At 56.9% G+C, this 57,671-nt stretch carries 50 protein-coding genes (2 of these 50 running past the window's edge); 29 read left to right on the plus strand and 21 right to left on the minus strand.

The genetic code is table 11. The features are described from left to right. The 5 genes in view from GSQ62_RS14420 to GSQ62_RS14440 are tightly spaced (at most 3 nt apart) and all read left to right on the plus strand, a layout consistent with a single transcriptional unit that may run on beyond the window. Positions 1-199, plus strand: the 3' portion of a protein-coding gene (locus GSQ62_RS14420; RefSeq protein ID WP_161890154.1) for a hypothetical protein. Its footprint begins 416 nt before the window's first position; only the last 199 of its 615 coding nucleotides appear in the window; its start codon lies beyond the left edge, outside the window; it ends in the stop codon at positions 197-199. Continuing rightward, positions 196-660, plus strand: coding sequence for a nitrous oxide reductase accessory protein NosL (locus GSQ62_RS14425; RefSeq protein WP_161890155.1), 465 nt, complete (start codon positions 196-198; stop codon positions 658-660). The genes GSQ62_RS14420 and GSQ62_RS14425 overlap by 4 nt, the downstream gene beginning before the upstream one ends. Beyond that, a complete protein-coding gene (nosD, locus tag GSQ62_RS14430) occupies positions 644-1,939 on the plus strand; it encodes a nitrous oxide reductase family maturation protein NosD (protein ID WP_161890156.1) in 1,296 nt (431 codons plus the stop codon). Before GSQ62_RS14425 ends, nosD begins: the two co-directional genes overlap by 17 nt. Next, positions 1,902-2,612 carry an ABC transporter ATP-binding protein gene (locus GSQ62_RS14435; RefSeq protein WP_161890157.1) on the plus strand — a complete coding sequence of 237 codons (711 nt, stop codon included), beginning with the start codon at positions 1,902-1,904 and terminating at the stop codon, positions 2,610-2,612. Before nosD ends, GSQ62_RS14435 begins: the two co-directional genes overlap by 38 nt. Before the next feature lie 3 nt (positions 2,613-2,615). Further along, positions 2,616-3,383 carry an ABC transporter permease subunit gene (locus GSQ62_RS14440; RefSeq protein WP_161890158.1) on the plus strand — a complete coding sequence of 256 codons (768 nt, stop codon included), beginning with the start codon at positions 2,616-2,618 and terminating at the stop codon, positions 3,381-3,383. A gap of 109 nt (positions 3,384-3,492) precedes the next feature. Here GSQ62_RS14440 and GSQ62_RS14445 read toward each other — a convergent pair whose 3' ends face one another. From GSQ62_RS14445 to GSQ62_RS14460, 4 genes are all read right to left on the minus strand, one after another. Continuing rightward, complete coding sequence (locus GSQ62_RS14445; protein WP_161890159.1) at positions 3,493-3,720, minus strand: hypothetical protein; 228 nt, start codon at positions 3,718-3,720, stop codon at positions 3,493-3,495. A gap of 207 nt (positions 3,721-3,927) precedes the next feature. Continuing rightward, positions 3,928-4,377: a 6-pyruvoyl trahydropterin synthase family protein gene (locus tag GSQ62_RS14450; protein WP_161890160.1), complete on the minus strand. Its 450-nt coding sequence runs from the start codon at positions 4,375-4,377 to the stop codon at positions 3,928-3,930. 6 nt (positions 4,378-4,383) lie between these two features. Then, positions 4,384-6,198, minus strand: coding sequence for a nitronate monooxygenase family protein (locus tag GSQ62_RS14455; RefSeq protein WP_161890161.1), 1,815 nt, complete (start codon positions 6,196-6,198; stop codon positions 4,384-4,386). Positions 6,199-6,255: 57 nt separating this feature from the next. Further along, positions 6,256-7,455 (minus strand): proline dehydrogenase family protein, encoded by a 1,200-nt coding sequence (locus tag GSQ62_RS14460; protein ID WP_161890162.1) that lies wholly within the window; start codon positions 7,453-7,455, stop codon positions 6,256-6,258. Positions 7,456-7,760: 305 nt separating this feature from the next. On the opposite strand from GSQ62_RS14460, the gene GSQ62_RS14465 reads away from it, so the two are divergent. Continuing rightward, complete coding sequence (locus GSQ62_RS14465) at positions 7,761-8,405, plus strand: thioredoxin family protein (RefSeq protein ID WP_161890163.1); 645 nt, start codon at positions 7,761-7,763, stop codon at positions 8,403-8,405. Positions 8,406-8,429: 24 nt separating this feature from the next. Further along, complete coding sequence (locus GSQ62_RS14470; protein ID WP_161890164.1) at positions 8,430-9,725, plus strand: hypothetical protein; 1,296 nt, start codon at positions 8,430-8,432, stop codon at positions 9,723-9,725. 122 nt (positions 9,726-9,847) lie between these two features. On the opposite strand, the gene GSQ62_RS14475 is transcribed toward GSQ62_RS14470, so the two are convergent. From GSQ62_RS14475 to GSQ62_RS14485, 3 genes are all read right to left on the minus strand, one after another. Continuing rightward, entirely contained in the window at positions 9,848-10,273 is a 426-nt protein-coding gene (locus GSQ62_RS14475; RefSeq protein WP_161890165.1) for a hypothetical protein, read from the minus strand. Between the two features lie 5 nt (positions 10,274-10,278). Continuing rightward, positions 10,279-10,671 carry a group III truncated hemoglobin gene (locus GSQ62_RS14480; RefSeq protein ID WP_161890166.1) on the minus strand — a complete coding sequence of 131 codons (393 nt, stop codon included), beginning with the start codon at positions 10,669-10,671 and terminating at the stop codon, positions 10,279-10,281. A 125-nt stretch (positions 10,672-10,796) separates the two neighbouring features. Then, positions 10,797-14,096 (minus strand): vitamin B12-dependent ribonucleotide reductase, encoded by a 3,300-nt coding sequence (locus GSQ62_RS14485; RefSeq protein WP_161890167.1) that lies wholly within the window; start codon positions 14,094-14,096, stop codon positions 10,797-10,799. A gap of 391 nt (positions 14,097-14,487) precedes the next feature. Between GSQ62_RS14485 and ric the strand changes: the two genes are divergently transcribed. The 12 genes from ric (at position 14,488) to GSQ62_RS14545 (ending at position 33,266) form a co-directional block, all read left to right on the plus strand. Continuing rightward, the gene (gene ric, locus GSQ62_RS14490) at positions 14,488-15,444 is read left to right on the plus strand and encodes an iron-sulfur cluster repair di-iron protein (RefSeq protein WP_161890168.1); all 957 of its coding nucleotides are present in this window, start codon (positions 14,488-14,490) and stop codon (positions 15,442-15,444) included. Positions 15,445-15,593: 149 nt separating this feature from the next. After that, positions 15,594-16,097 (plus strand): hemerythrin domain-containing protein, encoded by a 504-nt coding sequence (locus GSQ62_RS14495; protein WP_161890169.1) that lies wholly within the window; start codon positions 15,594-15,596, stop codon positions 16,095-16,097. 2 nt (positions 16,098-16,099) lie between these two features. Then, positions 16,100-16,921 carry a DUF2249 domain-containing protein gene (locus tag GSQ62_RS14500; RefSeq protein WP_161890170.1) on the plus strand — a complete coding sequence of 274 codons (822 nt, stop codon included), beginning with the start codon at positions 16,100-16,102 and terminating at the stop codon, positions 16,919-16,921. A 2-nt stretch (positions 16,922-16,923) separates the two neighbouring features. Continuing rightward, positions 16,924-18,234 carry a heme-copper oxidase family protein gene (locus GSQ62_RS14505; protein WP_161890171.1) on the plus strand — a complete coding sequence of 437 codons (1,311 nt, stop codon included), beginning with the start codon at positions 16,924-16,926 and terminating at the stop codon, positions 18,232-18,234. Further along, complete coding sequence (locus GSQ62_RS14510) at positions 18,215-18,529, plus strand: metal-sulfur cluster assembly factor (protein WP_161890172.1); 315 nt, start codon at positions 18,215-18,217, stop codon at positions 18,527-18,529. The genes GSQ62_RS14505 and GSQ62_RS14510 overlap by 20 nt, the downstream gene beginning before the upstream one ends. 47 nt (positions 18,530-18,576) lie before the next feature. Continuing rightward, the gene (locus GSQ62_RS14515; protein ID WP_161890173.1) at positions 18,577-19,032 is read left to right on the plus strand and encodes an RrF2 family transcriptional regulator; all 456 of its coding nucleotides are present in this window, start codon (positions 18,577-18,579) and stop codon (positions 19,030-19,032) included. Between the two features lie 649 nt (positions 19,033-19,681). Next, complete coding sequence (locus GSQ62_RS14520; RefSeq protein WP_161890174.1) at positions 19,682-21,322, plus strand: glycoside hydrolase family 32 protein; 1,641 nt, start codon at positions 19,682-19,684, stop codon at positions 21,320-21,322. Between the two features lie 276 nt (positions 21,323-21,598). Further along, positions 21,599-22,321: a DUF4397 domain-containing protein gene (locus GSQ62_RS14525; RefSeq protein WP_161890175.1), complete on the plus strand. Its 723-nt coding sequence runs from the start codon at positions 21,599-21,601 to the stop codon at positions 22,319-22,321. Positions 22,322-23,385: 1,064 nt separating this feature from the next. Then, complete coding sequence (locus tag GSQ62_RS14530; protein ID WP_237586642.1) at positions 23,386-26,487, plus strand: SusC/RagA family TonB-linked outer membrane protein; 3,102 nt, start codon at positions 23,386-23,388, stop codon at positions 26,485-26,487. A 20-nt stretch (positions 26,488-26,507) separates the two neighbouring features. Further along, on the plus strand, positions 26,508-28,361 hold the full coding sequence (locus tag GSQ62_RS14535; protein WP_161890177.1) for a RagB/SusD family nutrient uptake outer membrane protein: 1,854 nt from the start codon (positions 26,508-26,510) through the stop codon (positions 28,359-28,361). A 98-nt stretch (positions 28,362-28,459) separates the two neighbouring features. Then, positions 28,460-31,828, plus strand: coding sequence for a VCBS repeat-containing protein (locus GSQ62_RS14540; protein WP_161890178.1), 3,369 nt, complete (start codon positions 28,460-28,462; stop codon positions 31,826-31,828). A gap of 511 nt (positions 31,829-32,339) precedes the next feature. After that, complete coding sequence (locus tag GSQ62_RS14545) at positions 32,340-33,266, plus strand: hydroxypyruvate isomerase family protein (RefSeq protein WP_161890179.1); 927 nt, start codon at positions 32,340-32,342, stop codon at positions 33,264-33,266. Between the two features lie 78 nt (positions 33,267-33,344). On the opposite strand, the gene GSQ62_RS14550 is transcribed toward GSQ62_RS14545, so the two are convergent. The 4 genes from GSQ62_RS14550 to GSQ62_RS14565 all read right to left on the minus strand — a co-directional run bounded on the left by GSQ62_RS14550 (position 33,345) and on the right by GSQ62_RS14565 (position 37,661). Then, positions 33,345-34,343: an FAD:protein FMN transferase gene (locus GSQ62_RS14550; protein ID WP_161890180.1), complete on the minus strand. Its 999-nt coding sequence runs from the start codon at positions 34,341-34,343 to the stop codon at positions 33,345-33,347. Between the two features lie 355 nt (positions 34,344-34,698). After that, positions 34,699-36,018 carry a Gfo/Idh/MocA family protein gene (locus tag GSQ62_RS14555; protein ID WP_161890181.1) on the minus strand — a complete coding sequence of 440 codons (1,320 nt, stop codon included), beginning with the start codon at positions 36,016-36,018 and terminating at the stop codon, positions 34,699-34,701. A gap of 39 nt (positions 36,019-36,057) precedes the next feature. Continuing rightward, positions 36,058-37,059 (minus strand): formylglycine-generating enzyme family protein, encoded by a 1,002-nt coding sequence (locus GSQ62_RS14560; protein ID WP_161890182.1) that lies wholly within the window; start codon positions 37,057-37,059, stop codon positions 36,058-36,060. A gap of 347 nt (positions 37,060-37,406) precedes the next feature. Continuing rightward, the gene (locus tag GSQ62_RS14565; RefSeq protein ID WP_161890183.1) at positions 37,407-37,661 is read right to left on the minus strand and encodes a hypothetical protein; all 255 of its coding nucleotides are present in this window, start codon (positions 37,659-37,661) and stop codon (positions 37,407-37,409) included. 20 nt (positions 37,662-37,681) lie between these two features. Here GSQ62_RS14565 and GSQ62_RS14570 point away from each other — a divergent pair, with 20 nt between their 5' ends. The 6 genes from GSQ62_RS14570 to GSQ62_RS14595 all read left to right on the plus strand — a co-directional run bounded on the left by GSQ62_RS14570 (position 37,682) and on the right by GSQ62_RS14595 (position 44,087). Beyond that, positions 37,682-37,960 (plus strand): hypothetical protein, encoded by a 279-nt coding sequence (locus tag GSQ62_RS14570; protein WP_161890184.1) that lies wholly within the window; start codon positions 37,682-37,684, stop codon positions 37,958-37,960. A 520-nt stretch (positions 37,961-38,480) separates the two neighbouring features. Beyond that, positions 38,481-40,367, plus strand: coding sequence for a family 16 glycoside hydrolase (locus tag GSQ62_RS14575; protein WP_161890185.1), 1,887 nt, complete (start codon positions 38,481-38,483; stop codon positions 40,365-40,367). Between the two features lie 28 nt (positions 40,368-40,395). Then, positions 40,396-42,534, plus strand: coding sequence for a plastocyanin/azurin family copper-binding protein (locus GSQ62_RS14580; protein WP_237586643.1), 2,139 nt, complete (start codon positions 40,396-40,398; stop codon positions 42,532-42,534). Positions 42,535-42,839: 305 nt separating this feature from the next. Beyond that, positions 42,840-43,127 (plus strand): hypothetical protein, encoded by a 288-nt coding sequence (locus tag GSQ62_RS14585; RefSeq protein ID WP_161890186.1) that lies wholly within the window; start codon positions 42,840-42,842, stop codon positions 43,125-43,127. A 170-nt stretch (positions 43,128-43,297) separates the two neighbouring features. Next, the gene (locus GSQ62_RS14590) at positions 43,298-43,516 is read left to right on the plus strand and encodes a hypothetical protein (protein WP_161890187.1); all 219 of its coding nucleotides are present in this window, start codon (positions 43,298-43,300) and stop codon (positions 43,514-43,516) included. An 82-nt stretch (positions 43,517-43,598) separates the two neighbouring features. Next, complete coding sequence (locus tag GSQ62_RS14595; RefSeq protein WP_161890188.1) at positions 43,599-44,087, plus strand: DUF4112 domain-containing protein; 489 nt, start codon at positions 43,599-43,601, stop codon at positions 44,085-44,087. Here the strand turns inward: GSQ62_RS14595 and uvsE are convergent. From uvsE to GSQ62_RS14615, 4 genes are all read right to left on the minus strand, one after another. After that, positions 44,084-44,983, minus strand: coding sequence for a UV DNA damage repair endonuclease UvsE (gene uvsE / locus GSQ62_RS14600; protein ID WP_161890189.1), 900 nt, complete (start codon positions 44,981-44,983; stop codon positions 44,084-44,086). The genes GSQ62_RS14595 and uvsE overlap by 4 nt on opposite strands. Positions 44,984-45,154: 171 nt before the next feature. After that, positions 45,155-45,790 carry a carboxypeptidase-like regulatory domain-containing protein gene (locus GSQ62_RS14605; RefSeq protein WP_161890190.1) on the minus strand — a complete coding sequence of 212 codons (636 nt, stop codon included), beginning with the start codon at positions 45,788-45,790 and terminating at the stop codon, positions 45,155-45,157. Between the two features lie 199 nt (positions 45,791-45,989). Beyond that, on the minus strand, positions 45,990-46,514 hold the full coding sequence (locus GSQ62_RS14610) for a hypothetical protein (RefSeq protein WP_161890191.1): 525 nt from the start codon (positions 46,512-46,514) through the stop codon (positions 45,990-45,992). Positions 46,515-46,812: 298 nt separating this feature from the next. Continuing rightward, positions 46,813-48,045, minus strand: coding sequence for a metallophosphoesterase (locus GSQ62_RS14615; protein WP_161890192.1), 1,233 nt, complete (start codon positions 48,043-48,045; stop codon positions 46,813-46,815). Positions 48,046-48,200: 155 nt separating this feature from the next. Here GSQ62_RS14615 and radC point away from each other — a divergent pair, with 155 nt between their 5' ends. Together radC and GSQ62_RS14625 are read left to right on the plus strand one after the other, a co-directional pair. Further along, positions 48,201-48,923, plus strand: a complete 723-nt coding sequence (radC, locus tag GSQ62_RS14620) for a RadC family protein (protein ID WP_237586644.1) — start codon at positions 48,201-48,203, stop codon at positions 48,921-48,923. Between the two features lie 166 nt (positions 48,924-49,089). After that, entirely contained in the window at positions 49,090-49,299 is a 210-nt protein-coding gene (locus tag GSQ62_RS14625; protein WP_237586646.1) for a four helix bundle protein, read from the plus strand. A 12-nt stretch (positions 49,300-49,311) separates the two neighbouring features. On the opposite strand, the gene GSQ62_RS14630 is transcribed toward GSQ62_RS14625, so the two are convergent. The 6 genes from GSQ62_RS14630 to GSQ62_RS14655 form a co-directional block, all read right to left on the minus strand. Continuing rightward, on the minus strand, positions 49,312-49,518 hold the full coding sequence (locus GSQ62_RS14630; RefSeq protein WP_161890193.1) for a YwbE family protein: 207 nt from the start codon (positions 49,516-49,518) through the stop codon (positions 49,312-49,314). Positions 49,519-49,646: 128 nt separating this feature from the next. Next, the gene (locus GSQ62_RS14635) at positions 49,647-49,874 is read right to left on the minus strand and encodes a hypothetical protein (RefSeq protein WP_161890194.1); all 228 of its coding nucleotides are present in this window, start codon (positions 49,872-49,874) and stop codon (positions 49,647-49,649) included. A 95-nt stretch (positions 49,875-49,969) separates the two neighbouring features. Further along, the gene (locus GSQ62_RS14640; protein WP_161890195.1) at positions 49,970-50,581 is read right to left on the minus strand and encodes a DJ-1/PfpI family protein; all 612 of its coding nucleotides are present in this window, start codon (positions 50,579-50,581) and stop codon (positions 49,970-49,972) included. Between the two features lie 170 nt (positions 50,582-50,751). Then, entirely contained in the window at positions 50,752-52,599 is a 1,848-nt protein-coding gene (locus GSQ62_RS14645; protein WP_161890196.1) for a pyruvate kinase, read from the minus strand. Positions 52,600-52,779: 180 nt separating this feature from the next. Next, the gene (locus GSQ62_RS14650; RefSeq protein ID WP_161890197.1) at positions 52,780-54,120 is read right to left on the minus strand and encodes a glycoside hydrolase family 2 TIM barrel-domain containing protein; all 1,341 of its coding nucleotides are present in this window, start codon (positions 54,118-54,120) and stop codon (positions 52,780-52,782) included. 98 nt (positions 54,121-54,218) lie between these two features. Next, complete coding sequence (locus GSQ62_RS14655) at positions 54,219-54,599, minus strand: SRPBCC domain-containing protein (RefSeq protein ID WP_161890198.1); 381 nt, start codon at positions 54,597-54,599, stop codon at positions 54,219-54,221. Positions 54,600-55,036: 437 nt separating this feature from the next. Between GSQ62_RS14655 and GSQ62_RS14660 the strand changes: the two genes are divergently transcribed. Both GSQ62_RS14660 and pheT read left to right on the plus strand, forming a co-directional pair. Then, positions 55,037-55,669: a DUF1684 domain-containing protein gene (locus GSQ62_RS14660; protein ID WP_161890199.1), complete on the plus strand. Its 633-nt coding sequence runs from the start codon at positions 55,037-55,039 to the stop codon at positions 55,667-55,669. A gap of 153 nt (positions 55,670-55,822) precedes the next feature. Next, a protein-coding gene (gene pheT / locus GSQ62_RS14665) for a phenylalanine--tRNA ligase subunit beta (RefSeq protein ID WP_161890200.1) crosses the window boundary here: on the plus strand, positions 55,823-57,671 show its 5' portion. The gene runs 572 nt beyond the window's last position; the window shows 1,849 of its 2,421 coding nt (coding positions 1-1,849); its start codon is at positions 55,823-55,825; its stop codon lies off the right edge, out of view.

Here is a 57,671-nt window from a genome sequence, read left to right on the forward strand (position 1 = left end):
CAAGGTGCCGGGCATGACCTATATACCGCCCTTGCTCGGGAATAAGCAGTTGCTTAACTTCGATGCCTTATCGTTGCCGGGCCTGGGCAGCCTGGGTGTTTTCCTGGCTGTGCTGCTTGCCGGGCTGGTGTATTACTTCAGCCGCAGGAGCGCTGCGAGCTCAGCCTATACCCGTCATCTAAACAGTGTGCTGGTATGAAAAAGTCAGTTGAGTATTTAACGGGCCTGCTGCTCCTGCTTCTTTTGCTGGCAGGCTGCAAGGTGGAGCCGAAGCCGATTGCCTACGGGGCCGCCAACTGCGCCCACTGCAGCATGACCGTGGCTGACAACCGCTATGGCGCAGAACTGGTAAACGACAAGGGCAAGGCGTACTTCTTCGACTCTGCCGAGTGCCTGGCCGCCTATATAAACGAGCAGCCGGAGCAGGGCCAGAAAGCGGCTTTTCTGCTGGTAACGGACTATGCCAGGCCCGGCCAGCTGGTTGATGCCAGGGCCGCTTACTTCCTGCAGAGCGAGGCGCTGCCAAGCCCGATGGGCATGAACCTGACTGCGCTGGCAGACGCGGCAACCGCAGGAAAAATGCAGCAGGAACACGGCGGGCAGGTGCTCGACTGGGACCAGGTGCTTTTAGCCGTTCGAAACGATGAGAAACTTCAGTAACTACAACCTTTTACTTACATGCACCTTGGCATTGCTGCTGTGGGCACCGGTAGCTTCCGGCAGTACACTGAAAGTGTGTAAAACCTGTGTGTTTACCTCTGTGAAGCAGGCGGTGCAAAAGGCAGGTGCCGGCGACACGGTGCTGGTGAACGGCGGTATATATAAAGAGTCTAAAATTGAGATTAAAAAGCCGCTCACGCTCATCGGGCAGAACAACCCGGTGATAGACGGCAATTTCACAGGGCAGCTTATCACGGTGCTGGCCGACCATGTGACTATCCAGGGGTTCACACTCCAGAACGTGGCCACCAGTTATACCCGCGACGATGCCGCCATCCGGGTAATGGGCCGCAACAACATCCGGATACGCGGCAACACCATCCTGAAAACCTACTACGGCATCTATATGCAGAACTCGGAGAAGGTGGAGATAAAGGACAACGTGGTGGTAGGGGAGAACGCAGACAAAACCGAGTCGTCGCTGGGCAACGCCATCCACCTGTATTATACCGACGAGGTGAACATAACCGGCAACAATGTGCAGGGCCACCGCGACGGTATCTACCTGGAGGTGGTGAAAAACAGCCAGGTACACCGCAACACGAGCCATAAGAACATGCGCTACGGCCTGCACTTTATGTTTTCGGACGGCAACACGTATACCTATAACACCTTCCGGAACAACGGCGCGGGCGTGGCCGTGATGTACACCCGCAACGTACGGATGGAGCACAACACCTTCGAGGACAACTGGGGCGCCGCTTCGTACGGGCTCCTCCTGAAAGAGATAAACAACAGCCATATATATAACAACGTTTTCCGGCGAAACACCACGGCCATCCATATGGAGAGCTCGAGCCAGCTGGATATAAGAAACAACGATTTTGCGCGCAACGGCTGGGCCATCAAGCTGATGACCACCTGCATTGAGGACACCTTCCGGCTGAACAACTTTACCGGCAACTCCTTCGATGTGAGCACCAACGGCAAGTCGCAGTACAACCATTTCGAGAACAACTACTGGGAGAAGTACACGGGCTACGACCTGGACAGAGACAACACCGGGGATGTGCCCTACCGCCCCGTGAGCCTGTACGCCATGCTGGTGGAGCAGGTGCCGCCAGCGGTGATGCTGATGCGCAGCTTTATGGTAGACCTGATGGACAACATGGAAAAAGTGCTGCCGAGCATCATACCCGAGCAACTGGTGGATGAGCGGCCGTTAATGAAGAGGATAGACCATGATAACGATAGAAAACTTGTGCAAGTTCTACGGTAAGCTGCAGGTGCTTAAAAATGTGAGCGTCGGGTTTGAGAAAGGCAAAGTGATTTCCATTATCGGCCCGAACGGCGCCGGCAAAACCACCGTGAGCAAGTGCATCCTGGGCATGGTGCTGCCCGATAGCGGGGATATAAAGCTGAACGGCGAGAGTGTGCTGAGGAAACACGCCTATCGCAGCCAGATTGGCTATATGCCCCAGATCGGGCGCTACCCCGAGAACATGAAGATCCGGCAGGTGATCGAGATGGTGCGCGACATCCGGAAAGACGTGCAGGCGGTGGACGAGGAACTCATTGGCCTATATAGGCTGGAGGAGATGTACGACAAGCGCATGGGCTCCCTCTCGGGCGGCACCAAGCAGAAGGTGAGCGTCGCGCTGGCCTTCATGTTCAACCCGCAGGTGCTGATTCTGGATGAGCCCACCGCCGGCCTGGACCCCATCTCGGCGGAGATCCTCAAGTGCAAAATACTGAAGGAGCGCAAAAAAGGGAAGCTGATCCTGATCACGTCGCACATCATGAGCGAGGTGGAGGAGGTGGCCGACGAGGTGATGTGCCTGGTGGACGGCAGCGTGAAGTTCTACGAGAGTATCGCCAGCCTGAAACAGCAGACGAACGAGGAGCGCCTGAGCAGGGCCATTGCCAAGATTATGAACGGAGAGGAGTACTAAGCCATGAACAAGATCATCAAATACGTGCTCTACGACATCGTCAAGAGCAAAATCATTATCGCCTACACTGTTTTTCTGCTGCTGCTCTCCATCGGCTTGTTCAACCTGGGCGGCAGCCCCGACAAGGGAATCCTCAGCCTGCTGAACCTGGTGCTGCTGACGGTGCCGCTCATCAGCATCGTGTTTGCCACCACGCACTTCTACAATTCCTATGAGTTTATCGAGTTGCTGGTGGCCCAGCCCATCAACCGCCGGAAGATATTCATGAGTGAGTACTTTGGCGTGGCCTTCTCGCTGTCGGCTGCTTTTCTGGTGGGCGTGGGCATTCCGGTGCTGCTCTTCGGGGCCAGCACCACGGGCCTGTACCTGGTGCTGACGGGCATTTTCATCACCTTCATATTCGTGGCCATGGCTTTCCTGGCCTCCGTCATCACCCGCGACAAAGCCAAGGGCATCGGCATCGCGCTGCTGCTGTGGTTTTACTTCGCCCTGATATATGACGGCATCGTGCTGTTCATCCTGTACTCCTTCGGCGATTACCCCCTGGAGTACGCCACGCTGGCCATGACCGCCCTCAACCCAATAGATTTGGGCAGGATTATGGTGCTGCTGAACCTGGATGTGTCGGCGCTGATGGGCTATACCGGGGCGCTGTACAAGAGTATCTTCGGGAGCCTGTGGGGCGTTGGCCTGGCATTCGGGCTGTTGCTGGCGTGGGTGCTGGTGCCGCTGCTCAGTTCCAACCGGGTGTTCTCCAGGAGAGACCTGTAATGGACTGTGCCTGCCGGGCAGGAGTATATATAAGTAAGTGTTATTTGTTTTAGTGAGCGCAGGGCTTCTGGCCCTGCGCTCCTGATTTTGGCGGCATCTGTGCGGGGGCTTACAGCCCATCTTCCTGGTTTATCTCCCCGGCCGACGAAACAGTGTCCACCTCAAAGTTCTCGGCAGAGTCACCTTCAAGCTCTAACTGCGGGCTGATTTCCTCTCCGGCACCGATTTCTACATCCTCCTCAGTGGTCGTTTCGTTGTTGGTGCCTTCTGTCTCATTGTCAGCATTGCCGCAGGCAAACGTAAACGCTCCGAGTAATATAATCAGTAGCTTTTTCATAGATTAAACAGGTGAGTTCAGGATTCTTAGAAACGCTGTAGCGGTTTGTTTGTTTCGGTTACCGCTGCGCCGGAATTTATATATAGCTGGCAGAGAAAAGCCTCTTATGTTGCCGTCGGGAACCGTAGATTATACCAAGCACGAACGCGCTGCGGCAAAGTGTATGCCGCAACGCGTTGTATAGAAAGGCAAGGATGCAACAGAGGCCTAGGCCTGGTCAGATGCATGCCACTCAGCGAAGGAGTTTTGCGTCTCCCAGAGTTTCAGGCTGAACAGCTGGACGTTGGCGGGCATTGCACGGAGAAGCCGGGTGCTGAAGTCAGCCAGCATGTTCTCGCAGGTGGGCTGGTAGGGCGTAAGCAGCAGCTTGTGGCGCAGCCTCCGCAACGTTTCCACCAACTCCGGCGGGCTGGCTGTATGTAGCAGCAGCGCGTGGTCCACACTGTTCAGCACAGTTTCCTGCACCAGTCTTTTCAGGTCCCCAAAGTCCAGCACCATGCCATTTTTAGGGTGCGCCGCGTCTTCTAACGGAGTACCGATTACCGTTACCTCCAGCCGGTAGGAGTGCCCGTGGATGTTGCTGCAGGGGCCGTCATATCCCTGCAGCGCATGCGCCATCTCAAAAGTGAACAGGCGCGTCAGCCGGATTCTGCTCATCAGCTTTTAGACAAGGGCCGTTTTCTGCAGCCTGGCCAGCAGCAATTCTTCCTCGGCGTCCAGCAACTCATCCAGCATGATCACCTGTCGCTCCAGCTCACCTTTATATATGGCGGCCAGGTGCAGCTTGTAGTACTGGATGCCTTCCTGCAGGCTGTTCCAGAAACTTTCCAGGTATTTGTACTGCTTGTCGGTGAGGGTGAGCAGTTGCTCCTCCTTCTTGTTTTTCCAGTAGTCGATGTACATCCGCAGCTCGTTTATGAACATGTGCGGCCGGTAGGTGCCGTTCAGCGCGTTGAAGCGGCCATATATATGGCCCACCATTTCCTGCAGTTTATAGACACCCGAGAAGTACGCCAGGTTCGGGCCCGGGCAAATGGCAACGGCCTTGGTGGCTGCTTTTTTGCTGGCGGTAAACACCTGGGTACCGGCATTGGCCAGGCCGTCGCAGAGGCATTCCTTTGCCAGCACCTTAGCCTCCTCCACCAGGTAGGTCTCCGCGTCGAGCTGCTGGGCCTGCAACTGCTCCAGCTTGCGGCGCTGGTACTTGCGCGAGGCCGTGCAGATGGGCTCATCGGTGAACTCGGTGTTGGAGACGAGGTGCTTTTTGATGCACGGGCTGCCCGGTTTCCCCTGCGCGACGCGCAGTTTCTTCAGCTGCTCGCTGGAGGTGTTGCGCAGCGCGTTGAACGGCACGCCCAGCGGCGAGATGGGGCTGAGGTACAGGTCTTCTTTCTTTGCCGCCACCAGTTGCTGCAGCGTTTCCTCATCCACGGTGGTGGCCTCGGGCACCAGCAGGAACGGCGTTCCCCAGCCGGTGGCCTCCACGCCGTAGTGCTGCAGCAGGAAGTCGTGTTCCTGCGCCGTGCCGATGCCGCCCTGCACCGTGATGCGCTGTTCCGGAATCATTACTGGTACGTGCAGTCCCTTGCCTGCCAGCGCAGCGCTGAACATGCTGTATAGCTCGTTGCGCAGCGCCTCCCGGTTTTGCCTGAACTCCTCCAGTATCGGCCCGATCAGGTAGCCGTCGGTGGCGAAGGCGTGGCCGCCGCAGTTCAGCCCCGACTCAACCCGGAACTCCGATACCCACAGCCCTTTCTTCGCCAGAATTTTGCCCTGCACCAGCGCCGAGCGGTAGTCACTCACCTTGATGATGATCTTCTTGGCGAAGCCGCCTGCCGCGTCCGGCATAAAGTCCGGGAACTGCTCCATGGCGCCGAACAGGCGCATGTTCATGCCTGCCGAGAAAATGACGGCGCCGCGCACCGTGCTGTTGGCGAAGCCGCGCAGCGCCGCCGTGGCATCCGAGAATTCCTGCGGCAGCGGCTCCCCGTTCCGGTCATAGTTCGTCTTGTCCAGCTTCGTCATGATGTTCACATCGATGCTGCCGGGCTGCACCCCCGCACGGAGTTCTTTCTGTAGGTGCTCTTTTTCCTGCGCATCGGTGGTGCGCAGCATCTGCTCATATATCGCTTTCAGCGGCGCCTGGTCTGGCAGCAGGGTAAAGTATTTTGTGAGTTCGGAGTCGGGGGTGAAAGCCTCCTCCCGCAGTTTTTGTGTCTGCCGTTTCACGAGCACGTCCACCATGTCGAGGCAGGCCGTGGTGCGCCTGGCCCGGTAGTCTTCCTCTTTGGTGGGGATGGGCTGGTAAGGCAGGTTATATTGCTGGCTGTAGAAGGCGCGCATCTGCTCCAGCAGGCTGTCGTCGCTGAGGGAGAGGACGGACGAAATACCGAAACGGGCAACCTTCAGCGGCGAGTCGATGGAAAAGGCAAGGCCCATAACAGGTATATGGAACGTGTGCAAAGTGTTTGATGACATAGAAAAGGGGTTTATTACAAATATTGTTTTGAGACTTGGGAGCGGTTGGTATATAGGTTAGTGCTTGCGCCGCTGCATCTCCTGCTCCAGCAACTGGAGTTCGCGGCCCATCTGCCCGGTGATGGCGGCGTTCTCCTCCGCCCTGCGGAGCAGGTAAGGCACGGCGGTGGCCACCTCGCCGTAGGGCAGGTACTTGGAGGCATGATAGCCTGCGTCGGCCAGGTTAAAAGTGAGGTTGTCGCTCATGCCGTAGAGTTGGGCAAAGTGGACGCGCTGCCGCTGCTGCCTGGTACACTCCTTGCGGATGCGCCGGGCCAGGTAGCGGGTGCTGAACTCGTTGTGCGTGGCCGCGCAAAGCTCCAGCCGGTCGAGGTTTTCCAGGCAAATGTCGATGGCCTGGTTAAAACTGCGGTCTGTGTCCGGCTTGCTGGCGAAGACCGGGGAGGGATACCCCTTCGCCGCCGCCCGGAGCTGCTCTTTCTCGTGGTAGGCGCCGCGCACGATTTTGATGCCCAATACTACCGGTTCCTGTCTGTAGCGCTCCAGGCAGCCTTGCAGGTAGGCAACGCGGTCGGTGCGGTACAGCTGGAGCGTATTATATATCACGGCGCGCCCGTGGTTGTAGCGGAGCATCATGCGCTCGGCCAAGGCATCCATCGGGTCCTGCAGCCAGCTTTCTTCCGCGTCTATATATAGCGTGAGACCGGCCTCGGCCACGGCTTTGCAGATGGTGTCCAGGCGGTCTTCTGTTCTGGTCATCGCCTGCTGTTCCTCCGGCGCAAGCGGTATTCCCTCCTGCAGTTTCTGGAAGATGGCCTTGTGGCCGATGCCGGTGAGCTTGACGCTTAGGGAGGAAAATGTCCGGGTGTCGCGGGCCAGCTGGATGTTGCGCAGCACCTCGTCCCGCACCGCGTCAAAACCGGCCTCCGTCTCCTGGGCCTCGGCAGCATAATCCAGCACGGTGTGTACCCGCGACGCCCGCAGTTTTGCGATGACCTGCTGTGCCTCCTGCACGGTTTCGCCGCCGCAGAAGTGCCGGTACACGGTGTTGCGGATAAGGGCCTTGATGGGGAGCCCCAGCCGGAGCGCCCACACGGCCGCCAAACCGCCAGCCTTTGTCACGGCAGGCTTTCTCATCATGCGGAACAGCCAGCGCGCGAGCCGCAACTCCCTGTCCTGTTTGGAGGAGAAGGTTACCTGCAGGTTTTTCGGGTCAAAGTACCTGGCCGTAAGTTTTAAGTAAGCTGCTTTTTCCATGTCTCAATTGATTATGGTTCTACATGCCCGCCCTGGCTGTAGCTGTATGGTTTTCTCCCGCGGAATCTTAGGAAATGCAGGCAGCGCCTGCCCCCCGGAGCTGGCCTGACAGCAGCAGTGGTTTTTGGGAGTTGAAAGGTAAGCAAAGGCCGGACGCTGTTAGATGACCTGCCTCAACTGAAAAAGTGATAGATATCATTTCTAGCTGGCAGGTGCCCGGAAGGTGACGAACGGCAACGGCTCAATGACTTATGTCATTTTATATCCCCCCGGCTTGCCTTACACTTGCATGAAAATAACACGTTATGATTTCTCAGGATATAAACAGCCCGGCGCTGGTAAACCCGCTCCGGTACGATGCCTACAGAGCCCTGGTAGACGAGCTGGTGCAGGCGCAAAAGACAACAGGTGAGGAGCAGACAGCGGAGCGCATCGCATTCACCAGACTGAACCAGCAACGCATGAAGCGCGTGGAGAAGCAGTTTTCGCTCCTGCCTGAGTTAGCCGAATCACTGCGCCTCCACCAGCCCCGCTGGAAGTGGCGGGTGCTGGTGGAGGCGTGGTGCGGCGACGGTGCACAGTTGCTGCCCGCCATTGCCGCCATCGCCGCCGAAGCGCCCGGCATCGGACTCACCGTGCTGCTCCGCGACGAGAACCCCCAGCTGATGGACACCTGCCTCACCAACGGCAGCCGCGCCATCCCGATACTGATTTGCGAAGACGCCGAGACCGGCGAGCGGGTGTTCACGTGGGGGCCGCGGCCAAGAGCCATCCAGGAAAAGGTGCTGCAGTTCAAGGCCGAAAATCCGGGGGCAGACCACGAGGCATTTCTGTTGCAACTGCACACCTGGTATGCCAAAGACCGCAGCGAAGCCCTGCAGCAGGACCTGCTGGCAAAGATGCAGAGCATTTTTGCCGTGCATACCTACGAGCCGGAGTACTGCATCTAAACCGCCTTATCCTATATATAAATCGTGCGCCTGAACTTACACCATAAACGGAGCTGGCTGCTAGTGGCGCTGGGCAACCTGGTGGTGGTGGCCTTCCTGGGGCTGCTGCTGCGCTGGATGTTCGTGGTGCCCGTGAGCGGCCTGAACTATAAATACCTGCTGCACGGGCACTCGCATGTGGCGCTGCTGGGGTGGCTGTATACCGCTGTGTTTGTGGCGCTGCTGACTACTTACCTGCCACCTGCTTACCAGGAGAAGAGAACCTACACCTGGCAGTTCTGGCTGTCGCAGGGGGCGGTGCTGGGCATGCTGCTCAGTTTCCCGGTGCAGGGGTATGGCCTGTTTTCCATCTTTTTCTCCACGGCGCACCTGCTGCTGAGCTACTGGTTTATATACAGGTTTCTGAAGGATGCCAGGCGTGTGGGGGTGAGCGCGGGAAAACACGGACTGTCGTTCCGGTTTGTGAAGGCGGCGCTGTTTTTCCTGGCGCTTTCGTCGCTGGGGCCCTGGGCGATGGGCCCTATTATGGCCACCGGGCACAGCGGCAGCGAGCTGTATTTCAATGCCATTTACTTTTACCTGCACTTCCAGTACAACGGCTGGCTTGCGTTTGCGGTGCTGGGGCTGCTGTTCTGGCTGCTCGAGCATGGCCATATATCCTTCAACCGGATATATGGCCGCCTCTTTTTCAGGTTGATGTGCTGGGCCTGCCTGCCAGCTTACCTGCTCTCGGTGCTCTGGACAAAACCGGCGGCCGTTATATATGGAGTTGGCGGTGTGGCCGGATTGATGCAGGTGGCGGCGCTGGGCCTGCTGCTGGCGGTGCTGTGGCCGGTGCGCAAACAGTTGCTAAACCTGTTCGGCAGTTGGGGCCGCGGCATCCTGTGGCTGGCCGCGCTGGCGTTCGTGCTGAAGACCCTCATGCAGTTCTCCACCGCTTTCCCCTATATGGCCGACCTGGCCTACAAGCTGCGCTTTTTCATCATCGGGTACCTGCACCTGGTGCTCATCGGGTTCGTGAGCTTCTTCCTGTTTGCCTTCTTTGTGGAACGGGGTTGGCTGAGCTTCCGGGGAGGCCTGAGCCGGTGGGGAATAGGAACGTTTATAGCCGCTTTTGTGGGGAGCGAGGCGCTGCTGTTTCTGCAGGGGATTCTCTACTGGGCCGGGGCAGGCGCCATACCTGCATATAACGGGATTCTGTTCTGGATAAGCGTGTTCCTGCCGCTGGGGATCCTGCTGTTCTTTGTCTCGCAGGTTCGTGAAAGAAGCCGTATGCAGCAGCATCTAAAGACGGAAAATATCATGCATCAGGCGGCGTAGTATAGAATGCAAACAACAGAAAAGGCCGGGTGTATATACCCGGCCTTTTCTGTTTAATTCAATTTTACCTCAGGCAGACTATTTTTGAGTTGCGTAGCCATATATAGCTGGGGTATGGAGCGCTACATATAAAACAGCTGAATCCCGAACATCACCAGCAGCACCAACTTCAGCAACTCGGCGCCTATATAATAAAAGTGCAGCGAGGAGCGCGAAACCTCAGCCCCCGCGATAACCAGTGCTGCGCGTTTGTTCATGGCGGGCAGCAGCCAGGCGGTTTGCAGCAGCAACAGGACCGGAACCAGCAGGAACACAGGAGACAGACCCTGGTGGTTTACGCCATATATAAGCAGGAACGCAGAAACCAGCGCAAAGCTCCACTCCACTTTGTTCAGGGCGCTGAAGATGAGGCGGCCGATGCTCAGGCCAACGGGCAGCGTCGCGCCGGGGGCACGGAACTTCAGCCAAGCCTCCATAAAGCTGATGGCGCAGACAAAGCCTGCCCACACAAACGCGATGCCGATAAGGGGCTGTGTGTAAGTCATCATATGTGTCAGAGAATAGTGGTGTTGTTTTTCTGGTAAAGCGCTATTTTGCCGGCGAACATCTCCGCCATGCGCGCCGCGCGCCATTTGGCCTCTGTCGCTTTGCTCCCGTTAAAAAGCTCATCCACCGTTGTATTGAAAATGCTGAGCCATTTTTCAAAATGCTCCCCGCCCACGGGCAGCGTGATGTGCTTGGCGCCGGGGCTGCCCTGGTACGTCAGTTCCCCCAGCAGCACCGTTTGCCAGAACCGGTACATGATCTCCAGATGGCGCGCCCAGTTGTCCTGGATGCGCTCCTCGAAAATGGGTCCCAGCAGGGCGTCCGCCCGCACCCTCTCGTAAAACAGGTCCACCAGTTGCCTGATGTCTTCTAAAGTCAGTATGTCTTTGCTTTCTGTCATGCCATGAAATGTAAAAAATTATTGTCTGAATCAGGATTTACAGAATTTTTAAATAACAGATAAACCCTGCGCATCGTCTCATCCTGTAAATCCTGGGATAGGGGCCCCGAGAAGATTCAGACAAGTTAGCTACAGCCCAGGCTGTTGCCGCAGTTCAGGCACTTGTAGCAGGTGCCGGAGCGGATGGTGATATGGCCGCACACGTTGCAAATGGGCGCGTCGCCCATCATGCTGGCCAGCACCTGCTGCGTCTGTTCCATGAGCACCGTTTTACTCTGCGTCACCACCTGATACGTTTTGCCGTTCGCGGCTGGTTTATCGGGCTTCGTTTCCTGTGGCGCGGCTGTAGTTTCCGCATCCATTTCTTTCCCCGTTGGCTGCACATGCACCAGGTCGGTGCGGTTCAGGTACTCGTAGCCCAGCAGCCGGAAGATATAGTCGAACACTGAGGTGGCCGATTTGATGTTCGGGTGCTCCACGCGGCCCGCCGGTTCGAAGCGGGTGAAGGTAAAGCGGCTCACGAACTCCTCCAGTGGCACCCCGTACTGCAAGCCCAGCGACACCGAGATGGCAAAGCAGTTGAGGATGGAGCGGAACGAGGCGCCCTCTTTGTACATATCGATAAAGATTTCTCCCAATGTGCCATCCGGGTAATCACCGGTGCGGATATATACTGTGTGGCCGTCTATCTTGGCCTTCTGCGTAAACCCTCTGCGCTTGTCCGGCAACTTGCGGCGCTTCACCATCGCCGTCAGCTGCTGGCGGAACGTTGGCTGTGCCGCATCGGACAGGATGGCCTGGGCCGCCCTGAGCACCTGTTCAGCGTTATAGGTGGCCTCTTTCGCGCCGGGTGACGGCGCTGCCGTATCGGGCGCTTCGGCAGGCGTCTCTTCCTTCTCTGTGCGGCTGCTTTTAGCGGTAAGCGGCTGCGAGAGCTTGCTGCCATCGCGGTAGAGCGAGCAGGCTTTCAGCCCCAGTTCCCACGACAGCTCATAGCACCTGGCCACCTCGGCCACGCTCGTTTCGTTTGGCAGGTTGATGGTTTTGGAGATGGCACCGGATATAAACGGCTGCACCGCCGCCATCATCAGGATATGGCCTTCGGCTTTGATGAAGCGCGTGCCCTTGTTGCCGCAGCGGTTGGCGCAGTCGAACACCGGGTAGTGCTCTTTTTTAAGGTATGGCGCTCCCTCCACGGTCATGGTGCCACAGGCGTATTCGTTTGCTTCCTCTACTTGCAATTGGGTATAGCCCAGGCTGCGCAGCAGGTTAAAGTCCGGCTGCTGGTACTGGGCCGGGGTATAGCCCAGGCGCTGCAGGCACTCCTCTCCCAAGGTATATACATTGAACAGGGCAGTGATGTCATAGGCAGTTGGCAGGGCGGCTTCCAGTTTATGTATATCCTCGGGCAGCAGGCCTTTTGCAAGCAGCGCCTCCTGGGAAAGGTGCGGTGCGCCTTTCAGGGTGCCGTGGCCTTTGGCGTAGTTCACGATGGCCTGCACCTGCTCCGGTACATAGCCCAACTTCTGCAGCGCCGCCGGGATGGACTGGTTGATGATTTTGAAGTAGCCGCCCCCCGAGAGCTTTTTGTACTTCACCAGCGCAAAATCCGGCTCCACGCCGGTCGTGTCGCAATCCATCAGCAGCCCGATGGTGCCGGTGGGGGCGATGACGGTGGCCTGGGCGTTGCGGTAGCCATATGCCTCGCCCTGCTCCAGCGCCTGGTCCCAGGCCTGCCGCGCCGCCTGCAGCAGCTGCGGCGGGCACAACTCCTGGTCCAGGCCGTGCGGTTTGATGCTCAGGTTTTCGTAGGCGTCCTGCTGGTCGTAGGTGGCGTAGCGGTGGTTGCGCATCACGCGCAGCATGGCCTCCCGGTTCTGTTCGTATTTCGCAAAAGCACCCAGTGCAGCGGCCATCTCGGCGGACGTGCTGTAGGCGGTGCCGGTCATGAGCGAGGTGATGCCAGCCGACATGGCGCGGGCCGCGTCGCTGTCGTAGGGGGGGCCCTGCACCATCAGCAGCGCCCCCAGGTTGGCGTAGCCGAGGCCGATGGTGCGGTAGTCGTAGGAGCGCTGCGCCACCGCCTCGGAAGGGAACTGCGCCATCAGCACCGAAATCTCCAGCACCACCGTCCAGAGGCGGCAGGCGTGGCGGAAGGCGACGACATCAAATTCCTGTTTCTCCTGGTCGAAGAACTTGAACAGGTTGAGCGAGGCCAGGTTGCAGGCCGTATCGTCGAGGAACATGTACTCCGAGCAGGGGTTGGAAGCCTTTATCTTTCCCCCGGCCGGGCAGGTGTGCCACTCGTTGATGGTGGTGTCGAACTGCACGCCCGGGTCGGCACAGGCCCAGGCGGCCTCCGCGATCTGCCGCCATAGATGGCGGGCAGGGACGGCTTTGACCACGCGCCCATCGGTGCGGGCGGTCAGGTGCCAGTCCGCATCGGTGTGCAGGGCCTCAAAAAAAGCGTTCGGCACCCGCACCGAGTTGTTTGAGTTCTGGCCCGACACGGTCTGATAAGCCTCGCCTTCGTAGTCGGCGGGGTAGCCGTCGGCAATTAGGGCGGCCACTTTTTTCTCCTCTTCTTTTTTCCAGTTGATGAAGGCCTCTATCTCCGGGTGGTCCAGGTCGAGGCACACCATTTTGGCGGCCCGCCGCGTGGTGCCGCCAGATTTGATGGCCCCGGCGGCCCTGTCGCCCACGCGCAGGAACGACATCAAACCAGAGGAAGTGCCGCCACCGGACAGCGGCTCGTCTTTGCCCCGGATGGCCGAGAAGTTGGTGCCTACCCCGGAACCGAACTTGAAGATCCGTGCCTCCTGCACCAGCAGGTCCATCAGCCCGCCTTTCTGGGCCAGGTCGTCCTGCACCGACAAAATAAAGCAGGCGTGCGGCTGCGGCCGCTTAAAAGCAGAGTCCGCTTCCTTCAGCTGCCCTGTTTCTGGCTCCACATAATAGTGTCCCTGTGCTTTCCCTGCGATGCCGTAAGACTCATATAGCCCCGTGTTGAACCACTGCGGTGAGTTGGGGGCGGCATACTGGCCCAGCAGCATATATACCAGCTCGTCGTAAAACACCTGCGCATCCTCCTCTGTCTTGAAATAGCCGTAGCGGCTGCCCCAGGCCCGCCAGCAATTGGCCAGCCGGTGTACCACCTGCTTCACCGACCGCTCGGCCCCGGTGCTGCCGTCGGGTTGCGGCACACCCGCACGGCGCAGGTATTTCTGGGCCAGGATGTCGGTGGCAATCTGCGACCACTGCGCGGGCACCTCCACGTCCTTCAGCTCGGCAACCACATCGCCGGTGGGGGTGCGGATGGTGGAGGAGCGGAGTTCGTAGCGGAACACGCTGAAGGGGTCTTGCGCTGCTTTTGTGAAGTGGCGGGAAAAGGAAAGCCCCGCAGGTGTTTGAGAGATTTTTTTCATGAGGTTCTATATTTAGGATATAAACGTTACCGCGTTGGGGCTGCCGGCGGGCCAGAGGGGACCGCCGCAGACGGAGGTGTTTCTAAGCGAGTACTAAGCTAAGGCGTTTGGCTGCCGCCCGGCATGACCAATGTCATCTGCCGGAGTGACATCAGTCATTTTATACCGGCGCCTTTTGCCCTAAACTTGTATATCGAAACAGCGGCCCCGTAGTCCTGATGCAGTGGGGCGGAGGCTGCGTTTCTGAGGGCATGATACCGGCGAAACCCGGGATAAATGTACGCCTTAAAATAAAATAATAAAATACCTTTATATCTTTTATATATAAATACTGCCGTTTACCTTTACTGTAAACAAAAATCTTTCACCATCTTATTTATTATCAAACCATATGGAAGCCACACAAAACATAGAAGTACTGGATGTCACCATCATCGCACCGCGTCTGAAGCACCCCACCATTTTCGAGAAATTTGATGCCCTGAAAGGCGGCGAGGCCTTCATCATCCACAACGACCACGACCCGAAGCCTGTCTATTACCAATTGCTGGGCGAGCGCGGCAACACCTTTAAGTGGGAGTACCTGCTGCAGGGCCCCGAGGTATGGGAGGTGAAGATAACCAAGCAGGCCCCGGCCGAGGGCGACACCGTGGGCGAGCTGGTGGCAAAGGACTACCGCAAGGCGCAGGTGTTCAAAAAGTACGGCATCGACTTCTGCTGCGGCGGTAAAAAATCGGTTGCCCAGGCGTGTGAGGAGAGAGGCATTAACCCCGAAGTGCTGGAAACAGAGCTGGAGGCCAGCACCGTCGCCGCCACCCGCGAAACAGACTACGGCAGCTGGGAGCCCGGCTTCCTGGCCGACTATATTGTAAACATGCACCACAAGTACGTGCGCGAGGCCATCCCGGCCCTGTACGAGTACACCTCCAAAATTGCCCGCGTGCATGGGCAGCGCCATCCGGAGCTGCTGGAGGTGGCCAAGCACTTCACCAACGTGGCCAACGAGCTGGAGGCCCATATGCCGAAAGAGGAGCGCGTGCTGTTCCCTTACATCAAGCAACTGGCGGAGGCGAAAAAGCACGGCGTCACGCTCGACAAACCCGCCTTCGGCTCTATCCAGAACCCCATCAACATGATGGAGATGGAACACGAGGCAGCCGGAGATGAGCTGGTGTCCATACGAACCCTGACGAACGACTTCGCCCTGCCCGCCGATGCCTGCGCCACTTACACGGTTGCCTTCAAGAAGCTGCAGGAGTTTGAGGAGGACCTGCACCGCCACATCCACCTCGAGAACAACATCCTGTTCCCGAAAGCGCTGGAGCTGGAGAAAGAAGTCCTGAAATAAAAATTGCCTGGATCAGGATTCACGGGATAGGAGGAAGGACAGGATTTATCTGTAACACATGACAGATAAGAATCCTGTAAACCTCTAAATCCTGTGGATCCTGATTCAGACAACTTACAATATTAAATGGGGGAGGCCCCATCATTGCCATGGAAAACGCAACGAAACCCCAAAAGAGAGACAAAAGCCTGGTTCCACTCTCCAGGGAGCACCACTTCAGCCTGCTGTTCTGCTGGAAGCTGCGGCAGGGGCTGAAGAACGGCGCCGACCTGGAGGTGATGCGCGCGTACGTGCGCTACTTCTGGAAAAGCATTCTGCAGCCGCACTGCGCGGAGGAGGAATGGGTGCTGGGCCGGCTGCTTCCGAAAAACAACTACATGCGCCAGCGGCTGGAAGAGGAGCACCGCCTGCTGCAGGCGCTGATAGAGCTGGTGGAGGAAGGAAGCAAGATGAACAGGGATTTGTTCAGGGTGCTGGAGCAGGACCTGGTGGACCACGTGCGCTGGGAGGAGCGCGACCTGTTCCCGTACCTGCAGGCCGAGGTGCGGCCCGACGAGCTGGAGCTGACAGGCAAAATACTGGAGCACCGGCACACGGTGCATACCGACGACTTTACCCCGGACTTCTGGGTCAGGCCAGCCAAAGCGAAGTAACCATGGAAATAGCAGCCACTACCAAAATCTCCACCCTCATCAAGGAAAACCCGGAGGCTGTGGAGGCCATCGCCTCCATCAGCAGCCATTTTGAGAAGCTGCGCAACCCGCTGCTCCGCAAGCTGCTCGCCCCACGGGTCACCATCGCCGACGCCGCCCGCATCGGGGGCTGCGGGGTGGAGGCCTTCTACGAGAAACTGGCCCCGCTCGGCTTCAGTGTCAGCAGCAGCAGCCAGGGCAGCGCGCTGGTGCAGGCCGCCGCGGCTGCCCCCAGGCCTGCCGCACTGGCGCAGCTGCCCCCGGAAAACATCATCACGCTGGACGTGCGCGAGGCTATCGCCGCTGGCAACGACCCTTTCCAAAGCATTATGAGTGCGGTGGGCAAGCTCGACAGCACCAACGCGCTGCTGCTCGTGAACACGTTTGAGCCGACGCCGCTTTTCTCTATCCTCGCCAAAAAAGGGTACGCCGCCCACACCGAGGTGCAGGGGCCGGACCTGGTGCACACATACTTCTGGCTGAGCGGCGGGAAGCAGGCGGCGACTTCGGAAGCGAAGGCTCCCGGGAAAAGCTTTGAGCAACTGCTGCAGCGGTTCGGCAACAGCAAGGTCAGGAGCATCGATGTGCGCCACCTGGAGATGCCCCAACCCATGGTGACCATCCTGAGTGAGCTGGAGCAGCTGCCCGCCAACCAGGCACTGCTCGTGACGCACCGGCGGGTGCCGCGTTTTCTGCTGCCGCAACTCGAGGAGCGCGGCTTTGTGCATGCCCTCCGGGAAGTGGGCCCTGCCGAAGTGTACATCCTGATATATAAAGCGACCTAGCCATGCGCACCGCCACTATCTCCAACTCGCCGGCTAAATGGGTGGTGCTGCCGCACTACGCGTTTGCCGCCCTCGCTTTCCTGGCGCTGGGCGTGCTGCTGCTCTTCTCCACCGATGCCTTCGGCGGGCACTACTTTCACCCCAAGCTGCTGACCCTGACGCACGTGGCGGTGCTGGGCTGGGCCACCATGCTCATTTTCGGGGCGCTGTACCAGTTGCTGCCCGTGGTGCTGGAGGGGAAGCTTTACTCGGAGCGGCTTGCCATATATACATTCGGGCTGCTGGGCACCGGCACCATCCTGCTGGCCTATGCCTTCTGGAACTTTGAGGTGGGCTGGGTGATGCATGTGGCCGCCTGCTGTCTGTTCGTTTCTTTCCTGCTGTTCACCATCAACGTTGTCCAGACGGCCCGGAGAGCGCCCAAGTGGCTGGTGGAGGCGGACTTTATCGTGACCTCGGCCATCTGGCTGCTCATGACGGGACTGGTGGGCCTGCTGATGGCGGTTAACTTCTCCATGCCCTTCCTGCCGGAGGAACATGTGCATTACCTGAAGCTGCACGCGCATATGGGCATGGCCGGCTGGTTCCTGCTGCTGATCATCGGCGTGGGCTCTAAACTGATCCCGATGTTTTTGCTGGCGCACATGAAGGAGACGAAGAAACTGAACTGGGCCTATAACCTCATCAACGGGGGGCTGGTGCTGTTCGTCTTCGACCATATGGTGCTGCGGATGGGGCTGCTGGCCTTTTGTGCGGCGCTGGTGGCCGGAGGCGTCGTGCTGTTCCTGCTGTATGTGCAGGAGGCGCGAAAAGCCGCTTTGCGGAAGGAGACAGACCTGGGCATGAAGCAGACGTTCGTGGCGCTGGGGCTGCTTGTGCTGCCGCTGGTGCTGGTGTTCGTGGTGAGCGGCAGCGGCCAGCGCATCGCGCCGCAGCTCCTGTCGTCCATCTACCTGGTATATGGCATCACGGTGTTCCTGGGTTTTGTGACCGCGCTCATCCTCGGGCAAACGTTCAAGACCCTGCCGTTCATCGTCTGGATGCACGCCTACGAAGACCATGTGGGGCGCTTTAAAACGCCGCTCCCCAAAGACCTGTACAGCCACCAGTTGCAGCGCTGGCAAAACACAAGCTACCTGCTCGGCTTCCTGCTGCTGGTGGCCGGGGTGCTGCTGCGCCAACAGGAAATTATCCTGGCCGGGGCCATTGCCTTCACCCTTACGGCTGTTTTATATATGATAAACGTGTTCAGCCTGCTGCTGCACAAAGTACATGACCTTAAACCCTTCACCTATGGAAACGCAAGCACCTGACATCGGTCAGGAGGCCTTCGAAACGCTGAAGTATATCATTGACCCTGAAATCGGGATAAACATTGTGGACCTGGGGCTGGTATATAAAGTGAGCCTCGAGCAGGGGCTACTCACGGTGGAACTCACCCTGACCACGCCCGGCTGCCCCATGAGCAGCACCATCGTCAAGGCGGCGGAGCAGATTCTGATGAAGCGCTTCCCCAGCCTGGACGTGGCGGTGGAACTGGTGTGGTCGCCGCCCTGGTCGATGGAGATGATTACAGAGGAAGGGGAGCGGCAGTTGGGAAGGATGTGATACCTTTGCCGCTGTGTAAGTATTAGACATATAGAGATGCCTGACTCATGTTATCAAAGACAACAGAATATGCCCTGCGTGCCGTAGTATACGTTGCCATGCACGATACCCAGGGCGTGAAAGTGGGGATAAAGGAAATAGCCAAGGAACTGGAGCTGCCGGCGCATTTCATGGGCAAGATACTGCAGGACCTGGTGCGCAAGGGCGTTATCTCTTCTGTAAAAGGCCCCGGAGGCGGATTCTTCCTGCACCGGCCCGCCAGCGATATTAACCTGCTGGAAGTGGTGCAGGTGATTGACGGCCTCGAGGCTTTCAGGCGCTGCGGCATGGGCATGAAGCAGTGCTCCGACACGCACCCCTGCCCCCTCCACAACGATATCAAGGCTTACCGCGACCAGATGCTGAAGGTGTTCAGCACCAAAACCATACAGGACCTGGTGGACGGCATCAGCTCCGGGCAGTATTTTATCACTAACGTACACGAGGCCGAGCCGAAGGTGTAATATATTTCGCGCATTTATATAACCTTAGTTGCGATTTACTCTTGTCGTTGAGATATGACCTGCCCCTCCCTTTTCGAGGGGCAGGGGCAGGTTTTGCGTTGTGAGAATTTGGGCAAGTTTATATATCGCAACATGAGTTATATATAAAAAGGGCGCAAGTATCAAGATATAAGACTTTTGATGCTATATATAATTGATTATAATCGGATTACATATGTGGAGATTTTATGGATAGTGCAAGCTGATCTTGTCCGGGTATAGCTAAATACAACACCCTTCTAAGCAGGCCCATTATTGCTGTGTCCCCGCACGTCTGTCCTATAGTTCCCTCCGGCCGTCATCCCGAAGCTTCTTGCCGCCGCTCACTTCCGGGCACACAAAGTCCTTTCTTGCCGGAGTTGCCTTCTTTTTTTACCTTTATCAAATTGATCCTCCGCGCCTTTGGAAACCTTTCCGTCGGACTGATGCATCATGCCCCTGCTCCTCAATTATCCGGAAGGGATAGGTTTACAATCATCAAAAATTAATCAGTTTTATATATCGCAATCCGAGTTAATAATTTAAATGTGTACAAGTCGCCAAAACTATAGATGGCAGTACCGGGTATTTACCGGCACTGCCTTTCGTTAACCTTGAAGCCGCTGCAGAAATGAAAAAATTGTATGCCCTCGCCGCGCTTGGCACGCTGCTGTATAGTTGCAACGCAAACCAATCGGCGGTTGAGAACACTGGCACAGAAGCAACAACAGAGGCCACAGCAGCCACTTCCGACGAGCCGCACCGCCCGCAGTTTCACTTCACGCCGCCCTCCGGCTGGATGAACGACCCGAACGGGATGGTGTACCACAACGGCGAGTACCACCTCTTTTACCAGCACAACCCCGACAGCACCGTTTGGGGGCCGATGCACTGGGGCCACGCCGTGAGCAGGGATATGGTGGACTGGGAGCACCTGCCGATTGCGCTCTACCCCGACAGCCTGGGCACCATTTTCTCGGGCAGCGCCGTAGTGGATGTAAACAACACCTCCGGGCTGGGGACAGCAGCCAATCCGGCCATGGTCGCCATTTTCACCTACCACAATGCGGAGGCAGAAAAGGCGGGCAAGGATGATTTTCAGACGCAGGGCATCGCCTTTAGCCTGGACAATGGCCGGAACTGGACAAAGTACGAGGGTAACCCCGTGCTGGAAAATCCTGGGATACGCGATTTCCGTGACCCAAAAGTTTTGTGGTATGAAGAAGGGCAGAAGTGGATCATGACGTTAGCCGTAAAAGACCACATTAGTTTTTACTCCTCCCCTAACCTGCTCGATTGGAAACTGGAAAGTGATTTTGGCGCCAACGTGGGCGCGCACGGCGGTGTGTGGGAGTGCCCCGACCTGTTTAAGCTTCCGGTGGAGGGAACTGATGAAGAGAAATGGGTACTGATTGTAAACATCAACCCCGGTGCGCCAAACGGCGGATCAGGCACGCAATACTTTATAGGCAATTTCGACGGCAGCAAGTTTGTGATGGACCCGCAGTTTGAGGCAGGCCTGCAGGCGGAACCAACCATCGCAACCACCGTGAACGGACAGGAAGGCATCTGGCTCGACTATGGCCGGGACGAGTACGCCGGAGTAACCTGGGCTAACGTGCCGGAAGAAGACGGCCGTCGCCTGTTTATGGGCTGGATGAGTAACTGGGCCTACGCCAACGTGGTGCCGACAGAAAAGTGGCGAAGCGCTATGACGATGGCCCGGACCCTTGAATTGGTAGACACGCCGGCAGGGCTGCGTGTGGCCTCTTATCCTGTAAAAGAGTTGCAGCACCTATATGGCCCGACGTACACTCTCGAAGCACAGGATGTTGCCGGTGCGCTACCCATATCAGAGAAGGCGCCTTTTTCGACTCCGACTTTTGATTTACAACTGGAGTTGGAGCGTCTTTCCCCGGACGGGCAGTTTGCTGTGGAACTGTCGAATGATCAGAACCAGAAAGCGCTTGTCGGTTATGATGCCACGCGCAAGCAGTACTATATAGACAGGCGAAACGCAGGTGACACCAGTTTTTCCGATGATTTCGCCGGCATTCACTATGCCCCGCGCCTGGCCAACGGAGCTTCTTTTCCGGTGCGCCTGCTGGTTGACGTGGCCTCGGTGGAGTTCTTCGCCGACGGCGGCAAAACCGTGATGACGGACATCTTCTTCCCCGATGGACCCTTTACCAAGGTAAGGCTGCTCACCGAAAGCGGAGAGTTTAAAGTAGATTCAGGGAAGCTGACGGAACTGAAGTCTATATATAACTGAAGTATATTTGAAAGGGGTAGGGGCAACAGCGCTATAATGCCGAAGGATAGCATCTGCTGAACAGTGCTGCACGAATTTTCTTTGTGTCCGCTCTCCGGAGAAACAGCCATTAGGATATAAAGCGGCCCACAACTCCGTCTCCAACTGTTTTTTTAGATTTTATACATGCGTGTTGCAACCAACAGGCGCAATTCGGGGTCATTATCGCAAAACCGCCTATCTTTACCAGGAGCGCGGCCGGACAAACAACCTTATTACAAAACAATCAATCCTTTTATGAAAAATCTTTTCAGCACGCGCGCTTTAAGCCGCGTTTCCCTTTTCCTGTGCAGCATCATGGCGTTCGGGTTAACAGGCTGCCTTGACAGCGACATGGACGACGCCCCCGAGCCAAAACCCGTATCGTACGTCTCTTTTTACCACGGTGCGCCTGATGCCCCTGACTTCAATGTTTCTGTGGACGACGAGAAAATCAACAGCCAGGCCTTCAAATACTCGAATGCCTCCAACTACCTGTCGCTTGCCACAGGCAACCACGAAATCTCCTTTACGCCCGTAACGGCCACGACCCCCCTTGCCGACACCACCTTCAACTTTAAGGAGGATAATATTTACTCGCTGTTTACGGTAGGCAGCCAGCAGAACGTAGACGTACTGGTGGTGCAGGACAGCCTGATCACGCCGGGCACCGGTAAAGCCGCAGTCCGCCTCATCAACCTGTCGCCAGATGCGCCCGCTGTGGATGTGGCGGTGTCGGGAGGCGGAGCCGCCCCCTTGTTCACTGGCGTGGAGTTTAAGGAAGACACGCCGTTCATCACGGTAACGGACGGCACGCTATCCTTCGTGGTGAAAGAGACCGGTACAGAAAATGTGCTGGTTGCCGCGACAAGCCTCAGCCTGGAGCCCGGCAGGAATTACACGCTCATCGTGCGCGGTTTCCAGACCCCCCCGGCCGGGAACTCGAATGTGCTTGCCCTGCAGATAGTCAGAAACTACTAGCAGCCAGCGGCAGCTCCCTTCCGGGAACTTATATGTAAACTTCCTGCGCCAGGGCAGAACCCCCTGTACGGCAAGCGGCGGCGGCCTTTTCAAAGGCGCCGCCGCTTGCCGTACAGGGGGTTCTGCTTTTAGTGCTGTACCCGCCCGGCTAAACGGATGGCACTTGCCGGACACCCATATACTGCCGCAGCGCCACCGGGAGCCAGTAAGGAGTGAGTGAATAGTAAGGTTTATATATAAGCAGCACTACTATATAGGCCCAAAGCTGGCGCTGGGCGGAAGGCGAATGTCGGAAAGACCCCACGGCTAAATAATCCCCGAGGCGAATGCCTATGACAATCGCATACATGCGGTGCAACAGGCCCCGGAGGAATCGGGACTGATATGCCTGCGGGCAGGTAAGGAGTTCCTTCACTGCCAGAATAAGTAACTAAACACTTTTTTGTGAGCAAGATTTTTTTGTGTGAACCAATCCTTCTATATTTAGCTCATCAAGGCAGCGGTATGGCCAAAAACTATACGCTTCACTCTCCGGATGAAAATTAGTTCTGTATACAGAAAAGAAGTAATTTTTATCAATTTAATCCAGCAAAATAAGTATTATCGCACCCCACGGTGGCAGTGCGGTGTAAGGTTGAAGGGCAGGAAGGCTGGTTTTGCAGACGCCTATATATAGGAGAAACTAAGCACTTGCTACTTCGGAACTGAGGGCGTGTTTACCGTTCGCAAAAGGTGTAGAAACAACACTAAAAAAGCTGGTCGAGGCCAGATGAGCACCCAGGAGCAGGATGGGCGGCCCGGAAGCATATAGGTAAATAGCAGCAGGCATGATCAACTGTACCGGCTGCCACAGTATATGAATACAGGTAACCCACTGACTGTCATTAAGATGTAAGATTACTCGGATGGGTGGTATGTGAAAGTACCCCCTCACCAAAGGCAAACACAGAGATTACAATTATATAGTGTATTTTAAACCTTTAATTTCACAATCTATGCAACACCTTTTACTAAAAGAGCTGAAATACTTGCTTATTTTGCCTCTTTTCTTTATTTCTGTGGTCATGGCGTTCGCGCAGGGCGTCACGGTGCAGGGAAAAGTAACGGATGAAAGCGGCACACCCCTGCCAGGTGTTACTGTGCTGCTGAAGGGCACCTCGGTTGCAGCCCCGACAGGCGGCGACGGTACCTACACGATAAATGTGCCGGATGGCAACGGGACGCTGGTTTTCTCCTTCATCGGCTTCGCGCCGCAGGAAGTGGCCATTGACAACCGTTCCACGGTAGACGTGCAGCTGGGTGCCGATGCCGAAGCGCTGGAGGAAGTAGTGGTAGTGGGCTACGGCACGCAGAAAAAAGAGACTGTAACGGGCTCTGTTGCCGCCGTAAAGGGCGCGGAACTGGAAAAGTCTCCTGCCGTTAACCTTACCAACTCCATTGCCGGACGTATGCCCGGTGTGGTAGCCGTAAACAGAAGCGGCGAGCCAGGCTACGACGGTTCCTCTATCCGGATCAGGGGCTCCAACACCCTCGGAAACAACGGGGCACTGGTTGTAATCGACGGAATCCCGGCCAGGGCAGGCGGTATTGAGCGCCTTAACCCAGCCGATATCGAAAGCATCTCTGTACTGAAAGACGCCTCCGCAGCCATATATGGCTCACGCGCGGCCAACGGCGTTATCCTCGTGACCACCAAGCGGGGCACTGTAGGAAAACCTGAGCTGTCTTACTCTTTTAACCAGGGTTTCGCCCAGCCTACCGTTATCCCTGATCTGACCGATGCCGTGCAGTTCGCTGAAATGCGGAACGACCTGGAGATATATAACCGCGTGCCGTCTTCCCTGTGGGAAGAGGCGAAGGAGGCGTTCCGCCAGAGCGGAAGCTACACGCTGCCCGATGGCTCTGTGGTTAATGCACACTATGGCCCGGATGATTTCCAGAAGTTCAGGGACGGCTCTAACCCCTGGACGCACCCCAACACCGATTGGTACGACGCCACTCTGAAGGAGTGGTCTCCCCAGTCGCAGCACAACCTGCAACTGACCGGCGGAAGCGAGAACATCAAATTTCTGACCTCCCTGGGCTACGTAAACCAGGACGCCTTCTATAAGAACTCGGCCACTGGCTACAAGCAGTATGACCTGCGCGTAAACCTGGATGCGAACGTGAGCAAATACATCAAGACAAGCATTGGCATGCTGGGCCGTCAGGAGAACCGCTTCTTCCCAACAGTAGGCGCCGGTGCCATTTTCCGGATGCAGATGCGGGGCATCCCTACCGCTCCCGCCCGCTGGCCTGACGGCAGACCCGGACCAGACATCGAAAACGGTGAAAACCCTGTTGTGATCACGACCAACGAGACGGGTTATGACCGCGATACGCGCAGCTACCTGCAGACAAACGGCTCGGTAGAGATCACCAACCCCTGGGTGGAAGGTTTGAAGCTTACTGCCACAGCCGCGGTGGACAAGATGACCCGCCGTACCAAGAGATGGCAGATTCCGTGGTTCCTGTATGACTGGGATAAGCAAACGTACGAAGCAGACGGCGTGACGCCATTGCTGACAGCTGGCCGAAGAGGACCTGCCGATCCAAACCTGAACATGTCTGATGAAGAGGAGTTGAAAATTCTGTTGGGCGCCGTGCTGAGCTTCGAACGCACCTTCGGCGACCATGGAGTAACTGTGCTGGCTGGTACCAACCGGGAAACGATTGAAGGAGACTGGTTCTCTGCCTACCGCAGATACTTCATCTCTCCTGCCATTGACCAACTTAACGTAGGGGGGGATCTGGAGAAAAGCAACAATGGCGATGCCGTTGAAAGGGCGCGTCTGAGCCACTTCGGCCGCTTTGCCTACAACTACAAGGAGAAGTATATGGCTGAGTTTCTGTGGCGTTACGATGCCTCGGATATCTTCCCGGCCGATACCCGCTACGGCTTCTTCCCTGGGGTGCTGGCTGCCTGGAGAATCTCTGAGGAGAACTTCTTCAAGGATAACATCAGCTTTATCAACAACCTGAAACTGCGCGGATCATGGGGGCAGATGGGTAACGATGATATAGGCGAACTTTACTCGTACCTTTCCCTCAACCAATTCAACTCTTATATCATAGGAGGCCAGGAAGTGAAGACGCTGCGCGAAACACGTGTTCCCAATCCATTTATTACCTGGGAGGTAGCGAACAACGCGAACATCGGCTTAGACGGCCAGATGCTGCAGGGCAAGATCAACTTCGAGTTTGAAGTCTTCTATAACAAGCGTACCAGCATCCTGTGGCAACAGTCCGGTACAGTTCCCCAGACCACGGGTATGACCTTGCCGCGCCAGAACATCGGCGAAGTGGCCAACAGGGGATGGGATGCCTTAGTTGGATATAACAACCAGTTCGGAGATGTGTCTTTAAGCGTTAGCGCAAACGGCGGCTATGCCAAAAACGAGATACTCTACTGGGCAGAGGCACCCGGTGCACCTGATCACCAGCGTTCCACGGGTATGCCGATGGGTACAAGCCTCCGTTACGAGTACGACGGCGTGTTTGCAGACCAGGCGGACATTGATGCCAACCCGATTGACTACAGCGCCATCGTAGGTACGCTGCGCCCCGGCGATATGAAGTACAAGGATGTATCCGGCCCGAACGGTGTTCCGGATGGTAAAATCACACCAGACGACAGAACAAGAGATCCCCGCAACGATATTCCTACCTTCCAGGGCGGCTTGAATGCCAACGTGGGGTATAAGAATTTCGACTTCAGCGTGCTGTTCCAGGGTTCTGCCGGAGCCGTGACAACCATCGGTACAGGCGAAATGGGCAGTATCGGTAACTTCCTGGAGGATATCTATGTGAACCGCTGGACCGTGGACAACCACAGCTCGGAGCACCCACGCATCTCTGACCGCGGAAACCAGTACTACTCCGGTGGCAACACCTACTGGATGCGCAGCACTAACTACATCCGACTGAAGAACATCGAGTTAGGTTATACGCTTCCAGTTTCAATCGGCGAAAAGATAGGCCTGAGCGCGCTGCGGGTATATGTGAACGCCCTGAACCTGGCGACCTGGGATAAGCTGAAGGTATATGACCCTGAGAACGTGAACGCCAACGGTCAGTACTACCCGCAGTCCAGAGTTATCAACACAGGTGTAACCGTAACATTTTAAGTGTACTAGCAATGAAGAGAATGAATAAAATAAAATCTTTGTCCCTGGGAGTTATTACGGCTATGGCGCTTATGACCGGCTGTAACGATGATTTCCTGGACACGCAGCCCTTATCAAGCGTTCCGAGTGAGCTTGTCTGGACGGACGCAGCCCTTGCCGAAGCCTTTGTCACGGACCTTTACACGGCACTGGGCCAGGGAGGCTTTGATGAGCAGATGCAGGCTTCCCTGACAGACGAGGCTGTTTTCACCCACCCGGGCAGGGGTATCAACACCATCACCGAGGCGCGTACCAACCCTGCTGACCGTGGTTTTATAAACTATACCCTCGACTGGGATGACATGTACAGCAAGATCAGGGCGGCCAACCTGGCCATTAAGAACCTGCGGGATCCCCAGTTTGATAACCCGGAACGGGTGAATCGACTGCTGGGAGAGGCACTGTTCATGCGTTCATACTTCTACCACCAGTTGCTTCGCTACTATGGCGGTGTGCCGCTTGTGGACAGCCCGTACGAGCTTGGCGCCGAGGATTACTCCATTGCCCGCAACACCTTTGCCGAAACGGTAGAGTTTATTGTGAAGGATGCAGAGGAGGCCGCGCAACTGTTAGAGGATGCGGCGCTGGTTAAAGGCCGGGCGTCTAAAGCGTCGGCCCTGGCGCTTCGGTCCCGTGTTTTGCTGTATGCCGCCAGCGACCTGCACGACATCCCTACTGCCAGTGCAAAGTCAGGCGTGATTTCCGCTTACGAGCACAAAAACCTGATTGGCTATACAGAGGGTGACCAGACGGAGCGTTGGAGAAGAGCCCAGGCTGCAGCCATGGATGTGTTGCTTCTGCCTGGCTACGGATTCAAGCTGGACCTGTCGGCACCTGTAACGCCCGAAGAGGGCTTCCAGAACTACGTGGACGTTTCCCTGTTCCGTGGCGGCGGTGAGGAGGACATGATCTTTGGCCGGTACTTCATCCAGTCGAAGAACGAGGGCGGTGGCCGTGTCGGTCTGTACAATGGCCCGAACGGATACCGCAACTGGGCCGGTAACACCCCGATCCAGCAATTGGTGGATGACTATGAAATGATGGACGGCAGCAAGTTCAGCTGGGACAACCCGGAGCACGCAGCAAACCCGTATGAAAACCGCGATCCGCGCTTTGAGGCGTCTATCCTGCACGATGCATCTGACTGGAAGCCAAGGTTCACCACCACGGCAGACCCCGCTAACCAGATCCAGACAGGGCAGTATGAGGTCATCAACGGCGGGCAGAAAGTTACCCACTTCGGCCTCGACACCCGCCAGAGCTCCATCGAGGACTGGAACGGTACCCGCACCGGATACTACATGAGAAGGTTCATCGACCCGAACCCGAACCTCGTGGACATGAACATGTGGCAGCAGGTGCCGTGGGCGTTCTTCCGCTACACAGAAGCCGTGCTGAACTATGTGGAGGCCAGCATCGAACTGGGCGAGGATGCCCAGGCACAGGAATGGCTGAACAAGGTACGCTTCCGCGTGGGTATGCCAGCCGTAACCGAAACAGGCGATGCCCTGATGGCGCGCTACCGCAACGAGCGCAGGGTAGAGATGGCCTACGAGGAACAGCGCTTCCACGATGTGCGCCGCTGGATGATCGCGCAGGAGGAGTTTGGGGAGCAGCCCCAGATTATCGACATCAAGGGAACGCTGAAGCCCGGCAAGACGGTGTCGCAGTACCAGTATAATCCTGAGAACTACAACTACACTTATAAAGTGATAGAGCTTGGTGAAGGTATTGAGAACCGCGCCTGGGATGACAAAATGTTCTTCTTCCCGATCAGCCGGGATGAGATGAACCGGAATGAGCAACTGGAGCAGAACCCAGGGTACACCGAATAGATATTAGCTCTTCTTTAGTGAATTTAAAATCTATGCCAGTCGTTTCGTACTGGCATAGATTTTCTTTTTTAACACCTTTTATTCAGAAGCTTACACCCATGAGCATCTTCCGATCCCCTCTCCCTGCTTTATCATTACTCACCCTCTTGTTTTTTGCCTCCTGCCAGGAGAAATCTCCTGCTGACGAGGAAGAGGCTGGCAATGCCCCTGCTGCTGTTGCCGCCAGTCCGCTTTTTACGCTGCTCCCGTCGGCTAAGACCGGCATCAGTTTCTCCAACAACCTGACCGAAGGGCTGAACACCAACGTGCTCATGTATGAGTACTTCTACAACGGGGGCGGGGTAGCCGTGGGGGATATAAACGGAGACAGCCTGCAGGACATTTACTTTACAGGCAACATGGTACCCAACCGTCTGTACCTGAACAAGGGCGACATGCAGTTCGAGGATATAACCGCGGCGGCGGGCGTGGCCGGGCGGGAAGGCCCCTGGGCGACCGGCACCACCATGGCCGACGTGAACGGCGACGGCCTGCTGGATATATATGTCTGCTACTCCGGCAAGCTGCGCCCCGAGAAGCGCGAAAACCAGCTCTTCATCAACAACGGACCGGATGCGAGCGGGAGGCCCACCTTTACGGAGCAGGCGGCGCAGTATGGCCTGAACAGTTCCTCCAACAGCACGCACGCCGTTTTCTTCGACTATGACCGCGACAGTGACCTGGATATGTTCCTCCTCAACCACAGCCCCGAGTCTTTGCCCGTGCTGGACGAGGTTTCCACGGCAGAGATACTGGGCAAGGAGGATCCGCAGCGCGGCGTGCGTTTTTTCAGGAATGATGCGGGGCATTTTGAGGACATCACCCAAAAAGCGGGTTTCAGCTCTTCCTCGCTCACCTATGGGCTGGGCGCGGGCGTGGCCGATATAAGCGGAGACGGCTGGCCCGACATCTATATATCCAACGACTACGACGTGCCGGACTACCTCTACATCAACAACCAGGACGGCACCTTTACCGACCAGTTGAAGACACGCGTCGGCCATGCCTCCCATTTCTCGATGGGCAGCGACATTGCCGACATCAACAACGACGCCTTTCCGGACATCTTTACCCTGGACATGCTGCCCGAGGACAACCGCCGGCAGAAGCTGCTGTTCGCGCCGGACAATTACGAGAAGTTTAACCTCAGCCTCAAATCCGGGTTCCATTACCAGTACATGCGCAACATGCTGCAGCTGAACAACGGCAACGGCACCTTCAGCGAGATCGGCCAGCTGGCGGGCATCTCCAACACTGACTGGAGCTGGGCGCCCCTGTTTGCCGACTATGACAACGACGGCCTGAAAGACCTGTTCGTAACCAACGGCTACGTGCGCGACTACACCAACATGGACTTTATCAAATACATGGGGAATTTTGTGCAGCAGAACAGCGGCAGAATGGACCGCGGGAGCGTGCTGGAACTTGTCAATAAAATACCCTCCTCCAACGTCACCAACTACATCTACAAAAATAACGGCGACCTGACGTTCAGCAACAGGGGCCGCGACTGGGGCATGCGTACCCCCTCCACCAGCAACGGGGCCGCCTATGCCGACCTCGACAACGACGGCGACCTGGATCTGATCGTCAACAACATCAACCAGCCTGCTTTCATATACCAGAACGAGGCCGACAAGCAACTGAACCACCATTACCTGCAACTCAGGCTAAAAGGCGCAGGCAAAAACACGGCCGGGACAGGCGCTAAAATCACGCTCTACTCGGGCGGTCAGCGGCAGTACCAGGAGCAGATGCCTTCGCGGGGCTACCAGTCCAGCGTTTCGCCGGTGCTGCATTTTGGCCTGGGGCAGGAAAACGCCATAGACTCGCTGCGGATTGTGTGGCTGAGCGGGAAACAGCAGGTGCTGCGGGATGTGAAGCCTGACCAACTGTTGACGCTGCAGGAGCAGGAAGCAAACGCGCCCTATATACCTGCAAAGCCTGGTGCGCCTATCTTTATGGAAGCCAAAACGCCTGTTTCCTTCACACACCAAAAGAATGATATAAACGACTTCAAGCGGCAGCCGCTGCTCATAAATCCGCTCTCTTTCTCCGGTCCCTGCCTGGTGAAGGCGGATGTGAACGGCGATGGGCTGGAGGATATATACGCAGGCGGCGGGCCAGGGCAGGCGGGAGCGCTGTACCTGCAGCAAAGAAACGGCAGCTTCGCAGCCAAGGCCTCGCCCGCGTTTGAGGCCGACAAGATGGCCGCGGTTGCAGATGCCGTGTTCTTCGACGCCAACAACGACCAGGCCCCGGACCTGTACGTAGCCAGCGGGGGCTACCACAACTACACACCCGATGACGCGCAGCTGCAGGACAGGCTATATATAAACGACGGCAAGGGCAACTTTAGCAGGAGCGGCGCAGCGGCCCTGCCAGCCATGCCCGTGAGCACCAGTTGCGCCCGCGCGGCCGATATAAACGGCGACGGCTATATGGATTTGTTTGTGGGCGGCCGCGTGATTCCGGGCCGCTACCCGGAAACACCGCGCAGCTATGTCCTCCTCAACGACGGCACCGGAAAATTTGAGGACAAAACAGCGGCCGTGGCACCCGCTTTGGAGCGCATCGGGATGGTGACCGATGCGGCGTGGCATGATTTGGACGGTGATAAAAAGATGGAACTGGTGGTGGTAGGAGAGTGGATGCCGGTGACGGTATATAAAAACGCAAACGGGAAACTGACAGACGACACCAAAACCTACTTCGACAGGGAATACAGGGGCTGGTGGAACAAGCTGCTGGTAAACGATTTTAACCAGGACGGCAAGCCCGACCTGGTGATCGGAAACCTGGGCCTGAACACCCAGTGCAAGGCCACGGACCAGCAACCGGCGGAGCTGTATTACAAGGACTTCGACGACAACGGATCCGTTGACCCCATCCTGACCTTCTATATACAGGGCAAGAGCTACCCCTACGTGACCCGCGACGAGTTGCTGGACCAGATGAGCACCATGCGCACCCGCTTCACCGACTACAAAAGCTACGCAGACGCCACCCTGCAGGATATTTTTACACCTGAAGAACTGAATGAGGCAGGGCATCTGTCAGCCAATTACCTGCAGACCGCTTACTTTGAGAGCAATGCGCAGGGTAAGTTTCAGGAGAAGCCCTTGCCGGTAGAGGTCCAGTTCTCACCGGTATATGCCATGACCACCCTGGACTATAACAGCGACGGCAACCAGGATTTGCTGCTGGGCGGCAACATGAGCCAGGCCCGGCTGCGCTTCGGGAAGTACGATGCCAACTACGGTATCCTGCTGCAGGGCAACGGAAAGGGAGAATTCACTTATGTTCCGCAGGCCCGGTCAGGCTTTCAGGTGAAGGGCGATGTGCGGTGTATCCTGAACGTGAACAACACCCTGCTCTTCGGCATCAACCAGCAGGGACTGGCGGCCTATAAACGAAGCAAACCGTAAGAAGGCCTGAAGCTATATATGGCTGAAGAAGACCTTAAAGGAGGTGAAGGGATATATAAAACCCTGGTTGCGCGTGCCAGAGGTCGGCCCTAAGCAGCAGGGAAACTTCGTTTTATATATAAGCCTCGTGTAGCGCACAGCCGATAGTGTGGGGGTAGGAAAAGCTCTTTCGGACTTCCCAGTCCGAAAGCCCACTGGAGCGGATTTCCTGCTCCCCGTACTGCTTTTTATATATGCGGATTAGGAAATCCGCCCCAGGCAAAGTTCCGGATGAAGAAGCCCGGATCAGCTTTATGCTTTGCCTGAAGTGGACGGCAGTAGCAGTCGGGGGAGTGCAGCTCCGAGAATCTCTGCTCAAAACAGCTCAAAATTTAAAAATGTTTGATTTCTTCCCGGAGAGAGTTATATTTAAGATAGCTTATACTCTTTGAATTAACTAAACCTATATATCCGGCGGCATCGCAACCAAGCCTGGCTTTTAACGGTGCCGCATTCTAAGCCCCCATTCTATATGAGAAGAAGTGAATTTATAAAAAGCGGCCTTTTGGGTGCCGCAGCCCTTGCCTCAGGCGGAGCGGCTTTTGCCGCCGGAAGCCCAGCCGCCGGGAACAAAGCGGAGAAGGCCTTTAACCTGAAATACGCGCCGCACTTCGGCATGTTCAAAAACCTGGCAGGCGATGATGTGATAAAGCAGCTGCGCTTCATGAAGGAGCAGGGCTTTATGGCCCTGGAGGACAACGGCATGATGGGCCGCCCGGTGGCTGACCAGGAGAAGATAGGCAAAGAGCTCGGGCGCCTGGGCATGACCATGGGCGTGTTTGTGGTGGACAAGGGCGGCAACTCGCAGAACACCTTGGCGGCTGGCAAGAAGGAGCACCTGGACATTTTCCTGGACGGCTGCAAGCGGGCCGTGGACGTGGCCAAGCGGGTGAACGCCAAGTGGGTGACGGTGGTGCCGGGCGATTTCGAGCGCAACCTGCCCATCGGGGTGCAGACCGGCAACGTGATAGAGGCGCTGCGCCGTGGGGCGGAGATACTGGAGCCGCACGGCATCGTGATGGTGCTCGAGCCGCTCAGCGACTCGCCCAACCTGTTCCTGCAAAATTCCGACCAGACCTACATGATCTGCAAGGGCGTGAACAGCCCTTCCTGCAAACTGCTCTACGACATTTACCACATGCAGAAGACCGAGGGGCACCTGATCCGTAACATGGACCTGACCTGGGATGAGATCGCCTATATCCAGATTGGGGACAACCCGGGACGCAACGAGCCCACCACCGGGGAGATCAACTACAAGAACGTGTTCAAGCACATATATGAGAAAGGCTACAAGGGCGTGATGGGCATGGAGCATGGCAACGCCGAGAAGGGCAAGGAAGGCGAACTGGCCGTTATCAAAGCTTACAGAGAGGTAGACAATTTCCTGCCAGCGTAAGTTTGGCGGAAGAGAGCAGCAGGCGGATCAGGTGCTTTAACCGGGTCCGCCTTTTGTTTTTACGGCAGGAGCGACGCGCTATTGCCCCATCTTCTCAAAACCAACCGTGGCCGTGTCGGCCACCAAACCATCCGCCCTGCGGTATATAAAATAAGCCTCCAACCCCTTCTGCCGGTTCAGAAAGTCGAAGGCCTTTGCCAGGCCCATTCCCATCAGCGCGTTGTCATAGGCATCGGCCGTCATGGCGTCCCGTGCCCACACCGTCACGCTTATCAGCTCATTTTTCAGGGGATAACCGGTCTTGGGGTTTATCAGGTGCGATATTTTCCGGGAGCCGCTCTGGTAGAACTGCCTGTAGTTGCCCGAGGAGGTGACCGCTCCTTTCTCCAGCCGGATGATTTTCTGTATGGGGTAAGGATCGTCCGGGTTGTTCTCCGCAGGGCCCTCAATACCGATCGCCATTGGCTTTCCATCCGGCTTGCGCCCTCTCACGCGTATCTCGCCGCCCAGCTCCACCAGGTAATTCCGGATGCCCTGCCTGTCGAGGAAATCTGCCAGCACATCCACGGTATAGCCCTGCGCAATGCCGTTCACGTCTATGCGCACGCAGGGCGCGTCTTTCCGCAGTTGGCCCCGCCGCAAGTGTAGCTTGTCTGCGCCCACGCACGGTAGCAAAGCCTGTATAGCGGCTGAGTCGGGGAGCGCCGCGATAGGGGCTGTCCCAAAGCCCCAGGCCTGTACCAGGGGCTGCACGGTAATATCAAATGCCCAATCTGTTTTTTTTGACACCCGCAACGCCTTTTTAACGACCTTGCGGAGGTGTTTGTCGGCCGGGGCCCCGGTTGCGGAGCGGTTGAACCGGCTGATCAGGGAGTAAGGTTTATATATGGAGAGCGAGCTGTCTATCTGCGCCAGCACGAACGCAATTTGTGCCTGTGTGACGGTGCTGTCTTCTGCGTAGTATGTTACCTGGTAGCTTGTTCCCTGGGCAAGGCCCCTGATCCGGAATTGCTTTAATTCCGTTTGGTTGTTGAGGAATGGAAGTGAGGAGAGCAGGCACAGCAACAGAAAGCGCATAAATCAGGAATAAGTAGGCAGCAGGAGTAGCAGGGGTAAAGCGACAGAGGCAGCCAACAATCGCTTGGCCATATATAACGCCCATAGGAAGCCTGAATGAAGGCCGTTGTATTGTTTGATAAATGAGGTAGCCATATATGGAGCCGAGCTGCCTCCGAGGATCGGAAGCGCACCGGAATGGGCTTTAAGCTTATAGCCACACAGGTTTATATATAAAATCTGCCCTTACAGCACATCGTCGGTACACTGCTACCCGCAATAAAACAGAGGAGATTGCCCTGGATACCATTCTAAAGCCCGCCGCAGCAGGGATGGTTTCCGGGGCAATCTCTTCTGGCACTAAAACTTTAAGAAATTAAATCACCTTTGTTTTTCCCGGAATCGCTATCGGGTACAGCCCGTTTGCATCTGGCAGCACTTTTGGCTTGGCGTCCCAGGCAAAGGTCTCAGGCATTAAGCTGATGTTGGAGTTCAGGGCATCGTCCCACTTCACTTCATGTCCCGAGTAGGTGGCATAGCGGCCCAGCAGGGAGGTCATGGTGCTCTTTGCTCCGCGTTCCGCGTCAGAGAACTTGAACTGGCCGGCGGCTATGGCGGCGAACAGCTCATCGTGCTCTGTCTGGTATGGGTTCGGGTCGCCTTTGCCAGCGTGGTCATATATCACGTTCCCCTTGTAGTCCGTTAGCCTGGCGATGTTGTCGGCGGAGAGGTACACCCTGCCCTTGGTTCCCTGGAAGCTTTCGTCCACCCGGTTGTCAGTTCCTTCGAAGTGGCGGCACTGGCTCTGCAGCACGGTGCCGTCTTTGTAGATGAACTCCACGGTGTGGTTGTCATATATCTCGCCGTATTCCTTGCCGGTGCGCAGGAAGCGGCTTCCGGTTCCCTGGGCCGATACCGGGTAATCGTTCTTGATCCAGTTCGCCACGTCTATGTTGTGGATGTGCTGCTCTGTGATGTGGTCGCCGCAAAGCCAGTTGAAATAGTACCAGTTGCGCATCTGGTATTCCATCTCCGTCTGCTCGGGCTTGCGCGGGCGCACCCATACGCCGCCGCTGTTCCAGTACACCTGGCCGGAGGTGATGTCGCCCAATGCACCGTCCTCGATGCGCTTCATCGCCTCGCGGTAGTTTTTCTGGTAGCGGCGCTGCAGGCCCACCACCACGTTCAGCTTCTTTTTCTTCGCTTCCTCGGCCGTGGCCAGCACGCTGCGTATGCCCGGCGAGTCGGTGGCCACGGGCTTCTCCATGAACACGTGCTTGTTTTGCTTCACCGCCTCCTCAAAATGGATAGGCCTGAACCCGGGAGGGGTGGCAAGCAGCACCACGTCCGCCTCGGCTATTGCTTTCTTATAAGCATCGAAACCAACGAATTTTTTGCCTTCCGGAACATCCACTTTCGATTTTCCGAACTTCTCGAAAAGCGGTTTGTAGCTGTCGTCCAGGCGGTCGCGGAAAGCGTCGGCCATGGCCACCAGTTTCACGTCGTGCTTGGTCTGCAACGCCTGGAAAGCCGCTCCGGTACCCCTGCCGCCGCAGCCTACCAGCGCAATTTTGATGGTGCCTTTGCCTGCCGCGTAAGCGCCTGCCAGGGGAATGCTGCTTAACATGGCGCCACCCGCCAGTAGGGCGGAGGCCTTCAGAAACTCTCTCCGCTTATTTAAGTCGAACTCTTTCATGCTGTATATGTAAGGATTAAGGTTGAAAAACGTTTAGAATCAATAATCGGGGGTGGGCGCCTGGTTGTAGTAAGCCTCAATTTCTGCTTCTGAGGGCGGGTTTACCGGCCGCACGAGCCGGAGCCCGACAAAGGGAGCCTCCGGGAACCACCAGTTGCTCTTGGGTATCTGCGGGTCGATCCTTTTCCAGTCCGGGTCTGAGCCCTCGCGGTTGGCAGAGCGCAGTGCGGCCGCCTCATCCTGAAAAGAGCCCCCCCGCACCACATGCGGATACAGTTTGTCGGGCACAGCAACAGGGTTGGCGGCTGCCTTGCCCTTGAATTTCTTATAATAGTCCGGTATATACTGGTCCATGGTCCACTCGGCCACATTGCCGTGCATGTCATACAGGCCCCAGGCGTTCGGCTTCTTGCTTCCTACCTCGTGGGTTTCATCGCCGCTGTTGGCCTTGTACCAGGCGTGCTCCCCGAGGGCGGCGGCATTATTTCCGAACGAGTAGGCCGTGTTGGTGCCTGCCTTGCTGGCGTACTCCCATTCCGCCTCGGTGGGCAGGCGGTAGAAAACCCCGGTGCGGGCATACAGCCACTTGCAGAACTGGATAGCGTTGTACTGCGTCATGCCAACGGCGGGGTGGTTTTCCTTGCCCATGCCAAAGGTCATGTCCAGGTAAGGCTTGGTGGGGCGCGCCACGGCATCCACCTCGGGGCTAACGGTGCCATTGCTCTGGGTAAGTTCGTAGTCCTTGTAAACGAAAGGCTCGAAGACATCCCACGTTACCTCATACTTCCCTATCCAGAACGGGTCGATCTTCACCGGGTGCTGTGGCCCCTCGTCAGTTTCTCTTCCCTGCTCGTTGGCCGGGCTCCCCATCATAAACTCGCCACCGGGGATGGCCACCATATCGAACTTAAGCTTGGTGCCGGTGACTCCCTGCGTGTAGTTCTCTTTGCTGTTTTGCTGGCTCTGTGCAGTATTCGGGAAAAGCGTGAAGCAGGCCAAACCTGCCAGGAGTATGTGAAAGGGTGCTTTGGAAAGGTTCATTCGGGGTATTGTAGTTGCTTCTATTGGTTTAGGAATTTGCAGATTAGGGCCGCTCGCTGCTTCATCTATAAAAGAAAAAGTAATCCTGTATTGAAAGGTTTCAAATCAAAAAGGATTAAGGCCAAAACCCGCTGATTGACAAAATGCATGATTTTAGTCAATTTTATTATAAATACTGACATAAACAAGCATTAGCACTATTAATTATGAAGGAACAGCCTTTTTTGCCCTATTTTGATGGTGCAACAGCGGTAGTCGGTGGCTGTAACGGGCAGGGAGAGGAGCTAGCGGCCGCACGGCATGCCTGGAGATTAGGGGCGCGCGGGCACCAGGATATATGGCTAACCTCAAAAGCGCGCCGAAATTTCAGTGAGGCTGATCAGCTCCAGGTATGGCTCGAGGTATACCCCATTTTGCAGTCCGCGCGCCAGCACAAACTCGTGACGCCTGGGCTCGTACCACAGTTCCGCAAAAAACTGGTTCATGTGGTATAGGCATATCACGTACTGCGACCTGTGCCGCACAGCCAGAAAGGTGCCCTGCCTCGTCAGGATGCCCGCACGCTGCTCCAGGGGTTGCTGGTTGAATTGGTGTAAGTCCATAATGGTGGGTGTGACGGGCCGTGCCTTTAGATAACGCATTTGGCCTGCATAAAATTGAAAAAGATGCGCGGGCCGCGCCCCGTTTTTACTCCTGCTGTGCTAGGCGCCAGGGCAGTGCCTTTCTTGTTTATACGCTGCATGGCGCGCTGGTTGCAACATGCGTGCCGCAACCGCTGGTCAATTTGTTTTTATTTATTCTTTTACTTGCTCATTGTCAGCGGATAAATGAAAAGTATGAGTATGTTGAAAAATATATTCCCCGTTTATCTAAACCTTTATATATAGATGGGAGTATGTAGTGCAGGTATCTGATTAAGTTAAATGAAAAGGTTGATTTAAAGGCCCGTGGAGTGAACGCCGCGGGCCTTTTCCTTTTGCCGAGCCACCCTTCCTCCCGATACCCTCTTCCGGTGTTCTGATGCTTGTATGGCCCCGCCCTTGTGCCTTTGCGGGCCCGTATGGCAGGAGGCTTAAGACAGCTCTTCCAGCGGGCAGGGCCGTTAACGGGCAGGGACGCGCGCACCATATACAGATTGCCCTTGCTGATGAAACAGCCCCGCATTCCGGGGTGTTCCCGATTGCAACCATCAGTTGCGGCAGGTGCTTCCTATATGGGCCATATCTCATGCCATTGCAGCGAATGGGCAATTACAGGAAAAAGCGCACTGCTCTGCATGCACGCCAGACGGCCTCCGGTTGCCCCCGTTGCAGGGCTATAAATCCCTCCGCCGTATTTCCGTCCGAAATCGCTATTTTTACTTGTGCTTAATTGCTTTAGATTTACACTTTCTTTAAATTATGTGTCTTACAAACGCTTCTATGAGATACCATACATTTGCGGTTCTCCTGTTTCTGGTGCTCGCTGGCTTTACGGGCGCGGCGCAGACAAGAGAATTACCCGACAACACCATCCCCCTTCAAAACCTGGATGCTTTCCGGCCCACAGCAGGCAACTGGAAGCTGGCAGGCGATGTGTACTATGACCTGCGGAAGGCAGGCAAAGGGAAGCTGCAGGAAGGCACCGGCGTGCTGGTGAACGACCCGTCTGAGAAGAGCAAGGACAACCTGCTCACCAAAATGGAGCACGGCGACCTAGAACTGGAGCTTGACTTTATGATGGACAAAGGCTCGAACTCCGGCATATACCTGCAGGGGCGCTACGAGGTGCAGCTTTTCGACAGCTGGGGCGTGCAAAACCCGACGGCCCAGGACTGCGGCGCCATATATGAGCGCTGGGACGAAAACCGCCCCGGGAACAGGAAAGGCTACGAGGGCCACGCCCCCGCCGTGAACGTGAGCAAAGCACCCGGCCTGTGGCAGCACTACAAGATCGTGTTCAGGGCGCCGCGCTTTAACGAACAGGGACAGAAAACAGCGAATGCCGTGTTTGTGCAGGTCATCCACAACGGGGTGATGATCCATGAGAATGTGGAAGTGACGGGCCCGACGCGCGCCGCTGCCTTTCAGGACGAGCAGCCGCTGGGCCCGCTGATGATACAGGGCGACCACGGCCGCGTGGCGATCCGCAACATCCGTTACAAATCGTTCGGCACTGAGCCTGTAGCCCTGACGGGGCTGACGCTGAAGGCCTATGAGGGCGATGTGAAAGGTGTAGCCGCCTTCGACACGCTGACGCCGGTGCGGGTGACGGATATCCGGGCGCTGGCCCACCAGGGCTCCGGCACCAGAGACCAGTTTGGCGGGAAGATAAACGGCACCATCCACATACCGCGCACCGGCGAGTACCTCTTCAACCTGAAGCTGGACTGGATACCCGAGGACAACAACTACCCCGAGCGGCCGAACGGCGCAGGCGAACTGGTCATCGGCGGAAAGAAGGTGATAGCGATAGACGGCGAGCACGGCGATGCCTCAGCTATGGTGCAACTGGAGGCGGGTGAGCACCCGATCGAACTCTCTTACCTGAAGAACTTCGGGTACTGGTACGCCCAAAGCAACAATTTTACCCTTTCGGTGGAGGGAGCAGGCGTGCCCCGCACAGCCCTGAACACCCCCCTGCGTGCCGTGGAGCCCGTCGGTGCCATTATGGTGCTGGCCGATAAAGAACCGGTGATGCTCAGGAGCTTTATCGAGCACGACGGCGAGAAACGAACCCACACCATATCGGTGGGGGAGCCCGGCGGGGCGAATTATACAGTAGACCTGGGCACCGGCGACTTCCTGCAGTTCTGGCGCGGCAACTTCATGGAGACCACCCCGATGTGGCACGGCCGCGGCGAGAGCCAGCTGGCGGTGCCGCTGGGCAGCGTGATTGCCCTTGCCGGCAAGCCCACCCTGGCCATCCTGCGCGACGGGAATGCCGCCTGGCCCGACTCCAGCGCGGCATACAACTACCTTGGGTATGAGATGGACAAGAGCGGCCAGCCCACTTTCAAATACACTTTGGGTGCCGCCAGCGTGCGGGAGAAGTTCGAGGTGAGTGAGCAAGGCCGGAAGCTGGGGCATACCCTGACGGTGGTGCCCGGGCAGGAGCAGGGCGAACTGTGGTGCAGAGTGGCCGAGGGAAGCGAGATTAGAAAACTGCCCAACGGTCTTTACGCCATCAACGACAAGGAATACCTGATAGAATTGCCGCGCAGGGCGAAGCCTGTGATCCGCAAGACGGCCGGGAACAGGAAAGAACTGCTGCTGCCCGTGGAAGCCAAAAATGGCACGGCGGAGGTACAGTATATCATCGTTTGGTAAGCTTCAGGCAACAGGAGAAAATAACATCATGGAAATCTATATAGTATCGATGACACGCCTCACAAAGGCCGCATTTGTTGCTGCCTGCTTGCTGGCGATGGTTGGGCAGCCTGCCGTGGCGCAGAAAAAAACCAAGGTTAACCCCGAAACAGGAAGCAAACAACCTGCCCCGGCGGCCAAAGGGCTGGAGCAGGCCGAGGCGATTCCGGAAGTGGAGGACGATTTCTACAAACTTATCTCGCTGCCGATACCGGAAGGCGTGATTCTGGAGGTCGGGGGCATGGCGACGCTGCCGGATGGCAGCATAGCGGCCTGCACCCGCCGGGGGGAGGTATGGATTATCTCCAACCCCAATATCTCGGGCAACGCCCAGCCCACCTACAAGCGCTTTGCCTACGGGCTGCATGAGCCGCTGGGGCTCGCCTACAAGGACGGCGACATCTACGTGACCCAGCGCAGCGAACTCACGCGTCTCCGCGACAACGATGGCGACGGTGAAGCCGACGCCTACGACAAAGTTTATTCCTGGCCACTGTCGGGCAACTACCATGAGTACTCCTACGGGCCGCTGTTCAAGCCGAACGGCAACATGCTGGTGACCCTGAACCTGGGCTGGAGCAACAGCCTGGGGCACGGGGTGAGCCTGGTGCCGTGGCGCGGCTGGATGCTTGAAATTACCCCGGACGGGCAAATGACGCCTTATGCCTCGGGCTTGCGCTCGCCTTCCAGTTTTGCCATGAACGAGGCCGGTGACGTGTTCTACAGCGAAAACCAGGGTGATTGGGTAGGCTCGGGCCGCATCACACACCTCGAAAAAGGCGATTTTGCGGGCAACGCCGAGAGCCTTCGCTGGTCAGACCTGCCCGGCGCCGCCATCGACCTGAAGCCAGAGGACATCCCCAACACCGGGGAGCCGCTGTACGACGTGGCCAAGCGGGTGGACGCCCTGAAGCCACCGGCCGTCTGGTTGCCGCACGGCATCCTGGGCATCTCCACCTCCGGCATGCTGAATGACGACACAGGCGGAAAGTTCGGGCCTTTCGCCAACCAGTTTTTTGTCGGAGACCAGGGGCAGAGCAAAGTTATGCGGGTGGCGCTGGAGAAGGTGAAGGGGCAGTACCAGGGCGTGGTGTTTCCTTTCCGGGAAGGCTTCTCCTCCGGCATCCTTCGCCTGATATGGGGCAGCGACGGCTCCATGTTCAGCGGCATGACGAGCCGGGGCTGGTCCTCTACCGGAAAAGAACTCTTCGGCCTGCAGCGCCTCGTCTGGACCGGCAAAACGCCTTTCGAGATGAAGACCGTGCGCGCCATGTCGGACGGCTTTGAGATAGAGTACACGCTTCCCGTCGACCGGAAACTGGCGGCCGACCCATCGGCCTATAAGGTGACTGGGTTCAACTATAAGTACCAGGCCGCGTACGGCAGCCCCGTCATCAACAGCGAGAAATGCGCCGTGCGCGCCGTGGTGGTGTCGGAAGACGGGTTGAAAGCCCGCCTGGTGGTGGACGGGCTGCGTGAGGGCTATATCCATGAGATCACGGCAGAGGGAGTGCGCACCGCCGACGGCAAGCCCCTGCTGCACCAGGTAGGCTACTACACACTCAACCAGTTCCCGGACGGGGAAAAGCTGGCCGTTGCAGCGCCTGCGCACAACCATACGGCCATGGCCTCCGCCGCCAAAGCAACACCGGCTGCCACAAAGACGGCCACTGCCAGCAAAGCCGCCGCTTCGAAACCAGCCGCTGCCAAACAGGCCAAGCGCGTAACCGAAAAGCCAGCCTCCTGGACGAAAGAGGCTGATATCACCATCAACCTGGGCACCAAGCCCGGACTGAAGTTCGACCCTGCGCAGATTCGCGTGAAAGCGGGCAGCAAGGTGAAAGTGGTGTTCCACAACAACGACGACATGCTGCACAATTTTGTGATAGTGATGCCGGGCACTGCCATAGAGGTAGGCGAAATGGCGATGAAACTGGGCCTGGAAGGGCAGGAGAAAAACTATATCCCCCAGACAGACAAGTTGCTGTACCATACCAAATTGCTGCAGCCCAGCGAGACGGAAGCCATCTACTTCGTGGCGCCTGACAAACCTGGTGAGTACACCTACGTCTGTACGGTGCCGGGGCACTTTTACGTGATGCAGGGCACGCTGAAGGTGGTGGAGTAGTAGCAGCCACTAAAGGCTGTGTACCGCCGCAGGCCTGTCTCCCCCCTGCAAAGAACGCAGCTCATATGTGCCTGTAAAATCCGGCCTGTAAGGGCTGAGAGAAGCTGGCTGTCATATAGAAAGGCCCGTAGCGGAAGCGCTGCGGGCCTTCTTGTTTTCTCCACTTCCATGCCCTGAGCGCCTCTATTTATAGCCTGGTGCTGCAACAGTTTTTCCTGGGGATGATAATTGCGGGAGAACGATGGAGGCAATCACTCCTGCACTATTTTTTCAGCTATATTGCCGCACTAATTCAGCGTCTGTATATGAAGTTTACATGTATCAAGGGTCTCCTGCTGGCAGGGGCCGTAATTAGCCTGGTCTCCTGTGCCGGCTCCAGAAGGCAACCGTCCCGCACGGGCAAAGTCATCGTCATCGAAGACACTAGACACGCCCGCACCGCAAGCGGACATAAAGACAACGGGCTGCACAAGGGCTGGTACAAAAATCCGAACAACCCACATCACCCTAACACGACAAACCCGGGGCACACCAAAGCTAAAAAAGGGAAGGGCGCCAAGGGAGGCAACGCAAAGAAAGGCAAGAAAAAGTAGCGTTGTTTAGTTGCCACAAACGGGCTGCAGAAGCTCTAAAAAAGCTTTTGCAGCCCGTTCCTGTATCCGGTTATATAGGATGTAGTCCTATTTGGATATTTATATATATTTTTTTAATTGATATACGTTATGAGGCCCTGAAGCTTTTTTGTTAAACAGGCACATCCTTTATGAGCGTAACCAAGCAAATCCTGATGTTGCTGGTGCTGGCGGCACTGGCGATGTCCTGCTCACCCTTAAGAGGTAGAAAAGCCATTGTGGTAGACGATAACGGACGCAGCATGCGCTTCGACGACGGCCGCGCTGAGAGCAGGAACAAACGGTGGAACAACGGCAAGAGTCTGGGCAAGCAGCGGAACAAGGCCTTCAGGAAGAGGCGAAGGAACTAAAGCGGCGCAGGCCGCAGGAGGCACCATATAGCCGAGCGGGCCGCCCGCACCTTTCGGCCGCTGCTCCCGTATAAGCGCGTATATGTCGAAAGAGAACCTGCGCTACACCCGCACCCCGCAGTCGGAGCGGCTGAAATGGGTTAATTCCATGGCCCGCCTGATGGATGACCAGTTCGTGCTGCCGGGCACGAAGTTCCGCTTCGGGCTGGACCCCTTGCTGGGCCTGCTGCCCGTGGCCGGAGACCTGGCCTCTTTCGCCATGTCTGCCAGCATCGTGCTGACGATTGCGCGCTACGGCGCGAGCGGCAAAGTAGTGGCCCTTATGCTCGTGAACCTGGCGCTGGACACCATCATCGGGAGTATTCCGGTGCTGGGCAACATCTTCGACTTTGCCTACAAAGCCAACGACCGCAACGTGAAACTGCTCCAACGCCACTACGAGGAGGGGAAATACCAGGGAAGCGGCAAAAACATTGTTGTGGCAGCGGCGGTAGGGGTGCTGCTGGTCTTCCTGCTCCTGTTGTGGGCCATGTGGGAACTGCTGGAGTGGCTGTACCAGCTGATATTTTAGGCAGGCACCCGGCCCAGTGACCGTGCCAGTGCCACAGCCTTCAGGGCACTCTCCTCTTTGTCTTTTATCTCCAGCATAATGTCCATGTCCAGGCCCTCGGTCTCGGCCAGAAAATCGTGGAACAGCTGTTCCTCTATGCTTTGCACGTGCTTGCCCCGGCGTTCGTTCGGGGCCTGCGAGGAGTAGTCCATCATCAGAATCCCGTCCTTTTCCGGATGCCAGGTGCTGGCGGCCATTGCCACGGCCTCACGCATCGGCTCACCGTTGTTCACGCACTCATGATGGAAATTGTCGAAGATAACAGGCATGCCCGTCTCCTCGTGCAGTTGCAGGCAATCCTGCAGCGAGTAGGTGCGGTCGTCGTTCTCCACGCAGAGGCGGGCTTTCACAGCCTCCGGCAAGCGGGTGTGGTACACCTTGGCGAAGCGCCGAATGGCCGCGGACTTGTCGCCGTAGGCCCCGCCGCCGTGTATCTGTAGTTTGGCTGTAGTGTCCAGGCCCATCAAATCCAATATACTCCCCTGGTATACCAGCTCGGCGATGCTGTTCTTGACCGTCTGCCCATTCGGGGAGTTGAGCACCACAAACTGGTCGGGGTGCATGGAGATGCGCATGTTGTTGCTTCGGATATAGCTGCCCAGTTCCTGTAAGTCCGTCTTAAAGTGCTCCTGCCAATTGTAAGTGTTCACCTCGTGCGACGCAAACGGCACCAGGCCCGAGGTAAGCCGGAAGAAGAACAGCCCGTGCTGCACGTTGTACTCCAGGATGCGGCGCAGGCAGGCGAGGTTCTGCTCCACCGCCGCTACCAGGCGCTCCTCTGAGTAAGAGGCGAGGCGAAAGGTGCGGGAAGAGCTACAGTCGAGGGTTTGGTTGATGCAGGGGTATCCGATTTTCATGCGGGGTTCGGTTTGGTACAGGCATAACTAACGGAGAAAGACATTGTTTGACGGCCTTCCCGGGACGCGCCGGTGAGCGGCCTGATTTTTCTGCTGTATGATTTAAGCCGCAGGCTATATATAAACTCATTGTAACAGCGAAGCCTGCTTTTACAGAAGCAGGCCTCGCTGTTACTCATACCCCGTGTTGTCCTTGAAAAAGCGGTTGTAATCGTCCTCCTCCTTCAGTTTCTCCTCCAGTTCCTGCCGCCTTTTCAACTCCTCCACCTTGCGCCGCTCCTTGCCCTCTTTCGAAAACGTATCATACAGCAGGCCGATGGGGCTGGCAATGGTGGGCGCGGGGGCTGGCGGCGGCGGGGGCGGCTCCAGACCGGGTATATAGCCCGGCCGTTTGGCCTGGCTCGTGGCCTCGCGCTTCATGTTGCGCAGCGCGCGGTCTATCATCTCCTGCGATGGACGGCTGGTTACCTCTACCTCCCCCAGCATCACGCTGTCTTCCTGCAGCACAATCGTGACGCGCAGCTCAGACACAGGCAGCTTGCTGGGCAGGTACAGGAGCGGCTTAAAGCCCAGCGCACGTATCAGCAGCGTGTCTTTCTGCCCCACATCAATGACAAAGCGGCCCTCCTCATCCGAAACTACCCCCAGATTGGTGTTCGTTTTGACAACCGTGGCACCGGGCACAGGCGTCGCCTTGTCCGGCTTCAGCACCGTGCCGCTTAGCCGGGTAGTCTTCTGGGCCTGAGCGGGAAGGCTACAGCACAGGAGCAGCAGGGCAGCAAGGTAAAGCAGGGGGTGTCGGAGCATGAATACAGTGGATGCAGCAGTAGCGGCTATATATAGAACTACTTAAATACGCTCGGGGAGGCCAAAAAGTATGCCAGCCTCCGGAAAAACAGCGGCGTCTGTAAAAGTAAATATAAAACGGCTAAAACCAACAGAAGCCCGCAGCGGCCAGTGCTGCAGGCTTCTGCCGATGAACCAGAAGGCCAGGTCTTTTAAGCGCTTATTCTTCAGAAGCGGGAGTGTCGGCTTCCGCAGCGCCGCCGGTTGTGGCCGAGGTGTTATACTTTTCGCGGTTCTGCTGATATGTTTCGTATTGCTCCGGCGTCAGGATGTCCTGCACCTGCCTGTCCGTTTCGTCCTCAATGCGCTTGCGCTCTGCCTCCATGTCGGCCCCCGCAGCGTTGGCGTCAGCCTGCAGGCGCTGCTCCAACTCGCTCAGCTGCCTGTTGCGGTCGTAGTAAACACGCACCATCTCGGCGGCGATGTCATCATTTATGCCCAGGTCAGTTTTCATCTCGCCGCTCAGCTTGTCTATATCGAAGCCGTACATCTGGCCGGCCACAGGGTCTGCGGGCGGAGTTCCGCCCGGCTCGGCATCACCGTAGCCCCGGATGTGGTCCGGGTCCACGCTCTCGTCGTCATTGGATTCCGCGACTTCGGTGGTGGTTCCCCGGTCTTCGGAACAGGAGGTGGCAGTAAATAAAAGCGTACTGAAAGCTAACAGCGGATAGAGTATTTTCTTCATAGTTCGGTTTGTCTGTTTTATATATAGGTGGCACGCCCAGGCTGAAATAGACCCGAAAGGCGGCACCTTCTGTTTTACGAACCGGACCTAATCTGGTTAGCGCCTTTTATCAGCGGAGGGCGAGGGGATATTATCCAGCGGAGAAACAGAGAAGACTCGCCTACCGGTTCGCAGCTGCGCCTGCGCCCGAAGCCTAGGGTTGCTTGTCCCTATATCCGGACACCAATGCAGCAACCATATATAGCAAAAGCGCCAGTTGGTTAGGCTGGCGCTTTTGCTATATATGGGCTACTTTACTTCAGGCCTTCTTCAGCTCGAAGACCGTAATCTCGGGCAGGAAACCGACGCGGCCGGGGTAGCCCAGGAAGCCGAGGCCCGTGTTGACGTACAGGTGCTGGCGCCCTTTTTTGTAGAGCCCCGCCCACTGCTTGTACACGTACTGCACCGGGCTCCACTTCCAGCCGGGTATGTTCACGCCAAACTGCATGCCGTGCGTGTGCCCCGACAGCGTCAGGTCAATGTCATTATACTTCTGGTTGATTTCGCCGTCCCAGTGCGAAGGGTCGTGGGAGAGGAGCACCTTGAACGGCGAACCCTCGGTGCCAGCGTAGGCCTGCTCCAGGCGGCCGTATTTCGGGAAGCCAGCCCGGTTGCCCCAGTTCTCCACCCCCAGCACTGCAATTTTTTCACCGTCCTTTTCAATCATGCGGTGCTCGTTCATCAGTATCTGCCAACCCATCCGGCCGTGGCTGTCAATCAGGGTGCGCAGGTTGTCGCGCTTTGCCTCCGGGCTCGGCCAGGTCACATAGTCGCCGTAGTCGTGGTTGCCCAGCACCGAGAATACGCCCGCCTTGGCCTTTATGTCCTTCAGCGTGCCGATGTGTTGTTGCACCTCAGCGGCCTGGTTGTTCACCAGGTCGCCGGTGAAAAACACCAGGTCGGCCTCCTGCTTGTTTATCAGCCGCACCGCCTCCTGCAGCGGCTCCGTAGAAGTGAAGCTACCGGTGTGCAGGTCCGATATCTGCAGGATTTTGTACCCGTCGAAGGCCTGCGGCAGGTTCGGGAACTTCAGCGTGATGCGCTTCACCTGGTAATCATAGGCGCCCTTTACCATGCCATATATAAAGGCTGTGAACGGGACAGCTGCCACCAGAAGCCCCATCTGGCTCAGGAACTTGTTGCGCGAGGGGTCGAAGGCGGTGTCGCTGCTGGCGTAGTGAAAGGCGATGCGGCCAATGCGCACGGTGTCATCCACCAACAGAAACAGCACCACCACCAGCTTGGAGGCAAAGATGATGAAAAGCGTGCTGGCCAGGTAGGTTTTGTAGGCGCTGGGCGGCGTGCCGCGCGTAGCGGAGCCCAGTACAAAGGTGACTGCCGTAACGGCGAATACGGCCCAGAACAGGAAGTATATAACCCGCTGCGCCGTGGGGTCGAGGTTCTGGGTCACGGTTTTGATGGCCTGAAACACGTACAGGTCCACCAGGAAAAGGAACAGCACGACTGTCCCGGAGGTTATCAAACTTCTCATATATGCGTGAAGAACCGGCGCGGCCTGCTTTTGTTGCAGCGGCGGGGTTCCTGTTTTTCTGCGTTAGGATTAAAATTATACTGGCCTGCACTGAACTAATTTATATCGAAATTACTTGCACAGACATCTCCTGAATACCAAAATCTGTACCGCAAGTGAAAGAGAACGAATCCACTGCCATTGCGCCTTACAAGCCGCTGCTCAACATCAAAACCTGGGCTGAGGAAGACCGCCCACGCGAGAAACTGCTACTGAAAGGCAAAGCCGCCCTGAGCGACGCCGAACTGATCGCCATCCTCATTGGCTCGGGCACTACCAAACTAACGGCGGTGGACGTGGGCAAAATTATCCTATCCGCCGTGGGCAACGACCTGAACGAGCTGGCGAAGCTGACGGTGAAGGACCTGACAAAGCACCCGGGCATCGGGGAGGCGAAGGCCATATCCATTGTGAGTGCGCTGGAACTCGGCCGCCGCCGCAAAGAGACGGCCGCTGCGGCCAAAACCCGCATCACCTGCTCCACAGACATCTATAACTACATCAAGCCGCAGTTGCTCGACCTGCCCCACGAGGAGTTTTGGGTGATACTGCTGAACCGGGCGAATGTGGTGATGAAGAAGGAGAGCGTCAGCTCGGGAGGCGTGGCGGGCACGGTGGCTGACCCAAAGATGATTTTCAAGAAGGCCATCGAGCAGTTGGCAAGCTCACTCATCCTGGTACACAACCACCCGAGTGGCAACCTCAAGCCCAGCGCCGCCGACATCGCACTCACCAAGAAAATGAAGGAAGCCGGCCAGTTCCTGGACCTGCCCGTGCTGGACCATCTCATTTTCACCGACAACGACTACTACAGCTTCGCAGATGAAGGGGTATTGTGAGTTAGAAAGTTAGAAAAGTTAGATTTATGAGTGGGGAGAGGGGGAGCAACTATGCTTTTGCGGAAGGATTTAAACTGCGCACCAATAATTTTGCGATGCGCGTGATAAAGCTTTTTCAGGCGCTGCCAAACAAAGCTGAGGCGCAGCTACTGGGAAAACAGTTGCTGTGCTAAGCTCCTCCGTGGCTGCCAATTATCGTGCGGCCTGCCGCGCAAGCTCTACAGCTGAATTCGCCGCCAAGGTAGGTGTCGTGCTGGAGGAGTCAGGCATTGTGCCGGCGCAGCGTTTGGCGCACTTAAAGCAGGAAGCGACAGAGTTAACGGCCATCCTGTCCAGCATCAGAAAATCATCCACAAATAAGAAAGCAACTCTCTAACTCCCAAACTTTTCAACTCTCTGACTCAGAAAGTATCTCTTTCACGCGGCCAACCTCGCCGGTTTCCAGCTTTACTTTGATGCCGTGGGGGTGGGTGGGCGAGTTGGTGAGGATGTCCTGCACATAGCCCTCGGTGAGGTGCCCCGTGCGCTGGTCTTCTTTCAGCACGATGCGTACGTGCAGGCCGGGCCTGATGTTCGCGCGTTTTCTTCCGTCCATATATGCTTGGTGTATTCTCCTGAGGGCGCAAGGATGCCTGTGGGAGTCTGTTGCGTTTCCTGCTCCAACCTAAGCGCTTGCAGTGTTTTTGTGCCGCTGCGGCAGGAGAGCCGAAGTACTCCGGGTGTTTAATTATTCTTCAGCTGCTTTTCCTTCAGAGACGCCTGCTGCTGTTCCAGCTCGTTTATATGCTTCATGTGCAGGAAGATGGCCGCCACGCCCGTTATAAGACCCGAGAGCGTCAGGTACAAGCCCACTAAATTGTCCGGGAGGATGAACAGCCGGATGGCGATTCCGCTCAGCACCAGCAGCGCAGCGAGTTTGTAAAGCATTTTCTCAAAGTTTCTGTCTTTCATCAGACTACGTTTTAGTGAAACAACAGCCTTATTCCCGCCCCGGCAGGTGGCGCCAGAGCAGGTATATATGATATTCGGAAAGTGACAGTACTCTTTTATACAGACGCTGCGCCGGCAGCTTGGCCCAGCACTATCTTCGTGCCGAGCACGTCCAGGAAAGCGCGGATAAATTTGGGGTGGCCGGGCCAGGCAGGCGAGGTCACGAAGTTGCCGTCCACCACCGCCTCGGTGGCCTCCACGGTTACATACGTGCCGCCAGCCAGCTCCACCTCCGGGGCAACGGCAGGATAAGCCGTCAGGCGACGCCCTTCCACCACGCGGGCAGCCGTCAGTATCTGGATGCCGTGGCACACAGCGGCCAGCGGCCTGTTGTTTTCCGCGAAGTAGCGCACGAGGTCGAGCACCTGCTGGTTCAGGCGCAGGTACTCGGGGGCGCGGCCCCCGGCAATCACCAGCCCCTCGTAGTCGGCAGGGTTTATATCAGAGAAAGCGTAATTGAGCTGGAAGTTGTGGCCCGGTTTCTCGGTGTAGGTCTGGTCGCCCTCAAAATCGTGGATGGCCGTCTTGATGGTGTCGCCCTTTTTCTTGTCCGGGCACACGGCGTGGACCTCGTAGCCCACCATCAGGAGCATCTGGAAAGGAACCATGGTTTCGTAGTCTTCTGCGAAATCACCTGTAAGGAACAGGATTTTCTTTGAATTTCCCATCGTATATATCCGTTATGTTTACCAAGCGGGCAGCACCCGCTGTCAGGCAGGGCAGCACTGAAGTTCGCCAAGGTATATAAAAATTTTCAGAAAGTACAGTATATCGTCTTGAAATGCAGTTGTATATGCCTTCCGGCATCAGCGGAAAGGCCGCTGCTGCCGGAAGAATGCTAACTCGTCTGGTTCTCCAGGTCCGACACGTGCAGGCTGCGCAGCATCGATGTTTTCTTGTGCTGGTGCTCCTGCATGCGCACGAGTATGTCGTGGAGCAACTCGATGGCCTGCACCACGTGCGGGCCCTTGTTCAGCATTACGCAGTCGGCGCGCTGGGCCATGGCCGCGTCCGTAATCTCGGCCCTGGACGGGCGCCCTTTCTTGGCCAGCGTCTCCAGCACCTGCGTGGCCCACACCACCGGCATGTGCGCCGCCTCGCACAGCCACAGAATCTCTTCCTGCACCTCGGCCAGCCGCAGCCAGCCGCACTCCACGGCCAGGTCGCCGCGGGCAATCATGATGCCGGCCGGGTAGCCCCTCATCACGGCCAGCAGCAGGTGCGGCAGGTTCCGGAAGCCTTCTTTTGTCTCTATCTTCAGCATCACGCCGACGTCCTTCGCATCCAGTTCCTGCAACTCGCGGTGCAGCACCTCCACGTCCTCCACCCGGTTCACAAACGAGAAGTTGACGATGTCAGCGTGCCGGACGATGAACTTCAGGTCCTCTTTGTCCTTGTCCGTCATGCCGTTCAGCCGGATTTTGCTTTCCGGCAGGTTAATGCCCTTGTCGTGGAGCAGCTTGCTGCCCTTATCGCTGGCGTAGGTTATCTTCACCACCAGTTGGGCCTTGCTGACTTCCTGTATCTGCCCCTCTATCTTGCCGTCGTCAAACAGGATGGGCTGGCCTTCTTTTACCTGGGTAAACACCTCGGGCAGGGTGCAGGATATATGGGCGGGCTGCACCACGTGGCCTTTGTCATCGTAGCGGGCGGGCTCGCCGGGGGTGAGCTCGCGGGTCAGCACCAGCAGGTTGTCTTTCTTGAGGATGATGGGCGCGAAGGTGGGGGGCAGTTCACCTACCTCGGTGGTACGCTGCGCCACGGCCTTGTTCTTGATGTGCAGCTTCATGCCCGTGGTGATGTAAGACGATTTGAAGAGATGGGCGATAACGCCGCGCCCTTCTTTCCGCATCAACGAGAGGGCGCGCTTGCGGCCGCGCGTGTCGGTGAAAACTATCCGGTCGTTCTCCTGCAGTTGCGCCAGCCACTCTGCCTGCACAGGCAGCCAGGCGTCTGTGTTTTTAGGGGGCGGCACATCCGCCGGGGCCAGCCACACTTTGGCCGCCTCGGTGGTCTGGCCCAGGTTGTTCTGCGTGGGCCGGATGGTGACGAGTTTGGGGCCTTCTTTCAGGGGGCCGGTGCGCAGTTTCGGCCCCATCAGGTCCATGAGGATTTTGCAGGGGATGCCCGTCTCTTTTTCGGCCTGGTGTATAAGCTGCACCATCTGCAGCCAGGTGGCCTCGTTGTCGTGGGCGCAGTTGATGCGGGCGCAGTTCATGCCAGCCCGGAGCAGGCGGGGCAGGAGCTCGTAGTTTTCTGCCGCCTCGCTGGGGATGGTCACCATGATGCGGGTGCTGCGCTTCTCAGGCTGTGTGCCCAGCAGCGCCTCGGTGTTCGCTTCGAGTAGCGCCACGTTCTCATGGAAAGAGACGGCCAGCTGCTTTTCGGCGGGGACGCAGGCCCTGAGGTGGCAAAGCTGGTGACGCACCGCCTGCAGGCTGGCCAGCACGTGCCCTTCGGCCCGCCCCAACGACGAGAGGCCCCTTTGCGAGAGGCTCTCCTGCAGGCTGCGTATATCGTGCTTGCGCAGCGACAGGTAGTGGAGCAGGTTCTGGGCGCTTTTCCGGAAGTGGGGATGCACCTGCCCGATGGCCGGGGCAAATTTCTGCTCCAGCGCCATCGCCTCCTCATGCAAAGTGTCTATTTGCGCAATCAGCGCCTCTAACTCGGTGGTATCCTGCTGCATAAATTGTCCTGGCTATAGATAAAAATACAAACTGGGGATGCTGTGCTATGGTTTTGCTTTTGAAACCGATTTTTGGAAATATTTCAGATAGTTATATATAATTCAATTGCCTGAGTGATGAACTTTTCTGCGCCTAACCATATAGGCCTGCTCATATATGATTAGGCGGAGCAGCGGCAGCTACTTCTTTACATAAAAGGGTATGTTGGCCGTGGCGACGTTGTCGTGGCCATCATACACATATACAAACAGCCGGTAAGCGCCTTCCTGCACGGGTGCCTGCAGGTTGGCATTGTCCCCATCCGTTTCGGTCAGCCGGTCCGGCACAGTGTCGGGCCTGTCTTCGCGGTCGCCACCCTCTTTCAGGTCCGTGCTTTCGTGGAGCAGCTCATATCTATAGGTCAGCTCATCCTTGTCGGGGTCGCTGACATCAACGTTCACGTTATAACTTTTGTCGGGTTTCAGGAAGATGTTATCCTCCGCCTGTTTCCCATCCAGCTTCAAGGATTTCAGGTGCGGGGCGCGGTTCTCGGGCCAGCTGCCCGTCCAGAGGTACTGCATCACATCCACCACCTCCGTCTCTTTCCCGTCTTCGGTGAACAGGCCATACCAGGTGGGCGTGCGCTCCTGCTTTTGCCCCCACAAAAACACATAGGAGCCCAGGTTGTGTGTCGTGTCCCGTCCCATGGTGCTTTCGTAGCGACTTTTGTAGACGGCGGCCTTCTCTCCGCTGGTTTCTTCCACGGCTGCGGCCCACGAGGTGTGCTGGCTTTCCCAGTGGCCGGTAGGGCCCCACTCGGTAATGATATAAGGCCCTTCCCAGCCGAACGACCGCACGCGGGCAGGCACGTCAGGCAAGCCGCCATAGGCATTGATGGCCAGGATATCCAGCTCCGGCACATTCTCCTTTATATAGTCTACCTCCAGTTGGTTGATGCCCGCCAGCATGGTGCTGGTGGGGTGGTTAGGGTCCACCTCGTGAATCATTTTGGCGATGTCGTTCACCGCGTCCCACACCAGCGGGTTGGTGTAGTTCAGGTTCAGCTCGTTGCCGATGCCCCAGAGCAGCAGGGCGGGGTGGTTCCGGTATTTTTCCACCTCCTTCTGCAGTTCTGTCAGTTGCTGCTCCACAGCGGCCGGGTCGTCGTAGTCGAAGCCGTGGCGCTCGCGGCCCACATCCAGCCCCAGCGTCACGGTCAGGCCGTTCCGGTAGGCTTCGTCCAGTATCTCCTGTGCGTTGTCGGTGCTCCAGGTGCGGATGGAGTTGCCGCCGTAGGCCGCCAGCCGGTCGAGGAACCGGGTGCCGCCCGCGCCTTTTATATAGTAAGGCTCACCGCCCCGGTAGAGTTGGAAACCACCGTTTTCCTGCCGCACCTCCACCCGCACGGGCTCCATCGGCACGGCCTCCTTTTTCTCGACAGGCTGCTCGTTCTCCTGGTCGTTAGTCAGTGTGCTGGAGCAGGCCTGTGCCAGCACCGCGAGGAGCAAAAAGGCAATTGCTTTGGGTAGGTTATTTTTCATATATACTTGCTGGATGATGGAATACTGGCCGCGAGGTCGGAGGTTATATATGGGGCGGCCATATATAACCGCGGCAATCTGATATATAGCCGGGCTGTTCAGTCTTCGTAAAACTCTATCAGGGAGCCGAAGTAACTGTTGTCCCAGCCCTCCACGATGTCCTCGTAGGCCTCATCCGGGATGTTGGTGTGCCGGAGCTCTGCCGAGGTGCCGTACTTGTGCGGGTGCAGCTTGATGGTGACGATGGAGTCCTCGGCCTGCTCCCCGAAGTACCACTGCTGCACGATTTTCTTTCCCTCCTCAAACGCCAGGTTTTTGCCAACGATGCTGCCGTCCCACAGCGAAAACTCCGTGCCGGGTTCCGCCGACATCTCTGCCTTGTCGCCCGTCCAGGCCTGGATGGTGAGCGGGTGCGTCAGGGCCAGGTACACTTCCTCGGGTGCGGCCGGTATGATGTAGTATTTCTTGAAGTCTTTCATAGAGGGATCAATGGTTTTCAGTCTAAGCAGTGGTATGTTGGCTCAAATGAGCCGTCTACGCAGAACCAGCAATCTAATCAAGTAGTACATTGGTTTCAACTGCTAAGGCACTCGCAGTGTGTGCACCTGCCCCGAAGAATTTCGGGGGCTCCTGCGAGTGTCTGATATACTGTGGCGTTTCATGCACGGATGGTTTTGCGTTGATATTAATTCTAATTTAAACATAAATTCCGGAATTGCAGGAGCTTTCCTGGCTACCACCTTTAGCGTGGTACAAATACACCCTTTCTCTGCATATATAGCAAGAGGGCACCGGTGGCAGTTTTAAGATCTGAGTATACAAGGCTTCCATATAAGGGATAATCCTCACAGCTCTATTTTCCTCCCCACCCTCTCCAAAATTTTCCGACCTTTGCATAAAACAGAACCGACTTCTCATGAAACGACCACTGAGGCTGATCATATATGCCGGCATTGCGCTGGTGCTTTTCTACTTTGTGCAGGAAACCTTCCTGAGCGACGATAACTATATAAAGCCGCTGATGCAGGAGCGCGCCGACAAGGACCTCACGTTCCGGGGGCGCACCAACAGCCCCTTCACCGATGAGGATCGCCGCACCTTCGACAGCCTGACGTACTATGCGCCGGACCTGGCGTACCGCGTGCAGGCCCAGGTAGAACAACTGCCGCAGCAGGACACCCTGCACATGCCCCTGACAGACGGCAACACCGACCCTTACCTGCGCTACGCCATCGCTACTTTTGAGCTGCAGGGCCAGCCGCAGCGCCTGACGCTCTACAAGAAAGTGAATCCGGAGGCGGACGAGGAGGAACAGTTCTTCGTGCCCTTCACCGACAAGACCAACGGCTTCGAGACCTATGGCGGCGGCCGCTACCTGGATATACCCTTCGAGGAGGACGCGGAGACGGTGGTGCTGGACTTCAACCGCGCCTACAGCCCTTTCTGCGCCTACAACCCCGACTACGTGTGCCCCGTGCCGCCGCAGGACAACCGCCTGGACATACCCATTCCGGCAGGGGAGAAGACCTACGAGAAAAATAGCAAGTAGAGGCCGCAGGGTTTCAGACACAAGAACATATCCTTTACTTCAACTTGGGGTTTATACTCATTCGTAATTCGTAATTAAAAGAAGTATCCTTAATTTTGAAGAATGCAGGCTTCCCATCCCGGTGGCTGAGTTTTAAAAGAGACAAAGAACAACATGCTGATTTCATTCGACTGGCTGAAACAACTGATCCCAATAAATAAAGACGCGGAAGAGGTGGGTGCTTTGCTGACGGGCGCTGGCCTGGAGGTAGAGGGCATCGAAACCTTCGACGTGGTGCAGGGAGGCCTGGAAGGCATTGTGCTGGGCGAGGTGCTGACCTGTGCCCCTCACCCGGACGCCGACCGCCTGCGCATCACCACCGTGGACATTGGAAATGGCACGCCCAGCCAGATTGTGTGCGGCGCGCCCAACGTGGCGGCCGGGCAACGCGTGGTGGTGGCCACCGTGAACAGCACCTTGTACCCGGCGGGCGGAGAGCCCTTCAAGATAAAGAAATCCAAAATTCGCGGGACCGTGTCGGAGGGGATGATATGCGCCGAGGACGAAATAGGCATCAGTGCGTCGCATGACGGCATCATGGTACTGGAGACAGACCTGCCGAACGGCACGCCTGCCTCGGAATATTTTGGGCTGAGCTCTGATAAGGTGTTCGAGATTGGCCTGACGCCGAACCGCGCGGATGCCGCCTCCCACTACGGCGTGGCCCGCGACCTGCAGGCACTCACTGATGCCAAAGCCGTATTGCCTTCCGTAGAAAACTTCAACGTGAGCAACACGTCGCGCCCGGTTGGGGTGGAGGTGGAGAACGCAGAGGCCTGTCCGCGCTATGCGGGCGTCACGGTGTCGGGCTTGAAAGTGGGGCCGTCGCCGGAGTGGATGCAGAAGCGTTTGCGCGCCATTGGCCTCTCACCCATCAACAACGTGGTGGATGTGACGAACTACGTGCTGCACGAATTGGGCCAGCCGCTGCACGCCTTTGATGCCGACAAAATAAAAGGCGGTAAGATCATCGTAAAAACCGTGGCAGAAGGCACCACTTTCAGAACACTGGACGGGGTGGAGCGCAAGCTGCAGGCTACCGACCTGATGATCTGCGACACTGAAGGCCCGATGGCGATTGGCGGCGTGTTCGGCGGTGTGGATTCCGGGGTTTCGGCTGAAACCACCAGCATCTTCATCGAGAGCGCGTACTTTTCCCCGGACTGGGTGCGCCGCACCGGCATGGCACACGGCCTGAAGACCGATGCCTCTTTCCGCTTCGAGCGGGGCACCGACCCGAACATGGTGCTGCATGCCCTGAAGCGTGCGGCGCTGCTGGTGCAGGAAGTGGCCGGAGGCGTGGTGTCTTCTGAGATTGTGGATATATACCCTGAACCAATCGGGAACAGGACTATTTCGTTGAGTATGGAGCGGGCGCATATGCTCATAGGGCAGCACATCGGCGCGGAGCGCATGAAAACAATCCTCACCGACTTAGGCGTGGAGGTAACCGGCGAGACGGAAACCCACCTCGAGCTGTCGGTGCCGCCGTTTAAGGTAGACGTGACCCGTGAGGCCGACGTAGTGGAGGAGATCCTCCGCATATATGGCTTCAATAACATCGGGATGAGCGAGCACATGTCCTCCACCTATATGGCCAGGTTCCCAAAACCGTATGCGGAGAACGTGACGGAAACCATTATGGGCTATATAGCGGACAATGGCTTCCACGAGATCATCACCAACTCCATCACCAACTCCAACTACTACAAACGGGCCGGCGAGGCGGAACTGGCGGGCTTGGTGCAGGTTGTCAACTACAACTCTGAGGACCTGGACGTGCTGCGCAAGAGCATGGTGTTTTCGGGGCTGGAGGTGCTGCGCCGCAACATCAACCGCCGCCAGCGCGACCTGAAGCTGTTTGAACTGGGCAAGGTATATGAGCAACTGGAGGACGGCAGCACCAAGGAGAGCCGCAGGCTCGCGTTATATATGGCTGGCAACGTAACCGCCGAAAGCTGGA

Origin of the sequence: Pontibacter russatus (assembly GCF_009931655.1) — a bacterium.
Taxonomy (GTDB): domain Bacteria; phylum Bacteroidota; class Bacteroidia; order Cytophagales; family Hymenobacteraceae; genus Pontibacter; species Pontibacter russatus.

Coding starts and splice junctions, on each gene's coding strand:
- GSQ62_RS14500 (WP_161890170.1), top strand. CDS start 16,100: ATGGAAATAGCAGCCACTACCAAAATCTCCACCCTCATCAAGGAAAAC.
- GSQ62_RS14435 (WP_161890157.1), top strand. CDS start 1,902: ATGATAACGATAGAAAACTTGTGCAAGTTCTACGGTAAGCTGCAGGTG.
- ric (WP_161890168.1), top strand. CDS start 14,488: ATGGAAGCCACACAAAACATAGAAGTACTGGATGTCACCATCATCGCA.
- GSQ62_RS14605 (WP_161890190.1), bottom strand. CDS start 45,790: ATGCTCCGACACCCCCTGCTTTACCTTGCTGCCCTGCTGCTCCTGTGC.
- GSQ62_RS14560 (WP_161890182.1), bottom strand. CDS start 37,059: ATGAACCTTTCCAAAGCACCCTTTCACATACTCCTGGCAGGTTTGGCC.
- GSQ62_RS14655 (WP_161890198.1), bottom strand. CDS start 54,599: ATGAAAGACTTCAAGAAATACTACATCATACCGGCCGCACCCGAGGAA.
- GSQ62_RS14535 (WP_161890177.1), top strand. CDS start 26,508: ATGAATAAAATAAAATCTTTGTCCCTGGGAGTTATTACGGCTATGGCG.
- GSQ62_RS14505 (WP_161890171.1), top strand. CDS start 16,924: ATGCGCACCGCCACTATCTCCAACTCGCCGGCTAAATGGGTGGTGCTG.
- GSQ62_RS14515 (WP_161890173.1), top strand. CDS start 18,577: ATGTTATCAAAGACAACAGAATATGCCCTGCGTGCCGTAGTATACGTT.
- GSQ62_RS14575 (WP_161890185.1), top strand. CDS start 38,481: ATGAGATACCATACATTTGCGGTTCTCCTGTTTCTGGTGCTCGCTGGC.
- GSQ62_RS14540 (WP_161890178.1), top strand. CDS start 28,460: ATGAGCATCTTCCGATCCCCTCTCCCTGCTTTATCATTACTCACCCTC.
- GSQ62_RS14580 (WP_237586643.1), top strand. CDS start 40,396: ATGGAAATCTATATAGTATCGATGACACGCCTCACAAAGGCCGCATTT.
- GSQ62_RS14475 (WP_161890165.1), bottom strand. CDS start 10,273: ATGATGACTTACACACAGCCCCTTATCGGCATCGCGTTTGTGTGGGCA.
- GSQ62_RS14650 (WP_161890197.1), bottom strand. CDS start 54,120: ATGAAAAATAACCTACCCAAAGCAATTGCCTTTTTGCTCCTCGCGGTG.
- GSQ62_RS14585 (WP_161890186.1), top strand. CDS start 42,840: ATGAAGTTTACATGTATCAAGGGTCTCCTGCTGGCAGGGGCCGTAATT.
- GSQ62_RS14485 (WP_161890167.1), bottom strand. CDS start 14,096: ATGAAAAAAATCTCTCAAACACCTGCGGGGCTTTCCTTTTCCCGCCAC.
- GSQ62_RS14445 (WP_161890159.1), bottom strand. CDS start 3,720: ATGAAAAAGCTACTGATTATATTACTCGGAGCGTTTACGTTTGCCTGC.
- GSQ62_RS14455 (WP_161890161.1), bottom strand. CDS start 6,198: ATGTCATCAAACACTTTGCACACGTTCCATATACCTGTTATGGGCCTT.
- GSQ62_RS14630 (WP_161890193.1), bottom strand. CDS start 49,518: ATGGACGGAAGAAAACGCGCGAACATCAGGCCCGGCCTGCACGTACGC.
- GSQ62_RS14565 (WP_161890183.1), bottom strand. CDS start 37,661: ATGGACTTACACCAATTCAACCAGCAACCCCTGGAGCAGCGTGCGGGC.
- GSQ62_RS14645 (WP_161890196.1), bottom strand. CDS start 52,599: ATGCAGCAGGATACCACCGAGTTAGAGGCGCTGATTGCGCAAATAGAC.
- uvsE (WP_161890189.1), bottom strand. CDS start 44,983: ATGAAAATCGGATACCCCTGCATCAACCAAACCCTCGACTGTAGCTCT.
- GSQ62_RS14555 (WP_161890181.1), bottom strand. CDS start 36,018: ATGAAAGAGTTCGACTTAAATAAGCGGAGAGAGTTTCTGAAGGCCTCC.
- GSQ62_RS14635 (WP_161890194.1), bottom strand. CDS start 49,874: ATGAAAGACAGAAACTTTGAGAAAATGCTTTACAAACTCGCTGCGCTG.
- GSQ62_RS14590 (WP_161890187.1), top strand. CDS start 43,298: ATGAGCGTAACCAAGCAAATCCTGATGTTGCTGGTGCTGGCGGCACTG.
- GSQ62_RS14610 (WP_161890191.1), bottom strand. CDS start 46,514: ATGAAGAAAATACTCTATCCGCTGTTAGCTTTCAGTACGCTTTTATTT.
- GSQ62_RS14440 (WP_161890158.1), top strand. CDS start 2,616: ATGAACAAGATCATCAAATACGTGCTCTACGACATCGTCAAGAGCAAA.
- GSQ62_RS14510 (WP_161890172.1), top strand. CDS start 18,215: ATGGAAACGCAAGCACCTGACATCGGTCAGGAGGCCTTCGAAACGCTG.
- GSQ62_RS14520 (WP_161890174.1), top strand. CDS start 19,682: ATGAAAAAATTGTATGCCCTCGCCGCGCTTGGCACGCTGCTGTATAGT.
- GSQ62_RS14615 (WP_161890192.1), bottom strand. CDS start 48,045: ATGAGAAGTTTGATAACCTCCGGGACAGTCGTGCTGTTCCTTTTCCTG.
- GSQ62_RS14495 (WP_161890169.1), top strand. CDS start 15,594: ATGGAAAACGCAACGAAACCCCAAAAGAGAGACAAAAGCCTGGTTCCA.
- nosD (WP_161890156.1), top strand. CDS start 644: ATGAGAAACTTCAGTAACTACAACCTTTTACTTACATGCACCTTGGCA.
- GSQ62_RS14425 (WP_161890155.1), top strand. CDS start 196: ATGAAAAAGTCAGTTGAGTATTTAACGGGCCTGCTGCTCCTGCTTCTT.
- GSQ62_RS14595 (WP_161890188.1), top strand. CDS start 43,599: ATGTCGAAAGAGAACCTGCGCTACACCCGCACCCCGCAGTCGGAGCGG.
- GSQ62_RS14465 (WP_161890163.1), top strand. CDS start 7,761: ATGATTTCTCAGGATATAAACAGCCCGGCGCTGGTAAACCCGCTCCGG.
- GSQ62_RS14525 (WP_161890175.1), top strand. CDS start 21,599: ATGAAAAATCTTTTCAGCACGCGCGCTTTAAGCCGCGTTTCCCTTTTC.
- GSQ62_RS14460 (WP_161890162.1), bottom strand. CDS start 7,455: ATGGAAAAAGCAGCTTACTTAAAACTTACGGCCAGGTACTTTGACCCG.
- GSQ62_RS14450 (WP_161890160.1), bottom strand. CDS start 4,377: ATGAGCAGAATCCGGCTGACGCGCCTGTTCACTTTTGAGATGGCGCAT.
- GSQ62_RS14530 (WP_237586642.1), top strand. CDS start 23,386: ATGGCGTTCGCGCAGGGCGTCACGGTGCAGGGAAAAGTAACGGATGAA.
- GSQ62_RS14480 (WP_161890166.1), bottom strand. CDS start 10,671: ATGACAGAAAGCAAAGACATACTGACTTTAGAAGACATCAGGCAACTG.
- GSQ62_RS14660 (WP_161890199.1), top strand. CDS start 55,037: ATGAAACGACCACTGAGGCTGATCATATATGCCGGCATTGCGCTGGTG.
- GSQ62_RS14640 (WP_161890195.1), bottom strand. CDS start 50,581: ATGGGAAATTCAAAGAAAATCCTGTTCCTTACAGGTGATTTCGCAGAA.
- GSQ62_RS14550 (WP_161890180.1), bottom strand. CDS start 34,343: ATGCGCTTTCTGTTGCTGTGCCTGCTCTCCTCACTTCCATTCCTCAAC.
- GSQ62_RS14545 (WP_161890179.1), top strand. CDS start 32,340: ATGAGAAGAAGTGAATTTATAAAAAGCGGCCTTTTGGGTGCCGCAGCC.